At 43.0% G+C, this 44333-nt stretch carries 86 protein-coding genes; 80 read left to right on the plus strand and 6 right to left on the minus strand.

Annotated elements, in window-relative coordinates; genetic code table 11:
* Window positions 1-25: 25 nt before the first annotated feature.
* Together BLT18_RS14435 and BLT18_RS14440 are read right to left on the minus strand one after the other, a co-directional pair.
* Window positions 26-1432 (minus strand): recombinase family protein, encoded by a 1407-nt coding sequence (locus BLT18_RS14435; RefSeq protein ID WP_091275514.1) that lies wholly within the window; start codon window positions 1430-1432, stop codon window positions 26-28.
* Window positions 1433-1639: 207 nt separating this feature from the next.
* Entirely contained in the window at window positions 1640-1987 is a 348-nt protein-coding gene (locus BLT18_RS14440) for a helix-turn-helix domain-containing protein (RefSeq protein WP_175487528.1), read from the minus strand.
* A 175-nt stretch (window positions 1988-2162) separates the two neighbouring features.
* Here BLT18_RS14440 and BLT18_RS14445 point away from each other — a divergent pair, with 175 nt between their 5' ends.
* The 21 genes from BLT18_RS14445 to BLT18_RS14510 all read left to right on the plus strand — a co-directional run bounded on the left by BLT18_RS14445 (window position 2163) and on the right by BLT18_RS14510 (window position 8840).
* Complete coding sequence (locus BLT18_RS14445; RefSeq protein WP_091275518.1) at window positions 2163-2345, plus strand: helix-turn-helix domain-containing protein; 183 nt, start codon at window positions 2163-2165, stop codon at window positions 2343-2345.
* 49 nt (window positions 2346-2394) lie between these two features.
* On the plus strand, window positions 2395-2622 hold the full coding sequence (locus BLT18_RS14450) for a helix-turn-helix domain-containing protein (RefSeq protein ID WP_175487529.1): 228 nt from the start codon (window positions 2395-2397) through the stop codon (window positions 2620-2622).
* 253 nt (window positions 2623-2875) lie between these two features.
* On the plus strand, window positions 2876-3049 hold the full coding sequence (locus BLT18_RS18305; RefSeq protein ID WP_175487530.1) for a hypothetical protein: 174 nt from the start codon (window positions 2876-2878) through the stop codon (window positions 3047-3049).
* Window positions 3049-3531: a siphovirus Gp157 family protein gene (locus BLT18_RS14455; RefSeq protein WP_091275524.1), complete on the plus strand. Its 483-nt coding sequence runs from the start codon at window positions 3049-3051 to the stop codon at window positions 3529-3531. Before BLT18_RS18305 ends, BLT18_RS14455 begins: the two co-directional genes overlap by 1 nt.
* Window positions 3528-3692, plus strand: a complete 165-nt coding sequence (locus tag BLT18_RS18310; protein ID WP_175487531.1) for a hypothetical protein — start codon at window positions 3528-3530, stop codon at window positions 3690-3692. Before BLT18_RS14455 ends, BLT18_RS18310 begins: the two co-directional genes overlap by 4 nt.
* Window positions 3689-3886 (plus strand): hypothetical protein, encoded by a 198-nt coding sequence (locus BLT18_RS14460; protein WP_091275527.1) that lies wholly within the window; start codon window positions 3689-3691, stop codon window positions 3884-3886. Before BLT18_RS18310 ends, BLT18_RS14460 begins: the two co-directional genes overlap by 4 nt.
* Entirely contained in the window at window positions 3883-4536 is a 654-nt protein-coding gene (locus BLT18_RS14465; protein ID WP_091275529.1) for an ERF family protein, read from the plus strand. The genes BLT18_RS14460 and BLT18_RS14465 overlap by 4 nt, the downstream gene beginning before the upstream one ends.
* 57 nt (window positions 4537-4593) lie before the next feature.
* Window positions 4594-4833, plus strand: coding sequence for a hypothetical protein (locus tag BLT18_RS14470; protein WP_091275531.1), 240 nt, complete (start codon window positions 4594-4596; stop codon window positions 4831-4833).
* Between the two features lie 155 nt (window positions 4834-4988).
* On the plus strand, window positions 4989-5201 hold the full coding sequence (locus tag BLT18_RS14475) for a hypothetical protein (RefSeq protein WP_091275534.1): 213 nt from the start codon (window positions 4989-4991) through the stop codon (window positions 5199-5201).
* Window positions 5202-5222: 21 nt separating this feature from the next.
* Entirely contained in the window at window positions 5223-5375 is a 153-nt protein-coding gene (locus BLT18_RS18315) for a hypothetical protein (protein WP_175487532.1), read from the plus strand.
* Window positions 5376-5388: 13 nt separating this feature from the next.
* Window positions 5389-5595, plus strand: a complete 207-nt coding sequence (locus tag BLT18_RS14480) for a hypothetical protein (RefSeq protein WP_091275537.1) — start codon at window positions 5389-5391, stop codon at window positions 5593-5595.
* 26 nt (window positions 5596-5621) lie between these two features.
* Window positions 5622-5942 (plus strand): SANT/Myb-like DNA-binding domain-containing protein, encoded by a 321-nt coding sequence (locus BLT18_RS14485; protein WP_091275540.1) that lies wholly within the window; start codon window positions 5622-5624, stop codon window positions 5940-5942.
* Window positions 5939-6103 carry a hypothetical protein gene (locus BLT18_RS18320; RefSeq protein WP_175487533.1) on the plus strand — a complete coding sequence of 55 codons (165 nt, stop codon included), beginning with the start codon at window positions 5939-5941 and terminating at the stop codon, window positions 6101-6103. The genes BLT18_RS14485 and BLT18_RS18320 overlap by 4 nt, the downstream gene beginning before the upstream one ends.
* A complete protein-coding gene (locus BLT18_RS14490; RefSeq protein ID WP_091275542.1) occupies window positions 6100-6504 on the plus strand; it encodes a YopX family protein in 405 nt (134 codons plus the stop codon). The genes BLT18_RS18320 and BLT18_RS14490 overlap by 4 nt, the downstream gene beginning before the upstream one ends.
* Window positions 6501-6782, plus strand: a complete 282-nt coding sequence (locus tag BLT18_RS14495; RefSeq protein ID WP_091275545.1) for a hypothetical protein — start codon at window positions 6501-6503, stop codon at window positions 6780-6782. Before BLT18_RS14490 ends, BLT18_RS14495 begins: the two co-directional genes overlap by 4 nt.
* Window positions 6783-6971: 189 nt before the next feature.
* Window positions 6972-7145 carry a hypothetical protein gene (locus tag BLT18_RS18325; protein ID WP_175487534.1) on the plus strand — a complete coding sequence of 58 codons (174 nt, stop codon included), beginning with the start codon at window positions 6972-6974 and terminating at the stop codon, window positions 7143-7145.
* Between the two features lie 39 nt (window positions 7146-7184).
* Window positions 7185-7322: a hypothetical protein gene (locus BLT18_RS18330; RefSeq protein WP_175487535.1), complete on the plus strand. Its 138-nt coding sequence runs from the start codon at window positions 7185-7187 to the stop codon at window positions 7320-7322.
* 64 nt (window positions 7323-7386) lie between these two features.
* Window positions 7387-7539, plus strand: coding sequence for a hypothetical protein (locus tag BLT18_RS18335; protein WP_175487536.1), 153 nt, complete (start codon window positions 7387-7389; stop codon window positions 7537-7539).
* Between the two features lie 230 nt (window positions 7540-7769).
* A complete protein-coding gene (locus BLT18_RS14500) occupies window positions 7770-8147 on the plus strand; it encodes a hypothetical protein (protein WP_091275547.1) in 378 nt (125 codons plus the stop codon).
* A 270-nt stretch (window positions 8148-8417) separates the two neighbouring features.
* The gene (locus BLT18_RS18340) at window positions 8418-8585 is read left to right on the plus strand and encodes a hypothetical protein (RefSeq protein ID WP_175487537.1); all 168 of its coding nucleotides are present in this window, start codon (window positions 8418-8420) and stop codon (window positions 8583-8585) included.
* A 75-nt stretch (window positions 8586-8660) separates the two neighbouring features.
* Window positions 8661-8840 (plus strand): hypothetical protein, encoded by a 180-nt coding sequence (locus tag BLT18_RS14510; protein WP_091275552.1) that lies wholly within the window; start codon window positions 8661-8663, stop codon window positions 8838-8840.
* Between the two features lie 147 nt (window positions 8841-8987).
* Here BLT18_RS14510 and BLT18_RS14515 read toward each other — a convergent pair whose 3' ends face one another.
* Window positions 8988-9212, minus strand: a complete 225-nt coding sequence (locus BLT18_RS14515; RefSeq protein ID WP_091275555.1) for a helix-turn-helix domain-containing protein — start codon at window positions 9210-9212, stop codon at window positions 8988-8990.
* A 162-nt stretch (window positions 9213-9374) separates the two neighbouring features.
* Here BLT18_RS14515 and BLT18_RS14520 point away from each other — a divergent pair, with 162 nt between their 5' ends.
* The 55 genes from BLT18_RS14520 (at window position 9375) to BLT18_RS14775 (ending at window position 40914) form a co-directional block, all read left to right on the plus strand.
* A complete protein-coding gene (locus BLT18_RS14520; protein WP_175487538.1) occupies window positions 9375-9590 on the plus strand; it encodes a helix-turn-helix domain-containing protein in 216 nt (71 codons plus the stop codon).
* Between the two features lie 273 nt (window positions 9591-9863).
* Window positions 9864-10667, plus strand: coding sequence for a hypothetical protein (locus BLT18_RS14525; RefSeq protein WP_091275559.1), 804 nt, complete (start codon window positions 9864-9866; stop codon window positions 10665-10667).
* A 4-nt stretch (window positions 10668-10671) separates the two neighbouring features.
* Window positions 10672-12009, plus strand: coding sequence for a DnaB-like helicase C-terminal domain-containing protein (locus BLT18_RS14530; RefSeq protein WP_091275562.1), 1338 nt, complete (start codon window positions 10672-10674; stop codon window positions 12007-12009).
* Complete coding sequence (locus BLT18_RS14535; protein ID WP_091275563.1) at window positions 12009-12995, plus strand: primase C-terminal domain-containing protein; 987 nt, start codon at window positions 12009-12011, stop codon at window positions 12993-12995. Before BLT18_RS14530 ends, BLT18_RS14535 begins: the two co-directional genes overlap by 1 nt.
* Window positions 12996-13348: 353 nt before the next feature.
* Window positions 13349-14059 (plus strand): sigma-70 family RNA polymerase sigma factor, encoded by a 711-nt coding sequence (locus BLT18_RS14540; RefSeq protein WP_091275566.1) that lies wholly within the window; start codon window positions 13349-13351, stop codon window positions 14057-14059.
* On the plus strand, window positions 14026-14709 hold the full coding sequence (locus BLT18_RS14545) for a hypothetical protein (protein ID WP_091275569.1): 684 nt from the start codon (window positions 14026-14028) through the stop codon (window positions 14707-14709). Before BLT18_RS14540 ends, BLT18_RS14545 begins: the two co-directional genes overlap by 34 nt.
* Window positions 14710-14862, plus strand: coding sequence for a hypothetical protein (locus BLT18_RS18345; RefSeq protein ID WP_175487539.1), 153 nt, complete (start codon window positions 14710-14712; stop codon window positions 14860-14862).
* Window positions 14863-14866: 4 nt separating this feature from the next.
* Window positions 14867-15268, plus strand: a complete 402-nt coding sequence (locus tag BLT18_RS14550) for an HNH endonuclease (protein ID WP_091275570.1) — start codon at window positions 14867-14869, stop codon at window positions 15266-15268.
* Between the two features lies 1 nt (window position 15269).
* On the plus strand, window positions 15270-15689 hold the full coding sequence (locus tag BLT18_RS14555; protein WP_091275573.1) for a hypothetical protein: 420 nt from the start codon (window positions 15270-15272) through the stop codon (window positions 15687-15689).
* Between the two features lie 159 nt (window positions 15690-15848).
* Window positions 15849-16034, plus strand: a complete 186-nt coding sequence (locus BLT18_RS14560; RefSeq protein ID WP_091275574.1) for a hypothetical protein — start codon at window positions 15849-15851, stop codon at window positions 16032-16034.
* Window positions 16031-16294: a hypothetical protein gene (locus BLT18_RS14565; RefSeq protein WP_091275576.1), complete on the plus strand. Its 264-nt coding sequence runs from the start codon at window positions 16031-16033 to the stop codon at window positions 16292-16294. Before BLT18_RS14560 ends, BLT18_RS14565 begins: the two co-directional genes overlap by 4 nt.
* Window positions 16291-16740, plus strand: a complete 450-nt coding sequence (gene ssb / locus BLT18_RS14570; protein ID WP_091275577.1) for a single-stranded DNA-binding protein — start codon at window positions 16291-16293, stop codon at window positions 16738-16740. The genes BLT18_RS14565 and ssb overlap by 4 nt, the downstream gene beginning before the upstream one ends.
* A 19-nt stretch (window positions 16741-16759) precedes the next feature.
* Entirely contained in the window at window positions 16760-16939 is a 180-nt protein-coding gene (locus BLT18_RS14575; RefSeq protein ID WP_091275579.1) for a hypothetical protein, read from the plus strand.
* Window positions 16940-16949: 10 nt separating this feature from the next.
* The gene (locus tag BLT18_RS14580) at window positions 16950-17153 is read left to right on the plus strand and encodes a hypothetical protein (protein WP_091275581.1); all 204 of its coding nucleotides are present in this window, start codon (window positions 16950-16952) and stop codon (window positions 17151-17153) included.
* The gene (locus BLT18_RS18350) at window positions 17150-17317 is read left to right on the plus strand and encodes a hypothetical protein (RefSeq protein ID WP_175487540.1); all 168 of its coding nucleotides are present in this window, start codon (window positions 17150-17152) and stop codon (window positions 17315-17317) included. Before BLT18_RS14580 ends, BLT18_RS18350 begins: the two co-directional genes overlap by 4 nt.
* Window positions 17314-17745, plus strand: coding sequence for a deoxycytidylate deaminase (locus tag BLT18_RS14585; RefSeq protein ID WP_091275583.1), 432 nt, complete (start codon window positions 17314-17316; stop codon window positions 17743-17745). Before BLT18_RS18350 ends, BLT18_RS14585 begins: the two co-directional genes overlap by 4 nt.
* Window positions 17742-18389, plus strand: a complete 648-nt coding sequence (locus BLT18_RS14590) for a dUTP diphosphatase (protein ID WP_091275585.1) — start codon at window positions 17742-17744, stop codon at window positions 18387-18389. Before BLT18_RS14585 ends, BLT18_RS14590 begins: the two co-directional genes overlap by 4 nt.
* 12 nt (window positions 18390-18401) lie before the next feature.
* On the plus strand, window positions 18402-18605 hold the full coding sequence (locus tag BLT18_RS14595) for a hypothetical protein (RefSeq protein WP_091275589.1): 204 nt from the start codon (window positions 18402-18404) through the stop codon (window positions 18603-18605).
* 163 nt (window positions 18606-18768) lie between these two features.
* Window positions 18769-19065, plus strand: a complete 297-nt coding sequence (locus tag BLT18_RS14600; protein WP_091275592.1) for a hypothetical protein — start codon at window positions 18769-18771, stop codon at window positions 19063-19065.
* A 63-nt stretch (window positions 19066-19128) separates the two neighbouring features.
* Window positions 19129-19455, plus strand: coding sequence for a hypothetical protein (locus BLT18_RS14605; RefSeq protein WP_091275595.1), 327 nt, complete (start codon window positions 19129-19131; stop codon window positions 19453-19455).
* A gap of 11 nt (window positions 19456-19466) precedes the next feature.
* Window positions 19467-19808: a hypothetical protein gene (locus tag BLT18_RS14610; protein WP_091275599.1), complete on the plus strand. Its 342-nt coding sequence runs from the start codon at window positions 19467-19469 to the stop codon at window positions 19806-19808.
* A gap of 72 nt (window positions 19809-19880) precedes the next feature.
* Window positions 19881-20348: a helix-turn-helix domain-containing protein gene (locus BLT18_RS14615; protein WP_091275602.1), complete on the plus strand. Its 468-nt coding sequence runs from the start codon at window positions 19881-19883 to the stop codon at window positions 20346-20348.
* 87 nt (window positions 20349-20435) lie between these two features.
* Window positions 20436-20795: a BC1881 family protein gene (locus tag BLT18_RS18575; RefSeq protein WP_091275603.1), complete on the plus strand. Its 360-nt coding sequence runs from the start codon at window positions 20436-20438 to the stop codon at window positions 20793-20795.
* Between the two features lie 362 nt (window positions 20796-21157).
* Complete coding sequence (locus BLT18_RS18355; RefSeq protein ID WP_175487541.1) at window positions 21158-21334, plus strand: hypothetical protein; 177 nt, start codon at window positions 21158-21160, stop codon at window positions 21332-21334.
* Window positions 21331-21564, plus strand: a complete 234-nt coding sequence (locus BLT18_RS14625) for a hypothetical protein (protein WP_091275606.1) — start codon at window positions 21331-21333, stop codon at window positions 21562-21564. Before BLT18_RS18355 ends, BLT18_RS14625 begins: the two co-directional genes overlap by 4 nt.
* Before the next feature lie 14 nt (window positions 21565-21578).
* On the plus strand, window positions 21579-22013 hold the full coding sequence (locus BLT18_RS14630) for a helix-turn-helix domain-containing protein (protein ID WP_091275609.1): 435 nt from the start codon (window positions 21579-21581) through the stop codon (window positions 22011-22013).
* Window positions 22000-23262 carry a PBSX family phage terminase large subunit gene (locus BLT18_RS14635; RefSeq protein ID WP_091275612.1) on the plus strand — a complete coding sequence of 421 codons (1263 nt, stop codon included), beginning with the start codon at window positions 22000-22002 and terminating at the stop codon, window positions 23260-23262. Before BLT18_RS14630 ends, BLT18_RS14635 begins: the two co-directional genes overlap by 14 nt.
* A gap of 12 nt (window positions 23263-23274) precedes the next feature.
* Window positions 23275-24642, plus strand: a complete 1368-nt coding sequence (locus BLT18_RS14640) for a phage portal protein (protein ID WP_091275615.1) — start codon at window positions 23275-23277, stop codon at window positions 24640-24642.
* Window positions 24632-25528: a phage minor head protein gene (locus tag BLT18_RS14645; RefSeq protein WP_091275618.1), complete on the plus strand. Its 897-nt coding sequence runs from the start codon at window positions 24632-24634 to the stop codon at window positions 25526-25528. The genes BLT18_RS14640 and BLT18_RS14645 overlap by 11 nt, the downstream gene beginning before the upstream one ends.
* Before the next feature lie 131 nt (window positions 25529-25659).
* Window positions 25660-26250, plus strand: a complete 591-nt coding sequence (locus BLT18_RS14650) for a capsid assembly scaffolding protein Gp46 family protein (RefSeq protein ID WP_091275621.1) — start codon at window positions 25660-25662, stop codon at window positions 26248-26250.
* Window positions 26251-26263: 13 nt separating this feature from the next.
* On the plus strand, window positions 26264-27181 hold the full coding sequence (locus tag BLT18_RS14655; protein WP_091275624.1) for a phage major capsid protein: 918 nt from the start codon (window positions 26264-26266) through the stop codon (window positions 27179-27181).
* Between the two features lie 13 nt (window positions 27182-27194).
* Window positions 27195-27449, plus strand: a complete 255-nt coding sequence (locus BLT18_RS14660) for a Rho termination factor N-terminal domain-containing protein (protein WP_091275627.1) — start codon at window positions 27195-27197, stop codon at window positions 27447-27449.
* Complete coding sequence (locus tag BLT18_RS14665; RefSeq protein ID WP_091275629.1) at window positions 27439-27735, plus strand: head-tail connector protein; 297 nt, start codon at window positions 27439-27441, stop codon at window positions 27733-27735. Before BLT18_RS14660 ends, BLT18_RS14665 begins: the two co-directional genes overlap by 11 nt.
* Window positions 27735-28235, plus strand: coding sequence for a hypothetical protein (locus tag BLT18_RS14670; protein WP_091275631.1), 501 nt, complete (start codon window positions 27735-27737; stop codon window positions 28233-28235). The genes BLT18_RS14665 and BLT18_RS14670 overlap by 1 nt, the downstream gene beginning before the upstream one ends.
* Window position 28236: 1 nt before the next feature.
* Complete coding sequence (locus BLT18_RS14675) at window positions 28237-28590, plus strand: hypothetical protein (RefSeq protein WP_091275633.1); 354 nt, start codon at window positions 28237-28239, stop codon at window positions 28588-28590.
* Entirely contained in the window at window positions 28587-29087 is a 501-nt protein-coding gene (locus BLT18_RS14680) for a phage neck terminator protein (RefSeq protein ID WP_091275636.1), read from the plus strand. The genes BLT18_RS14675 and BLT18_RS14680 overlap by 4 nt, the downstream gene beginning before the upstream one ends.
* A 4-nt stretch (window positions 29088-29091) precedes the next feature.
* Window positions 29092-30081, plus strand: coding sequence for a DUF3383 family protein (locus BLT18_RS14685; RefSeq protein WP_091275639.1), 990 nt, complete (start codon window positions 29092-29094; stop codon window positions 30079-30081).
* A 12-nt stretch (window positions 30082-30093) separates the two neighbouring features.
* The gene (locus BLT18_RS14690; RefSeq protein WP_091275641.1) at window positions 30094-30483 is read left to right on the plus strand and encodes a phage structural protein; all 390 of its coding nucleotides are present in this window, start codon (window positions 30094-30096) and stop codon (window positions 30481-30483) included.
* 3 nt (window positions 30484-30486) lie between these two features.
* On the plus strand, window positions 30487-30747 hold the full coding sequence (locus BLT18_RS14695; RefSeq protein WP_091275644.1) for a hypothetical protein: 261 nt from the start codon (window positions 30487-30489) through the stop codon (window positions 30745-30747).
* Window positions 30740-30943, plus strand: coding sequence for a hypothetical protein (locus BLT18_RS14700; protein WP_091275646.1), 204 nt, complete (start codon window positions 30740-30742; stop codon window positions 30941-30943). Before BLT18_RS14695 ends, BLT18_RS14700 begins: the two co-directional genes overlap by 8 nt.
* A gap of 62 nt (window positions 30944-31005) precedes the next feature.
* Complete coding sequence (locus BLT18_RS14705) at window positions 31006-31212, plus strand: YqaE/Pmp3 family membrane protein (RefSeq protein ID WP_091275648.1); 207 nt, start codon at window positions 31006-31008, stop codon at window positions 31210-31212.
* Between the two features lie 55 nt (window positions 31213-31267).
* Window positions 31268-33460 (plus strand): phage tail protein, encoded by a 2193-nt coding sequence (locus BLT18_RS14710; protein WP_091275651.1) that lies wholly within the window; start codon window positions 31268-31270, stop codon window positions 33458-33460.
* Window positions 33461-33463: 3 nt separating this feature from the next.
* Window positions 33464-33886, plus strand: a complete 423-nt coding sequence (locus BLT18_RS14715) for a phage baseplate protein (RefSeq protein WP_091275652.1) — start codon at window positions 33464-33466, stop codon at window positions 33884-33886.
* Window positions 33883-34209 carry a phage baseplate plug family protein gene (locus BLT18_RS14720; RefSeq protein WP_091275655.1) on the plus strand — a complete coding sequence of 109 codons (327 nt, stop codon included), beginning with the start codon at window positions 33883-33885 and terminating at the stop codon, window positions 34207-34209. The genes BLT18_RS14715 and BLT18_RS14720 overlap by 4 nt, the downstream gene beginning before the upstream one ends.
* Window positions 34202-35008: a phage protein gene (locus BLT18_RS14725; protein ID WP_091275657.1), complete on the plus strand. Its 807-nt coding sequence runs from the start codon at window positions 34202-34204 to the stop codon at window positions 35006-35008. The genes BLT18_RS14720 and BLT18_RS14725 overlap by 8 nt, the downstream gene beginning before the upstream one ends.
* Window positions 35005-35439, plus strand: coding sequence for a hypothetical protein (locus BLT18_RS14730; RefSeq protein ID WP_091275659.1), 435 nt, complete (start codon window positions 35005-35007; stop codon window positions 35437-35439). The genes BLT18_RS14725 and BLT18_RS14730 overlap by 4 nt, the downstream gene beginning before the upstream one ends.
* The gene (locus tag BLT18_RS14735; protein ID WP_091275661.1) at window positions 35436-35789 is read left to right on the plus strand and encodes a GPW/gp25 family protein; all 354 of its coding nucleotides are present in this window, start codon (window positions 35436-35438) and stop codon (window positions 35787-35789) included. The genes BLT18_RS14730 and BLT18_RS14735 overlap by 4 nt, the downstream gene beginning before the upstream one ends.
* Complete coding sequence (locus BLT18_RS14740) at window positions 35789-36964, plus strand: baseplate J/gp47 family protein (RefSeq protein WP_175487542.1); 1176 nt, start codon at window positions 35789-35791, stop codon at window positions 36962-36964. The genes BLT18_RS14735 and BLT18_RS14740 overlap by 1 nt, the downstream gene beginning before the upstream one ends.
* Window positions 36961-37587, plus strand: a complete 627-nt coding sequence (locus BLT18_RS14745; RefSeq protein ID WP_091275664.1) for a hypothetical protein — start codon at window positions 36961-36963, stop codon at window positions 37585-37587. Before BLT18_RS14740 ends, BLT18_RS14745 begins: the two co-directional genes overlap by 4 nt.
* A gap of 13 nt (window positions 37588-37600) precedes the next feature.
* Window positions 37601-38518 carry a phage tail protein gene (locus tag BLT18_RS14750; protein ID WP_091275666.1) on the plus strand — a complete coding sequence of 306 codons (918 nt, stop codon included), beginning with the start codon at window positions 37601-37603 and terminating at the stop codon, window positions 38516-38518.
* 15 nt (window positions 38519-38533) lie between these two features.
* A complete protein-coding gene (locus BLT18_RS14755; RefSeq protein ID WP_091275668.1) occupies window positions 38534-39073 on the plus strand; it encodes a DUF4376 domain-containing protein in 540 nt (179 codons plus the stop codon).
* Window positions 39067-39453, plus strand: a complete 387-nt coding sequence (locus tag BLT18_RS14760) for a C40 family peptidase (protein WP_091275670.1) — start codon at window positions 39067-39069, stop codon at window positions 39451-39453. The genes BLT18_RS14755 and BLT18_RS14760 overlap by 7 nt, the downstream gene beginning before the upstream one ends.
* Window positions 39454-39651: 198 nt before the next feature.
* On the plus strand, window positions 39652-39981 hold the full coding sequence (locus tag BLT18_RS14765) for a hypothetical protein (RefSeq protein WP_091275672.1): 330 nt from the start codon (window positions 39652-39654) through the stop codon (window positions 39979-39981).
* Between the two features lie 10 nt (window positions 39982-39991).
* Window positions 39992-40222: a phage holin gene (locus BLT18_RS14770; RefSeq protein WP_091275674.1), complete on the plus strand. Its 231-nt coding sequence runs from the start codon at window positions 39992-39994 to the stop codon at window positions 40220-40222.
* Window positions 40222-40914: a peptidoglycan recognition protein family protein gene (locus BLT18_RS14775; protein WP_175487543.1), complete on the plus strand. Its 693-nt coding sequence runs from the start codon at window positions 40222-40224 to the stop codon at window positions 40912-40914. The genes BLT18_RS14770 and BLT18_RS14775 overlap by 1 nt, the downstream gene beginning before the upstream one ends.
* Before the next feature lie 7 nt (window positions 40915-40921).
* Here BLT18_RS14775 and BLT18_RS18805 read toward each other — a convergent pair whose 3' ends face one another.
* Entirely contained in the window at window positions 40922-41146 is a 225-nt protein-coding gene (locus BLT18_RS18805; RefSeq protein ID WP_091275678.1) for a helix-turn-helix domain-containing protein, read from the minus strand.
* Between the two features lie 229 nt (window positions 41147-41375).
* On the opposite strand from BLT18_RS18805, the gene BLT18_RS14785 reads away from it, so the two are divergent.
* The 3 genes from BLT18_RS14785 (at window position 41376) to BLT18_RS14795 (ending at window position 43710) form a co-directional block, all read left to right on the plus strand.
* Complete coding sequence (locus tag BLT18_RS14785; RefSeq protein ID WP_091275680.1) at window positions 41376-42635, plus strand: FtsK/SpoIIIE domain-containing protein; 1260 nt, start codon at window positions 41376-41378, stop codon at window positions 42633-42635.
* Entirely contained in the window at window positions 42604-43137 is a 534-nt protein-coding gene (locus BLT18_RS14790) for a replication-relaxation family protein (protein ID WP_175487545.1), read from the plus strand. The genes BLT18_RS14785 and BLT18_RS14790 overlap by 32 nt, the downstream gene beginning before the upstream one ends.
* A 186-nt stretch (window positions 43138-43323) precedes the next feature.
* The gene (locus BLT18_RS14795; protein ID WP_091275685.1) at window positions 43324-43710 is read left to right on the plus strand and encodes a hypothetical protein; all 387 of its coding nucleotides are present in this window, start codon (window positions 43324-43326) and stop codon (window positions 43708-43710) included.
* Between the two features lie 15 nt (window positions 43711-43725).
* On the opposite strand, the gene BLT18_RS18695 is transcribed toward BLT18_RS14795, so the two are convergent.
* A complete protein-coding gene (locus BLT18_RS18695) occupies window positions 43726-43860 on the minus strand; it encodes a hypothetical protein (RefSeq protein WP_281242364.1) in 135 nt (44 codons plus the stop codon).
* Between the two features lie 25 nt (window positions 43861-43885).
* Entirely contained in the window at window positions 43886-44035 is a 150-nt protein-coding gene (locus BLT18_RS18360) for a hypothetical protein (RefSeq protein WP_175487546.1), read from the minus strand.
* Between the two features lie 118 nt (window positions 44036-44153).
* Between BLT18_RS18360 and BLT18_RS18365 the strand changes: the two genes are divergently transcribed.
* On the plus strand, window positions 44154-44297 hold the full coding sequence (locus tag BLT18_RS18365; RefSeq protein WP_175487547.1) for a hypothetical protein: 144 nt from the start codon (window positions 44154-44156) through the stop codon (window positions 44295-44297).
* Window positions 44298-44333 lie beyond the last annotated feature (36 nt).

The raw sequence follows: 44333 nt of genomic DNA on the forward strand, positions 1-44333 counted from the left end.
GGTGCAAACAACATGATACCGCCCATCACAAAAAGAATATATCGTCAATCCACATCTTTCGTTTGCGCCCTCTTCCCATCACGCCATTTTCTGCATTGACAATGATTTTCTCTGCTAATACTTCGACGGTTACTTTCTTATCTTCTTTAGACAGCACACTCCAATTTTCGGTCACGGTTAAAATGTCCACATTCGAAACATCTTCTTCTTTTTCTTGTATCTCATGTAACTGCTGTTCTAGCTCTTGTAGCTGTTCGTTGTCGTCTGCTGTCCGTTCTTTTAACTCATCCAGTGTAATAACATCATTCGCAAACGCCTCTTGCCATTTTTTTCGCCGTTTCTTGATGCTGTTTATCTGCCTTTCGATATCGTCACGGATCTTTTCTTCTTCCACTTGTTCTTCCATCGCAACTTGCGACTGCGCTTCATATTCGCTGGCGATTTCTTCTAGCTGCATAATAAACTGTTCTTCCACGTACTTTTCATTCAGCGAAGGTAAATCACAAATGCCATTATTTTTCCCGGCGCAAACATACGTATAATACTCATTTGTCCTGGATGTGTTATACTTGCCATTAAGTCTACTTCCACAGCGAGCACAGCGAAGCATCCCAGAAAATATATATTTCCCACCCGACCGTCTGGGGTGCTTGTCTGCTCGTGCTTTTCTTATTTTTTGCGCTGTCTCGAATTGGTGTTCTGATATGATAGACAGCCCATATACATCATGTAATTCTCCTTGATAACGAAACTTTCCCATGTAAGCCGGATTTTTCAAGACTTGATGAACTAAAGATACATCCCATATCTTGGCTTTTCTAGGTTTATACCCTTGTTCGTTCAAATCCCTGCATATCTTGCCGGCGCCTATTCCATTCGTGTACTTATCAAATATCATCTTGACCACGCTAGCTTCTTCGTCATGAACCACCAACTGCTTGCCATCATACATATAACCATACGGCGTTCGTCCACCATGCCACCGTCCTTCCTTGACCATGCGGCTCATCCCCATTTTGACGCGTTCAGCAAGGTTTTCTCGTTCCCAGCTTGCCATTGCACCGACAATAGTAATGAAGAAACGCCCCATCGCTGTGGTTGTGTCAAATACTTCAGTGACTGACTTAAAGCTGCACCCATGCTCATCGAACATATTTAATAGTTGATGCAAGTCGAATACATTACGCACCATGCGGTCAAGACGATATACGACAACCACATCAAATTCTTTGTTCTTTACCCCTTCGATTAACTCTTGCATGCCAGGACGATCTAAATTTTTCGCTGATTGGCCATCGTCGGTGATAATGCGTTCCACATCCCACCCTTGACTTTGCACAAACGACAGGCAACGCTCATGTTGCCCTCTTATGGAAAAACCGTGCTGTGCTTGTTCGAGCGTCGATACTCTGACATAAATCGCGGCTTTCATCCTCTGTTCCTCCTACAATAATCATATCTTCTGTCTCAATCATGATGTATTCAGGCAAATCAGGAATAACAATAACTTCTTTCATACAGAAGAACCCCCTCTTTATAATCAGAACAAGTGTTCTTGTTCACCTACAGTCATCATACCATAACTATATAGGGTATTGAAGGTTCTTTGTATTGTCTTTTTTCTACACCATACGACATTTTACTCACTTCGAAAGTCTCTGATTTGCTTGGCAAGCTCCACCAATCGCTTGACATCTTCGGCCGTCATGCCTTCTTTTTGCCATTCTTGATAGTAATGCACTAGAGCCTTCTCATCTTCTGATATCTGAATTTCGTCTGTTTTCTCAAATAAAAATCGCGGATTAATCCGCAATGCTTGAGCAATTTCATATATGGTTTTGGTTGTAATGTTTTTCTTTCCTGCCTCCATTTGGGAAACGTAACTCTTTGACAAATCGGCCTTTTCCGCCAGTTCTTCTTGGGTCATTCTCTTTTGTTTTCTATAATAATTGATGCGTTTTCCTATCGCTTTATTGATGTCGTCCATTTTCTTTTCCTCCTTCTGCATAAAGTTTGCAATCAGTAAACACATTATAACAATAAAGACACTGTATATAAATTTTCATTTTGGATACATTTTTTTCTAATAAAACTGTTGACTGTCAGTGATATTTTGTGTATTATAAAAGTACACCAGCAGACAACACAACAAGGTGAGTGACATGAATCGCTTAAAACACATCCGAGAACAACGCGACATGACGCAAAGCGAATTGGCAAAAAGACTTGGTATATCCGTTACCCACTTGAACAAAGTCGAAAACCACAAACGTCCATTAACTATCCGTTTAGCTGTTTGCATCAGCGAAGAATTGGACTGCAAGGTGAAAGACTTGTTTTTTTAAGGCCTACAAGTTAACTGACAGTGTATTTTTAAAGGGAGGTGGTTCACTGGTGGGAAGTGAAGTAAATGAACGCATCGGTCAAAATATCAAATGTTACCGTTTGCGGAAAAAGTTAACGCAAGAAGAATTGGCACAAAAGACCGGCATTTCCAAAAGCCATGTTTCTTATTTGGAAGCAGGCAAAAAGAATATCAGCGTTTATCTGGTTTGCCGCATTGCTGCATCGTTAGGCGTTGACGTTCATGTATTACTCGATCAAAAGGAGGTTTGTAAATGAACCGACCAAGCGAAGAAGCCATGTTGTTTTTGTTCCGTATGTTTCGAAGAAAATCATTGCCAATTCGAGCAAAAATGAAAAGGGAGGAAGAAAATGCGACCCGAGCTAAGCGGTAGAGCCGCCGGACACATTCAAGCAGCGAAATTCATTTGCAGCATGTACAAAGGCAAAGACAGGAAGCTCTTGCAAGAAGATGTGGAAGCCATCATGGAAAACCTAGACAAAGCCATTCAATATATCGAGGAGGGTGCTTATGAGGATAGACAACGGGATGTTAGAACCTCTTCCTTGGGAGTATGAACCACGCGAATGTCTAGAGTGCGGTGAAATGTATGAGCAAGAATTGATTGACCGTGACGGTGTCTGTGTCAACTGTGGAGATAGAGGCGTTGACCCGATATTAAATTTTATTTGGAGGGATAGATAATGAAATTATATGAATTAACTAGCAGTTATGCTCAAGTATTAGACATGATCGAGGAAGGTGCAGACCGCGAAGCTATGCAAGACACATTGGATTCGATTGAGGACGCCATAGAGGAAAAAGTAGACCGTATGGGCATGGTGCTCAAGACGCTTGAAGCGAATCAAAAAGCCTTAAAAGAAGAAGAAAAACGATTAGCAGACCGCCGGAAGCATTACGAAAGCGAGTCCAGACATCTAAAACAGTATTTGCAACACCAACTGGAAAGTATCGGCAAAAAGAAAGTGAAAGGAACCATTTTCACCGCAGGTATCCAAAAGAATCCACCGTCTGTTGATGTTATCAACGAAGATATTTTACCGAAAGAGTTCTTCATTGAACAGGAGCCGAAGCTGGATAAAAAGAAATTGCTTGCTTATCTGAAGGAAGGTAATGAAATCAAAGGTGCAGAGATCATGCAATCTGAGGGGGTTCGTATTCGATGATAGATGTATTAAAGAATTACCACATCACAAAGGATTTTGCTGTTATCGAAATGGAGAAGCGTTTCATCTTGATTATTAAAAATAGTGTTTTTGGCCCATACCCCAAAACGATAGATAACATTCACAAAGTTCAAAAAGCATTAAGGGAGGAAGATGAATGAGAGAAAAGAGAAATGATTTGCGCCCTGTCATTATTACACGCGGAACAGAAGAAAAAGGATACTTTCACGGTTTTTTTCAATACTCTGACGGAGAATATTCAGAAGCTCTTGCAATTATTGAAACGGAAGATGGGGCTTTACTAGAAATACCAACAAACAGATTCAAATTTGATGATGTGGAGGCAGACGAATGATTTTTTCAGAGACCAACACCAAAATAGCACCGGCACTGGTCAAAGCATGGGGAGAAATCGAGAATCCGAAACACAACGCACGAGTAAAAGTAAAATCCAAGAAAACAGGAACGGAATACACCTTCAATTACACCGACTTAAAAGGCATCTTTGACGAAGCAAAACGAGTATTCAAAGATAACGGCATCACCATTGTCCAAAATGCTTACACCGACACCGTAGAAGGGAGGAAATTTGTATCAGTTGAAACAATGCTGCTTCATTCATCCGGCGAATGGGTGAAAAGCCAACCGTTACAATTCGAAGCGCCGAGCGGCATGCAAGACATGGGCGGTTACATCACGTACATGAAACGCTATTCTGTATCAGCCATGTTAGGCATTGCCACAGAGGAAGATGATGATGCGAATGGTGCAAGCGGCAACGACTACCAGTATCAAAGCAAAACAGCATCACCAAAACAAGTCGGCGCATTAAAAGCAAGCGTGAAACGATTAGCTGACATGAAAGGCAAAACCGATGAGGAAGTATACCAAAAGCTCAAGGAACATCTCGGCGACTTCCAGAACATTGAAAAATTATCATCGGTCTATGCATCGAAAGCCATCGACACGGTCAACGCATGGATTAAGAAGTACGAGAACAACTAAAAAGGGGTATGCCGACACATACCCCGATATCCCCCACATACGAAAGGAGAATATAGCATGAGTATACCACAACCATACCATGTCAGCATAGACATTTATGACAAATCCGACCACAGCCACGAGCATCACCAATTTTTCTACATGAGCCTAAAAGACACCTTTGAGGAGGTAGAAAAAGAAGTACGTTCGAGCATGGTACGCCTGCCGTGGCAAGAAATAACGATCAACGTACAGGACGTATTCTTAGACGTGGAATACTCCCCGGAATTGGAGGGATGTCATGAAGCACCTTTCTAAATTAAGCGGCATGGAATGGGTGATAATCAGACTGTTCCTAGCCCTTTTCATCCTTGCTGTGAGTGTTACATCATGGAATCTATAAAACGGCTGTATGAGCTTTGTTTTAGCTTTATTGATATGGCTTTACATTATACAAAATAGGAGGAAAAACAATGCAAAAAAATTACAGAGATTACACAATAGGTGAGCTTTTGGATATGGGAGTAAATGTGTCTGTTCGCAATCACAATGTCCATGAGGATGAAGCAAACCAATTCGTCAACCAATTTGAAGGGATAAAAAGGAGTAGTGACAACTTAAAGACCGGTCAACATCTCATCAAAGGATGGAAGAAGAAATTTGAGATAGTTTGTTTTTGTAAGTGATGTACCAAAGGAGGCAGACAAATGAGATGTTGCAGTTGTGGAAAAGAGTATAGTTCGATGCAAGCAGAAATAGAAGGCCGTTTGGACTGTGATTGCGGAGGTGGTTTAGTAGAAGATTTTGGAGATGAAGATTTTTTTAACTTTATGAACGAATACGATAGCGACGGTTTTTAAGGAGGAGTTATGAATGAATGTAGGTTGTTATTTGGTGACAGAAGGGAAATTTGAACAAGCTGCAATCCCGAAGGACATTCTTTTGGAATTGATTAAAAATTTGAGAGAAAAAGGGAAAGAAACAGTCCATTTTTCTGAACGTTCGATAGAGGTGGAAGGCGTTTATGTGCCTGCAAAGGGGAGTAAAACAAAATTAATGTGCCTAGGGAGCGATGAATGAACCTGTTTTGTAAAGGAGGTAGACCATTGCCGAAAAAGAAAAATTATGTCCTGCTCTATTGCAGCGATTGTCGAGCTGAAACGCTGACCACATACGTAAAAGGGCATGCTTATTATTTCTGTTCCTTATGCGGTGAAAACATGGACGTGAGGGTAGTCGATAAGCTATGGATTGATAAGCTGTTCTATCGCAAAAAGCATTGGACAGATGACGAGGATACCGCCCTCATATACGGCTACAACAAAGGGCTGTCCTGGAAAGACATTGCCGACGGGCTGATGTATCGAAGCCCGCAAGCTGTACGGCGTAGGGCACAGCAATTGCAAGAAAAAGGGGTGCTGTCATGAATCCCGATTACTGGAAAGGATACCACGACGGACGACAACATGCCATTAATCAATTTTGTGAGCGATTTGAAGCAGTGCAGAAACAGAAAGGCATAGGCGAGAAAACCATACGAAAATTGGCAGAGGCTATGAAATTACAAATCAAGGAGGTAGAGAAATGAGGGAAATAAAGTTTCGAGGATATGCAGAAGAATCTTTAATAGGAAACCAATGGGTATTCGGTAACGGCGTATGGAAAATCAAGTATACGGACGGAACAGCGGACGTAGGAGTACACAGAGATAGCGGCTGGGAAATTGTTCACGAAGAATCTGTGGGTCAATATACAGGATGGGAAGATGAGGACGGATATGACATTTACGAAGGTGACATTTTAATGAATTTGTCATCCGGCGAAGTTTATTTGGTCATTTGGGATGATGAAGGCGGAATGTTTTGCCTCCAATCAGAGAAAGAGTTATTGGATTTTTGGGATGTTGATGAAGATATAGGCTGGCGTTGGATGTACAAAGTAGGAACAGAATTCGAACATCCTCATTTATTAGAAAGGGTGAAAGAATGAGAGAAACAGTAGAACGAACCATAAAACAAAAACCTTTTAACGTGATGTTGGATAGTTGTATAGCTGATGAAATAGTTTTATTGAATGAACAAGGAGTTCGCACTGTCAATAGTTGTTGCGGTCACGGAGAAAACAATCCAGTTGCCATAATTGAGAATAATCATAACTCGCTGAACAATGCTGTCGGTTTGGGATACAAACATAAAATTCTAGATATACTGTTCTCTGAAATAAAACTAAAAAGTGAATGTCATTGCTTAGAAAGGGTGAAAAAATGAGCATCAACAAAGTCCGCAGCGTCTTATATTTCGTTGCTCGTATCCTTGGCGACATTAACGCTGTCCAAAAAAATCGAGTCGGGCGCAGGATTGGCAGGAGGATAGCCGGACGATATACCGGGAAGTTGCTTGGGAAAATATTTAAATAGGCGTAGTAGACCAATAATGTGCAACAAGGAAGGTGAGTAAATGGAAGAAATAAAGGTTGTTTGTTACGGGTGCAAAGGAATGGGTGAAAGAAACTTTGGTTTTGTTGCAGAGGGCATGTATCCGAATATTGAAACCTATTACAAAGGTTTTGATATTTGTGATCTCTGCGAAGGAGTGGGCGAGATTATAGAACCTCATCCAAAATATTTTTAATGAGCATTCCGATGAAAATGTGAAGGAGGATGAATGAAGATGAGTAGAGATACTTACGATCAAATGGTTTTCTTGCGTTCTGACCCGACATTTCAATTATATGAATGTGCAAATTGTAAAGAAGAAGTATACGGGGACGAATTAGACGAAAATGAGTTTTGCGAGGAATGTAGATGATTAATGAACATTCCGACAATACCACAAACAACGGCGGCACTGTCCGCCCAAAGGAGGCAAACAAATGAAACGATGGGATCCAGATGAATATGACGTTTATATTGATGGCGAAAAAATCGCAAGCGTCACCAAAGCCGAGAAATCAAAAGAGACATTCAAGCGACTGGGATTGACGAGCATGGTGCAATTTATCGAGAAAATGGAGGGGAAGAAATGAACGGAATCGCCGTGTCTCAAACGGACAGATACATGGAATGTACAAATTGTTATTCAACAAGAGATGTGCTGTTTATCACGTTGGGAGAGCTTCACACGCAATCATTTAAATTATGTTCTCATTGCGCTGGGGAATTATCGGTCCAATTGGATTTGATGAAAAAGTGAATCGACCAAAAGGGCGGCACTGTCCGCCTTGTATTGCATAGTAAGGAAGGATGATTGTTAACAATGACTTTTTTAGAGATGAAATCAAAAGAAAGAGTTAAACAAGCAGACAAATGGAGACGGGTAAATTCTTCAGAAGAGGCTATAAAGATCATGGAACGAGAAAATGGAGAATTAAAAATCCTTGTACAAAATACAAAGGTTTTGGCAGGAGCTAAATATGGCAGTTTTGCGATTCATGAGTTTCGTGCAGAAGCCGTCATAAACGGAAAATTAAAAAAGATACAGGAAACAGTACCCGTTGGATGGTTAAAAGACTGGGGGATTATCAAACGCTGGGATAGTTTCAGAAAGTCAGAGGCGTTCTTGAACACTGATACAGGAAAAATATGGTTGGGGTACTTTTTACAAGAGGTTAAACCTGAATTGATAAATCAATAACACCGCCCAGGGCGGCACAGTCCGCCTTCTATTATACAGAGAAGCTATGATGAAAAGGAGTGAAATTCTTGAATTTAAAATGCAAGCAATGCAATAGAGTTTTCAAAAAATCAGACGACATTGTTACTGTGGACAATACTGAAAATCATTTCCATGACGGCTGTCATATAGAGTATCTTCTCAATTGTCACTTGAATACGACTTGGTCATTGGATGAATTGGAGGATGCATTAGACGAAGATTATTTCGCATCTGAAAGGAAGGATTTTTATGCCTAAATTATTTGTTTTATGGGTTACAACGAAACATGAAGATGGTGGACATTCTGCTCGTCAGTATAGATGGGGACGCGATTCGAAGTTCACTTATATGGATGCTTTGAGAGAGAAAGAAAAAATACAAGATGATTTTTACAATGTAGAAATAATGGAATTTTAACACACATCATACCACAAACCAGGGCGGCAGTGTCCGCCTTCTATTATACAGAAAAGCAAAGTAAGGAGAGGTAATATGAAGGATTTATTTATTATCACAGGTACAATTCATGACTTAAAAGTAGCGTCTAGTCGATTAGATAATGAGTTAATGAGAACGGTTGATGATAAAGACGTGGATTACGAGAAATTAAGAGATTTAGCCGAACAAGCAGAGGAATCTTTGAGTACCTTAATTGATGAATTAGAAGATTAATACCACAAACCAGGGCGGCACAGCTGCCCTTTTCCTTACACCCACACACGAACATACGTGTGCTTTATAACGAACAAAACTACATAAAAAGGAGGCCCCTGCTATGCGTAACAGATCACCTCCATGCTTTGCTGCTTATTCATTTTATCATTCCTTCTTTTCTTTTGGTTCTTCTAAAATTAGAAGTTCTTCAACACCGCAGTCAAAAAGGCTGCACAGCTTAACAATGGTATCCATACCGATTTTTGTTGATTCTTCATTGTATAGCTTGGATATCGTCGTACGGCTCAAACCTGTTTTCTCATGAACATCTTTGATTTTCATTTTGTGTTGAGCCATAAGAACTCGCAAGTTTACTTTTAACTCCTTCATTGTCCGTCGTTCCTTTCATTATTGTGTTTGTCGTAATCATCTATATGTAAATATACATTATTATGTTCATTATGTCAAATTTATTCTTTAAATAACCACAAATGTGTTTACAAGGAACACATTTCCATGTACAATAATAATTGTAAAGAAAGGGGGTGCAGCATGATAGTCGCCAAGTTGAACCTTCTTAACCTTCTAGCAGAGAAGGATGTTACCCCTCAAGAGCTACAAAACAAAACAGGCCTTGATGCTAGAACTATCAGAAAAATGCTTGACGGCAATGTGAAAACGCTTAGTTTCGATGTTGTTGCTCGAATTTGCACGGCATTGGATTGCGGCGTAGAAGAACTCATTGTCATAAAGAAACAGACGGCATAATGGTAGTTCTGGAACGACGGGCAGAAGGAGGAAAGGAGTGATAAAGAGTGGACAAACCTATTATCGAGTTGGAAGAAGTGCCAAACGGCGCGGTGATTGAAACACATGACATGATTATCATTTCAAAGCAATAAAAAATCCCGCTGCAGCAACAGCGAGATGAAAATTCCGTACTAATTAATTTGTTATCTCCATCATATCACGTTGGGGTGTGATGGAGCAATACAAAACCTACGTTGCACGAAAATTTTTTAACCAAAAGAGTGGTGGAACATGTCAGAAGGCTACATCAAGTTATATAGATCACTGTTGGATGACCACCTTTTCATTGAGTCTACACCAGAACAAAAAGTCATCATGATTGCCCTTCTGCTCATGGTCAATCACAAGGAAAACGACTGGGAGTGGAAAGGTGAAAGATACACGGTTCAACCTGGACAAGTTATAACAAGCCTTCCAAAAATTGCTGAAAAAGCAGGCAAAGGTATATCTGTTCAAAACGTAAGAACAGCCTTAAACAGATTAAAAAAACACGGATTTCTAACAGACAAATCAACAAACAAAAATAGGCTTATAACCATTGTCAATTGGGGGAAATATCAAGGTTCTGCCAACGAATCAACAGACGAACTAACAGGCAATCAACAGGCAACTAACAGGCAACTAACACCTAACAAGAATGAAAAGAATGAAAAGAAGAATACTCGCAAATATATTTTCGAGGATACGCATTTAGCTATCGCTGAATATTTCTACAAAAGGATATTGGAGAACAACCCTAGTCACAAAAAGCCAAACTTAGAAAAGTGGGCTGATGACATTAGAAAGATGATGGAGATTGATAAAAGGACTGAAGAACAAATAAGGTATCTCATCGACTGGGTGCAGAAGGATGATTTTGAGATGGTGAATGTTCTTTCTCCATCAAAAATGAGGAAACGATTTGACCAGTTAGTAATCAAAGTGAAGAAAAGCAAAAAGAGACAACACCCGCAAGAAAAGAAAGAACCTGTTGAGTATAAATCAGACTCTGTTGATTCTGCAGACTACTTGAAGCTCATACACGGAAACGGGTGATGATATGGATTTCAAAGAGCCAATTAATGAACGAGCAGAAATTGCGGTACTAGGAGCAATGATGAATAACGAACGCTGCAGATACGATATTATTTCTACTCTCAATACAGACTATTTCACAACGGACGAGCGTAGAACCATTTTTGAAAGAATTGGGTACATGACAGACGGCAGAAAGCTCACACCTAAGATGGTGAAGGATAAAACCAAAGATACCAAAGAGCGGAGATTGATTGATACAGCAGATGGTGCTTATGTCGATTACGACCATTTCAAACGAGATTTGGAAGAGTTGATGGAGAACTACAAATCCCGTACCACCTACCACATTATGATGAAAAGCTTGCGGCAAATAGAAGCAGGGGCCAAAGCAGATGAAATCACCGACAGAGTGAGTGAAGGATTAAGTGAACTATTCGTAACAAATACAGGTGATTATCTCATTGACCCGGAAGAAAGGGCGCCGGAAGCGAAAGCGGAGTTTCAAGAACGAATGAAAAATCCAGAGGTGAGTTACGGGCTTCGATTTTCTCATGAACGGTCTGGGGGAGTCATCGGATTCCCTTCCATCGACCAATCTATATTAGGGGCAAAGCCTGGGGATTTAATATTGATTGGCGCTGAAACAGGTGTAGGGAAAACGGCGCTAGGCATAAATGTTGCTCGTTTATTCAGTATATTCCAGGACCACATAGGATACTACGCCAACACAGAGATGGACAAAGAAGAATTGGAGGCGCGGTTATTGGCGCCGGTGGCCGGAGCAACTGTTAGAGAAATCATGTCAGGGCAAATCGAAGGCACAGGAGAGGAACGGTTAAGAAAAGAGCAGATGATTTACAGCGCGTATGACCGTTACAGAGAAGGCGGGCTGACCTTATCAAGAATCCCACATTTGACTGTGCCGAAAATAAAAGGGCTTCTCCGCCAAGTGCAGATGAAAAAGAAACAATTAGATTACGTCGTTGTGGATTATATACAGCGCATGGACAGCACAGAAAATCACGGCGATGCTGAACACCTAAAACTTAAAAAAATCGCTATGAGGCTAAAAGAAATGGCTGTGGAGCTAAATATACCTGTCATTGTCTTAGCGCAAAGAAATTTCGAAGGTTTTGTGGAAGGTGGAAAGGCAGTACGAAATGAATGTGATGCTGTTTTTTACCTTGAACCGATGGAAGAATCAGATAACGAATATATGGAAAAGACCATTTCCGATTACAACAAACAACGATCAGTCAATTACAAGATTGTGAAAAACAAAGTGAGAAGAGATGACAACCCTTATCCCATCTACGTGATTTTTGATAAGAAACGGCAGTTTTTGAACGAGGTGTTTTGATGCAGTACCCAGATTTTAAATACGTCGAAGTTGCTGTGAACGGTGCGCACAATCGTAATAATTTAGCAGACATTCGAGCGGTGAAGCATTATATCGGACACACAGAAGCGTATATGACATTTTTCCGATACAACGAAGAGATTGTGGACCACTTCCAAGAAAAGCAAACGGTCAAAGGTTATCAAGGAAACGCCTATGCTGATTGGTTGCCGATTGACATTGATAGTGACGATTTGTATGAAGCGCAAGATTATGTTCAGTTGTTTATTCAAAACTTAGAAGAATATGACATTGACCCGAATTGCTGCAGATTTTACTTTTCTGGTTCGAAAGGATTCCACATCATGATACCTTCTGGTGTTTTTGGCGCAACGCCGGACCCTTTGATACACAAGCGATTTCGAAAAATCGCGGAAGTGTTAACAAAAGGGATTAAAACAGACATGAGTATATACAACAAAACGCGCATATTCAGACTTCCTAACACCATCAACGGAAAAAGCGGATTGTACAAAATCGAGCTTTATCCCTTCCAGATAAGCAACAGTGACATTCAGACAATCCTGGAACAAGCAAAACAACCGGGCGAGCGACTAGAGATTGAAGAAGAATATGATGTTTCTGCAGAACTGGAAGAGATATTTCACGCGCCAATTGCAACGAAACCAACAACCGCAAAGACAGGCGACGTTGATAAATACATCTGCATGGCAACCGTCATGAAAGGTGTTGGAGAAGGCGAGAGAGACAATGCTGCTGTTCGTGTAGCTTCTCATTTGAAAAAACACGGACTTAACGGCGACATGATTTGGGTAGCGTTGGACGAATGGAATAAGAAAAATGACCCTCCATTGGAAACGCATGAATTAGAAAGAGTGTATCAACAAGGTTTTTCGGAATACGATTTTGGCTGTCATGATTCTTTGATGAAGAAATACTGTGACCCGAATTGCATTTTTTATAAACAACATTGGGGGCGGTTCTAATCAGCAAAGAAGCCGTATGTGCAGAAATATGGCAATGCAGAGGACGAATTGATTTCACGGCTTTGAAAATGGAATACAACGAGCAGGACATTATCAAGGGTGTTCTGCTTTACCACAAGGAACGTCAACAGGCCATAGAGGAATGGAAAGAGCGATTTGATTTGTCGGTACGCAAGGAGTGATAACATGCGATTCATTGACTACGCACAAGCCATAGAGAGCGGCTTAACGGATAAAGACATTTGTAAAAGGACGGGCATGACAAGGCGTGCCCTCCGTTCCCTCAAAGAAGATTGGGGCTTGATTAATCATGAAAAACCGAGAATCCGACCGAGAAAGCGGGGTGGCAAGCTGTGACAGCCGTAGCGGAAAAGCCTTCACTCGATGAGATGTATGAGAAGCACAAAGAATTGATTCATTATACTACGCATCGCTTTTCATTTCGCGTCAGTGTCCCATACGAAGATTTGTTTCAAGTAGGCTTTGAAGGGTTTGCCAAGGCTTGTGCTCGATTTGATGAAAGTTACGGCGTGAAATTTTCGACGTACGCCGTGCCGATGATTGAAGGAGAAATGCGGCGGTACGTAAGAGACAAAGCGGACACAATCCGTTTTAGCAGGACATCAAGAGAGGTAGCGCGGCATTTGATTAAAAATGGATTAGAAGAAGAGGCGCCAGCTATCATAGAAAAGAAAACAGGGATTTCACAGAAAAACATTGATGATGCAAGGCATTATATAGCTAACAAACAAGTGACATCTCTTAATGAGTTAGTAAGTGATAATGACCAAAAAAACCAAGAACGAATGGAATTAATCGGCAAGGAACAAGACATGACGGAGATATTCGTCAATGATTTCCTGGACACATTGACAGAAAGAGAAAGGGTCTTGACGGAAATGCTCATGAACGGAGCTACACAACAGGAAGTGGGCGATGTTATCGGCGTTAGTCAGATGCAGGTGTCCAGGATTAGAGGGAAGGTTTCTCGGAAATTACATCTATTCCAACAAAAAGAAGGTGTATCACAATGGAATACGAAGGCATCCGCAATCCAAAAGTAGAGCGGAAACAAAAGCTGAACAGTGAAGTGACCACGTATTACATGAGCGAAGAAGAACGAAAACAAAGATGGGGTGATCGCATGGAATTGACAAAAGAAGCGTATGAAAAAGACCGCGCCGACGGCATGAGTAACAAGGCCATAGCGGACAAGTACAAGATGAGCGAAGCCAACATTTACTACTACAAAAAGAAATGGGAGCAGGACGAGCGCAATAAAAAAGAATCAACGGTGCAGCAGCTAAAAGGAGAAATCAAACAGGGGCAAGAGAAGCTGAAAGAAGAACGGGATAGATGGAAAGACCGCGCATTAAAAGCAGAAGAATACAACAAGAAAATGGCAGACATGAACGAAGAAACGGTGAAGCGACTGAAAGAGATGAAGCAGGAACGGGATAAATGGAAAGAGAGAACAAAAGAACTTGACGCTGATTTAGCACAAACGATGAAAGAAAGTGATTACAAGCAAGAAGAAATCGAACGGTTGAAAGAAGCGGTTCAACTAGAAAGAACAAAAGTGCAAGCTCTAGAAGAAAAGCTAGAACAATATGAAAACGTAGAAGTCTCTGATTACAAAGAAATGCTAGAAGATGCAGAAAAGGAAAATGAAGCATGGAAAGAAGCATTTCGAGCCATAGGAAAGGTGATATAAATGGACATTCGCGACATCGGACGAGCAGCGAAAATGAACGCGATTATCTATTTGGCTAAGCGACTGGATAAGAAACAACCTGCTGTGATGGACATGAGCGAAGTGGAATTGAATCGGTATTTGGCAGCGTATGAGCAAGAATTAAAGGGGTGAGTACATGGATTGGGGCTTCAACCCTGTAGAAAAAACCAAAGCGAGAAAGAAGCGTAAGCGTGGAGATCGAAACGAATTTTCCGCAAAGGTACGGAAAGAAATCAAAGATTATTTCAATCATGAATGTCAAATGTGTTATGGACCAGGTGAGACTATCCATCATGTCCATCTAAGAGCACAAAGCGGACGCGGTGTATTTACGAATGGATTGCTATTGTGTCATAGATGCCACCAGTATTTACACGATAATCCGAAAGAGTTGAAGAAATGGCAGAATCGTTTCAGAGAATGGTACGGCAAGTCGTATTTCAAAGATAAGCAGGATTTAGAACGGGAAGCTGCTGATCTGATTAGCCGAAAAGAAAAGACCGAGTATTACAATTTATCGCCTATGAGGAGGACTTGAAATGAGTTTAGTGGGGTTTGCCAAGAGAGAGTTAGCAGTTTTAGAAGAAGACGGAGACGACATGCAAAAAGAGATGAACAATTGCATTTTGGAGATAATAGAGACGTTTTCAAAACAGGGGCATAGTGGATTTTCAGCTTCATATGCGATGCAAATCATCGAAAGAATACTGAGATTTAAGCCCGTTACTCCATTAACTGGAGAAGACGATGAATGGAATGTAGTTGATGAAGACTTGGAACAAAACAAACGTTGTCCGTCTGTTTTTAGATATAACAAAGACAATAAAACAGCTTATAACATTGACGGAAAGATTTTTTCAGAAGATGGCGGTGAAACGTGGTACACATGTGAAGATAGTCATGTATCAGTCACGTTCCCTTACACTCCTGAAGAGCCGGAAAGGGTTATAATCCTATGAAACGATATGCCCAAGAGAAAACAGAAGTTGTAGGAGATGAGAAGCTCAAGCGCATCATCGTATACGAGGATAAACAGAGTATCCCGAATCCGTCATATCTCATTTTTCGAAAATAGCACACAAGTCACCACAATAAATCATACCACAAGGAGCGATTGCATGATATACGTGAACAATACGGCAGGAAATCACGCCCATCTCATGGTGGGCGACTACAAAGCCGGGGATATCGAATATATCGGACACAATCAATGGCATTACAAGATGAACGATGGTCACGAGAACATCACACGAACGTTGAGCCAAGCAGTAGAAGAAATGAAAGGACGGGTGTTGGATAAATGAGATACCGAAAGAAGCCAGTGGAGGTTAAAGCAATACAATTCTGGGACGACCCCGGCATCATAAAAAGCATTTCAGACTTTCTGGGGAAAGACATTGTGGTGGATTACAAAAATCCAACCAAACCGGTGTTAGATATTGAAACATTAGAGGGTGTTATGACAGCGAAAGTGGGAGATTACATTATCCGGGGTGTGAACGGTGAGTTTTACCCATGCAAGCCGGATATCTTTGAAAAAACGTACGAGAAGGTGAGCGAATGATAAATAGATTTGTAGGTGCTGGACGACTGACAAAAGACCCGGAGCTTAGATATACGCAGAATGGGGTAGCCGTAGCAAATTTTGGCATTGCGATTAATCGGCCATTCACGAATCAACAAGGCGAACGAGAAGCCGATTTTCTGAATGTTACAGCGTGGCGGAAACAAGCGGAAAACGTAGCCAACTATCTGAAGAAAGGGGCGCTCGTCGGCATTGACGGGCGACTCCAAAGCAGAACATTTGAAACGCAGGACGGAAGCAAACGGTTTGTCGTGGGAATACAGGCGGAATCAGTGCAGTTTCTTGAGCCTAAGGGCAATAAGTCACAGAACGAACAAAAACAGCCACAGCAAGACGAGAGAAGCTCACAGGACGATAAGAGTGCAGACCCTTTTGCTAATGACGGACAACCTATAAATATCTCAGATGACGATTTACCATTTTGAAAATAAAAGGATGATATAAATGCAATTTTTAGAATTGGAAATAGCGATAGGGCTTAAAGAAGAATTGGACGATGAAGAACTGCAAGAACTCACTGAAGATATTGTGGATTACATTCTCAGGAAGAAAAATGTCAAAGGTGTTGGTCATGACAAATCGGTTAGGTATACAGAACCAGTAAAGCCGGATTTGTCATTTTAGGAGGTAAACCATGAAATACAGACGTTCTAATTTAGGTGGACATTTCGCCGGATTCGGTATGGAAGTTTGGGAGAGTGACCCGGAATATAATCCAATGCCGCACAGGTACACGGAAGTGAAGTTTGAGCATGATGATGTGGTGTACGGCGACGAGAAAAACGAATGGCACAAGCTCAACGGTGAAATTAAGACGTATAAGGTGGATGAGATATGAAAGCCATTATCAAATACAACACCGACCAGACGAGATGGGAAGGGTACGTGAACAATGTACTCAAGGCGCACACGGTAGAAGGAACGAGAGAAGACTGTGCGGCACTGATTGAGATGTTTGAGCAAAAAGGATACGAGATTCATATAGAGGGGAAACGCCAATGAGAAAAACGTGGGATGACTATTTTCTAGGTTTATGCGAGAAGGTTGCTGAAATGGGAACGTGCGGACGAAAGCAAGCCGGTGCGATTATCGTCAATCCGAACACAAGGGAAATTGTTGCGACTGGCTTCAACGGTTCCCCTAGAGGGCAAGAACATTGTACAGAAAAGATGCTGCACATATGCAGTGGTGGATGTTTGAACGATGAGAATAGATGTGTGCGCTCTATTCATGCAGAACACAATGCGATTTTGCAAGCGAAACAGGATATCAACGGATTTACGCTTTATTGTACGGACGAGCCATGCGAGAACTGCACCAAGTACATGGTGCAGACAGGGATAAAACGAGTTGTTTTTTCAAGACCTTACGGTAATAAATACAATCAATTTTTTAATTATTCGTTGGATTGGGAGTGTACGGGCGAATGAACCTTAAACCACTGTTTGATAAGCAAAGAGAACTGGACGAGAAGATTGTAAAGCAGAAAGAACTGAAAGGGCAAGAACTTCTTAATAAGAAAATACTAGCTCTGCAAGTAGAGTTAGGGGAGCTTGCGAATGAGTGGCGAGGATTTAAGTTTTGGAGTGATGACCAAGAACCTAAAAAATATCAGAAAAAACCAGCGGTTGAACGAAAATTTGACGGTGAGTATATAACGAGTATGGAAACAGAATATCACGGGAAATATGTATATTTTGTAAATGGATATAGAGTGACGAAAGAAACATGGGATTCGTTGTTTGATTATGAAACAAAAGTATTAGAAGAATACGTAGACTGCTTACATTTCATTTTGTCGATTGGTTGGGAAATTCATGTAGGTGATGACCCAGAAATGGACATTGTTGAATTAGAGGATTGTTTAAGAGGGGAACGTTCTGAATCAACTGACTTAATACTCCAATTCAAATATATTTACTGGCTTACAAGCAAGATCTATAGCGGATACAAACAACTATTCTTTGCATTTGTCGAATTAGGAGAATTGCTCGGTTTCACCTGGGATGAAATAGAACAAGCCTACATGAAGAAAAACGCAACAAATCATGAAAGACAAGCAAATGGATATTAAAGGGTGAGGACAATGCGAAACTTTGAACGTATCCGCATGAAAGACGATTCGAAATTAAGCCTGTACAAGCGTGTCGTCGAAAAAGAGAAGCAAGGCTATGAATGTATCCGACCGATACAGAAAGAAATCAATCACTATGATGCACGCTATCGTCATTCTGACCCGAATAGCAACACACAGACACGGTACGTCGTGTACATGAGGAAACATGCGTAAGAAATGGGCGGATGCTGTAAGAGAACAGCGAAAGCCAGTCGAGAAGAAGGAGAGAAAGCCGGGGCGTTGTGAGAAATGCGGCAATGCCCGGTTTGACCTCCAATTGAAGGACGGAAGGCTGATACGGAAATGCACATGCGGAGAAAAGAAGGTGTTTGATTAGATGGGGAAACCAAGCAGAGATAAAGGACAACGCAGAGAACGAGAATTCGCGGAATTGATGAACGGCGAGAAAGTGCCGCAAAGTGGAGCAGCAGGCGGCAACTTCTCCAATGATGTGCGGGCGCTAGGGCTAGAATGGGAAGTGAAAGCGAAGAAGGACGGATGGAAAACCATTTACAAATGGCTAGAAGATGAACGGGAAAAGCCGGATGCATTGGCACTTAAAGCAGACAGAAAAGATTGGCTCGTGGTGATGAAGGCGGAAGATTTCAAAAAGCTGATGGAGGGTGACGAATGAAACTGGATGATAAAACAGATTGGCAAACATGGCAGCGGGCTGTGATAAGGGAGGAATACGTGAATGGAACTGACAGAGATAACGAAAGAGATGTACGAGACAACAAAGCGTATCGACAAGGCAAGCAAAGAGGTATTTAAGTTAGCGAAAAACCGAGCCGAGACAGAAAGGATATATCGTGAAGCGTTGGCCAAAGAAATGATGAAGCTACGCAATGAAGGGATACCGGCGACACAAATAAATGACCTAGCACGTGGGAATGTGGCGTACTTGAAGTTTGAAAGGGATTTGGCGTTAGAGCTGCACCGTTCGGCGTTGTCATCATTGGGAGCGATTGAGACACAAGCGAGCGTGTTGCAAACAATCAGCCGTTACCAGGAGACCATCTAGGAGGAAGGCGAGTGCATCAATGGCTAGATTATTTTGAGGAGGAGAAAGCCATGCGATTCAAGCCGGGTGATCGTGTCAAGAGGGTACTGGACGATAGGAAGGGCGAAGTGACCAAAGCGGTAGAGACTCACTTTTTTAAGCATGGACGGCGGGAAAAGGAAACAAAATATTTAGTCAAGTTTGCACCAAATTATGATGAGTGGCTGCATGATTCTGGGGTGAAGGGCGTATACAATGCCCCGGCCCCTGTGAAATTAGAGGACGAAGAATTGTGCAACATGATATTGATTGACGCTTGTTTGAAGTATAAGAAATTCGATGCTTTGCATGATTTTGTGGAAGATGAGAAATGAACGATATGCAAGTGCTGATGATGATTGCAGTGCTTGTGATGATAGCATGGATTTCAGAGAAAGGGTGAGGACATGAACCGAAACGACATTGAACAAGCCCTTCGAGATTATTTTTGGATGCCAAAAGAAGTGGCGCGATTAAAGCAACTCATGGATGCGGATGAGATAGAAACGAATGTCACGGCACAATATGGAATGGAAGCAACCCTCCCGAAAGCAAAAGGACAAAACGCCGACAAGATAGGGAAAGAAGTCGCCCGGCAAGTGGACAGAAGGCAACGGCAGATAGACAAGTTGCAAAAGAAAATTGACTTTGTTGAGAACGGCGTGAATAAATTAAACAATGACCTGGAACGCACAATTATGTTCTGCATGATGGACGGACTCACTCAAGTTGGAATATCGCAACATTTAGGAATCAGCGAGGGGAAAGTGAGCAGCATGAAAGACAGCATCATTCATAAATTGTACCGCCTTCAATTTGAGGGAAATGAGCAGAATGAAGGAAATAAAGAAAAATGCGTCAACCATGCAGGATAGAGTAAAATGAAAATAGGTTGGTAAGACATAACAAGGCATCTGCTACGGCGGGTGTCTTTTTATATTATGACAAAGGAGTGTTGCGACATGGCAGAAAAGCGCGAGTCGAACATTGGTAAATTAAAATTAGATGTAGATGTATCGGATGCGTTGAAAGGATTAAAAGCTGTAAAAAGAGAAGCGAACGAAGCATTGGAAGCCATGAAAAAGTTAGACGAGTACCAAGGTGGTCATACTTATGTCTCCTTGGATGGAATGACTAAAATCGAGCCTTCACTTGCACATTTTGGTACGAAAGAGTTGCATGAGGAATTAGCAAGACGAGAAGGGGTAACAGAGGAATTCGTAGGAGTTTATGACAAAGTAACTATTACTTTCCATCGTGACTCTCATGGCGTAGCAGACGTTTTCTCAGGACCAGCTAGGATTCTGATTAATAGAGATTGAGGCATAACAATATAGGTGATACAACATGAGAACGAAAGTGAGCGAAGAAAAATGCAAAGGCTGTCCATTTGCGACATGGATACATGAGCGATTGGTATTTTGCTCATATGGAAAAGGGTGCGTGAAAAAATAGTGAGCGAAGAATATATACCAAAAGGAACAGTTGTCCATTGTCCGTGTGGTGAACCAGTAGTCAGAGCGATAATGGACGTTCAAAGAAGTTCGCACATGTGGCTTGTTTTTGAACCTATGCAGGATTGGGAGAAAAATGAACTTACTGTATGTCGTGGATGCAGGGATAAGGAACAGACTTGGCGATATGAAATAGAAAAGCATTTCTTGAAAAAGGGGAAATACCAAACGTGGATAGACTTTTTCAAAAATACAAAAGAAAAATAGAAGAAGGTACGGGCGGAATCATCAAAGGTGAGGAAGTGGACTTTTATAAGATGGCGGCATTTTATGAAGTGATCCAAAAGGAAGAAAAAATGAGAATCAGAGATGAAATGAACAGGTTCGAAAGGGTGCACGGAAGATGAGAAGGTATCGAAGCCCAAAGAGGACGAAGGAACAACAGGAGATGCTTGAGCTTGTCGAAGAATTGTTGGAAGAAGTAAAGAGCGGCAACGTGGAGTCTGTTGTATATTCTAAGACAGACCGTGACGGAAGAATCGAGACAGGCTGGTCAACAGAGATAAGCGGAAATGAAATACTAGGCATGATGGAGATAGGCAAGCAGCGTGTGATTGAAACAATGAGGGAGGAATGAGGAAGTGATGTGACATGGCTACAGGGAAATATAAAGAATGGATTACAGAAGAAGGCCTACTCCTTATTGAAGGATGGGCTAGAGATGGGCTGACAGATGAACAAATCGCTCACAACATGGGCGTTGGTTACTCTACGTTGCAGACATGGAAAAACAAATATCAAGACATTCGAGACTCCTTAAAAAAAGGAAAAGAAGTCGTTGACCGCCAAGTGGAAAATGCTCTGCTTAAATCGGCGCTAGGATATCACTACCAAGAAGAGGCTGTGACCAACAAAGGTGATGTGGTGACGATAACGAAATATGAGAAGCCGAACACGACCGCCGCTATTTTTTGGTTGAAGAACAGAAAACCTTCTGACTGGCGAGATAAGCAGGAAATAAAACATGATGGTGACATGGGATTGAATATAGAAATAGATTACGGTGAAAATGATGAGAGCGGTTAGAGTGCCTTTCAATCGACATTTCAAAGATGCTAATGCCACGAAGAAGAGATATCGCATCATGAAAGGTTCTGCTGGTAGTGGGAAGTCGGTTAATGTGGCGCAAGATTATATCTTGAAGTTGTCTGACCCTAGATATAAAGGGGCGAACTTGTTATGTGTCCGTAAAGTAGATGTATCAAACCGTCATTCTACTTTTTCGGAATTGAAAGGGGCTATCATCCGAACGTTCGGTGTGGATTATGAGAAGTATTGGAAGATAAATGAAAGCACCATGACCATACAAAGTCTCGCTACTGGAAATTCTGTCATTTTCCGAGGGGTACAACATGAAAAAGACAGAGAAAAACTGAAATCCATCACATTTGAACAAGGGAAACTCACTTGGATATGGATTGAGGAAGCCACAGAGTTATATGAAAGTGATGTCGATATATTAGATGACCGTTTGCGCGGGGTGTTGGATAATCCGAATTTGTATTATCAAATCACCATGACATTTAACCCTGTATCAGCCCAACACTGGATTAAAAAGAAGTATTTCGATTATCAAGATAACGATATCTTTACGCACCATTCCACGTATTTGAAGAATCGTTTTATAGACGAAGCGTATCACAGGCGTATGATGCGACGAAAAGAACAAGATCCTGACGGTTATAAAATATATGGCCTAGGTGAGTGGGGAGAAGTTGGCGGACTCATTCTTTCCAATTACAAAGTGAAGGAATTCGACACAAGTGAATCCATGTTTGATACTGTAATTAATACCCAAGACTTCGGTTTCAACCACGCCAACGCCATTCTTACTATAGGATATAAGGATGGTGTCTTTTATATTTGTGATGAAATTTACGTCCATGAGAAAGATACAGATGAAATTATAGATATAGCAAACAACAAAGGATTGAGTAAACGTCTGCAAATGCCGTGTGATTCCGCAGAGCCGGACAGGATTAAAATGTGGAAGAAGGCAGGATATAGAGCGTATGGCGTAAAGAAAGGGCAGGGTAGTGTGCAAGCTCAAATTGACTGGTTGAAACAAAGGGAAATAATCATCCATCCTAGGTGTGTGAACACCATTAAAGAAATCCAACAATGGAAATGGCAAAAGGATGAAAAACTCAACATTTACCTAGATGAACCAGTAAATATTTTTGATGATGCAATGGCTGCCCTTAGATACGGTGCGGCGCATTTCATGAGACAAAATAAGATGAAAACACGAAGCAAGACAGCATTTGGACTGTAAGGAGGTGGACAGATGCACATACGATTGAATGAACAAGAGGTTACACCGAAGCTGATAGAAGCCCTGGTGGACAAAGACCGAGTGAGTCAGCTACCAAAAGACGAGAAGAACAGAGATTACTACGAAGGCGACCATGACATAAAGAATCGTACCTTTGACGATAAGACGAAGCCGAACAACAAGATTGTGACCAACTTCTGCAAATACATCACCGACATTTACACCGGGTATTTTATCGGTGAGCCGATTAGCTACTCATCCGAGAATGAAGAATACATGGAACGGCTACAAGAAATCTTTGACGACAATGACGAACAGAATGTCAATGCGCGACTAGCGAAATATGCCAGTATCTACAACCGTGCGGCTGAAATTGTTTATGCCGAAAATGAAGAAGGCATGAACGAACGGGGAGAGCGCACCAATCAACTGAATATTAAATTTGACGTGCTGAACCCAGAGGAACAGCGCGTCATTTTTGTGTATGACACGTCGATTGATGCCAATTTGTTCATGGCTATCCGTTGGTTTGACCATGAGGATGTGCTGACGAGACAGCGAGAAACGCATGCGTACGTGTACACCGATACTCAGATATTTCATTTCATCAACAGGCAGAATGGATACGAATTGCAGGATGAACGTCCGCACTATTTCGGTGAAGTGCCAATCAATCCGTACTACAACAAAGGAGAGGACAGCAAAGGGGATTTTGAGGATATTATCACCTTGAACGATGCGTATAACTTGCTGCAGTCGGATGATATCAATGAAAGTAACTACTCGAATGACGCGTATCTTGTACTGATTGGCATGACAGCCGACGATGAGGACGTACGAGAGATGAAGGAACGCCGCGTCATTGAGCTGTCCGAAGGTGAAGGGGCAGACGTTCGTTGGTTGACCAAAGACATCAATGATGCATGGAAAGAGAATCTGAAAACAAGGTTACAGCGTGACATTCACAAGGTATCAGCCGCCCCTGATTTGTCTGATGAGAATTTCGGCGGCAATAGCACAGGCGTTGCGATAGAGTATAAGCTGAAAGCCTTTGAAGATAACCGCGCGGCAAAAGAGCGTAGCTTCAAGAAGTCGCTGTATCGGCGTATTCGATTAATCAGCAATGTATTGAACGTACAAGGGAACAACTTCGACCCTGCTGATATTCAAATTAAATTCAGCAAGAACTTGCCACAAGATGATGCGGCAATGGTCAATCAAGCAACGCAACTGTTAGGCACACGCCTAGTCAGTCGTAAGACATTGCGATCATTCATCCCTTGGGTAGAAGATCCGGCGAAAGAAGAAGAACGCCTGGAATCAGAGGAAGATGAATACACCATCCAAGACGCGATAGAGGAAGAAGAAAATGAGCAGTAGGTTTCAAGACATGAAAGAACGCTTAGAACAGCTCACAGACAGCAAAGAAAGGGAAGTGGCACGGCGATATGCGCGGTTGCTTCGTGACATCCAACAGCTCATATCCAAGCGATTTGAGAAGTACGAGAAGGACGGACAGCTCACATACGAAGAAATGGTGAAGTATGACCGGCTGAAAAAGCTGCAAGATGAGATTGTGAAAGTGGTCAATGCTCAAGAAACCGGCATGCGAAATGTAATATACGCTCATTTGAGCGATCAATACAAAGAAGCGTATTATCGCACTGGTCATATTTTCGAGACAGAAGCACTGGCCATGCTCGGATATTCGGCTGTGAAAGATGAAGTTGTCGATGAAATCATCAATACGGATTTCACAGGACTCACATTGAATGAGCGTTTGTCGCGTCGTCGTGGGGAATTAATCATGAACATGCGCGAGACCATCACACGAGGATTGCGAGAAGGGCAGACATACCGCAGCATGAGCCGATTGATACAAGATGAATTGGAAATTGACCGTTCTAAGGCACAGCGAATTGTGCGGACGGAGTCGCACCGTGTGAGAGAATCGGCGTCATTAGAAAGTGCCAAGCATGCACAGAAAAAGGGTATCGTCATGATGAAAACATGGAATACGGTCAGTGATTCTCGTGTCAGAGACAGTCATGACGATTTGGGTGGAAAGAAAGTCGAAAAAGTAGACGGAACGTTCAATGTAGGTGGAATGGAAGCAGAAATGCCGAGTGATGCAAGTTTACCTGCCAGCGAAAGTATCAATTGCAGGTGCTTCATTACTTACGAAATACAGCGAGTCGAAAAACCACAGCATGATGAATTAGCGGATTTATCTTATGACGAATGGAGAGCAGAGCGCTTAGGATAGCGTTCTTTTTTTATTGTCCTAAGCAAGACGGTAAAAGGCTTATGCTGAATATCCGGGGCAAGCGCAACGGATAGGCGGCGTTACTATTATTTGAACTCATGGCGAGAACATGAGGGCAAGGAGGACACACGATGTTAAAGCTGAACTTGCAATATTTCGCTGAAGAAGGCGAAGGAAATACAGATAACCAACAAGACGAAGGTAACCAAGAAGGCGGCGATGACAACAGCATTACGCTTTCTAAAGAGGAATTGGAGAAAGAGAAGCAACGCGAAGCAGACCGCCGCGTGCAGCAGGCGTTGGAGAAAGAGCGGCAAAAGTTGAAAGAGCAAATGCAGCAAGAAATCGAGCGCGAAAGACGCGAGGCCGAAGAATTGGCGAAGCTTAGCGAAAAAGAACGCCAGCAAAAAGAATTTGAACAGCAGCAACAAAAGTTTGAAGAAGAAAAGAAAAAATTCTATCGTGAGCGACTCAAATTGCAAGCGGAACAGGATTTACATGAGCGTCAACTCCCTACATCCATCGCACCGTATCTTTTGGCGGATGATGCTGAAAAGACATTGGAAGTCATCAAAGAAGTGGAAGTGAAATGGAAAGAAGCACTGGAGGATGAAGTAAAAAAACGACTTGCGACAGATAAACCAAACGTTGGAAGTACGAAAATGAAGGGTGCGACCAGCAGTTTGGCGGAATTGGCGAAAGAAGCGAATATTAGAAAATAAGGAGAGATAAAATATGCCAACATTTAATCCAGATAACGTATTGATGCAAGATGCTCGTACAGGTGAAATCCCGGCAGAACAAGGAACGCTCGTGATGAAGGAATTTATGACAAATTCTGTCACGGCGCAATTGGCGCAATATGAAGAAATGAACGCGCCGAAAAAAGAGTTCACCTATTTAGCAGATGGTCCCGGAGCTTACTGGGTAGGAGAAGGTGAGCGTATTGAAACAAGCAAAGCTACATGGATGAGTGCCGAAATGGAAGCAAAAAAACTAGGTGTCATTCTCCCTGTAACAAAAGAATTTTTGAATTACACTGTATCAGACTTCTTTAATCAAATGCGCCCTGCTATTGCAGAAGCGTTTTATACGAAGTTTGATCAAGCAGCTCTGTTTGGAAATGAAAGCCCGTATGCTGCTGGCACATCTGTATGGGAGAATATCAACACTAGCGGCAACACAGTAGAATTAGGAACAAACGCCAACCTTTATCTTGATTTAAATGACCTTGCCGGACTTATCGAAGACGGAGATAATGACCCGAACGGTTTTACAACGACCCGTCGTTTCAGAAAAAACCTTCGTGGCGCGGTAGATGCTCAAAATAACCCTATTTTCAACGAAACAACACAAGGCGAACCACCTAATTTGCTTGGACTGTCTGTTGGATATGTGGACGGAAAAGCATGGGATTACGACAAGGCGCACATTTTAACAGGGGATTGGCAGTATGCGCGTTATGGTATCTTGCAAGATATCGAGTATGCTATCAGTGAAGATGCAACAATCACCACCATTACAGACGAGAACGGCGACCCTGTGAATTTGTTCGAACGTGATATGTTTGCGCTTCGTGCGACTATGCATATCGGTTTCATGACGCTCAAAGAAGATGCATTTGGCGCTCTCATCCCTGTTCCAGAAGTGTAAGGAGGGATAGTGTATGAAAGCGACAAACGGTGAAAGAGTAATCAATGTTACAGAGAAGGCGTTCCATGTGTTGTATAAGGAACGTGGTTTCAGGAGGGTGGATGATGCCGAAACCGAGCAAAGGAACGAAGAAAGACAGGCGACTGAAACGAAACCGCAAGACATGACCGTTTCTGCATTGAAGGAGGAAGCCAAAGAGCGTGGCATTGAAGGCTATTCCTCCATGAAGAAAGACGAACTGCTCGAGGTGCTAGGATATGGCATTTAGAGATGATGTGTTAACGCTGGCCGGGGTGGAAGATTCCCCGGCTGTGCAATTGGAAATAGATGCAGCACTCGATTGGGCGAATGAGAAATGCAAAACCGAGTACACCGAGAGTGATGCACCTGCAGGATTTAAGAAGGCAATTGCCGTGTTGGTGCAATCATCCGAGCAAAGCCCGAATGTCACAAGCGAGAGCGTAGCAGGCGAGTTGTCGGTGTCATATAGCGAAGATTCCACAGCAACCGCCAAGCAGTACCTTCGCCCGTACATGAAAGCGAGGTTTCTGTGATGGCTGTACGCATCCGAGACAACAATAATATTCCCGAACTGATGAAGAACGTCAAGGATATGGGCAGCAGCACGATTGAAGCAGGCGTATTTGGTGGAGGCGAACAAGAAATGATTGCAGCAGTGCATGAATTTGGCGTGGACATTGAAGTCACTGACAAAATGCGCGCATACCTGCATCATATCGGCATCCACTTGAGAGAAGATACGACAGAAATCCATATTCCAGAGCGTTCGTTCATCAGAAGTGGATGGGATGAATCAGAAAAAGAAATCAATCGAAAAATACAAGACCTTCTCCCGGATGTGTTGGAATTAGGTACAGACGGCGAGACTTTCATGCAAATGCTAGGGCTTGAGATTGAAGGGAAGTTGAAAGAGCGACTTATTGAAGTGTCAGACCCTGCTTTGCATCCTGCTACCATTGAAAGGAAGAAATCAAGAAACCCACTCGTCGACACAGGCAGCCTAAACGATGCCATAACCAGTAGGGTGAGATAACATGTTCAACTTCAAGCGACAATTCAACCGATACGGACGCACTTTCACCGCCGTTGTCGAAGCAACCGAGGGATATTATGACAGCGAAACAGGGGAATACGTACCGCCTGGCGAAGAAACCGAGGAAGCAATGACCGGCATTATCGCACAAATGAACAATGATGAGCTGCGATATGACGAAGGTGGAACTTACACTTTCGACGACAGGAAAATACTCATTGACACAGACAAATATACGCTAAAACGAGGGCAACAAGTCATCATTGAGGGTGATACCTACCAAGTAGACCAAATCGCTCCATATGGACTTTATTCGCACTTCATGAAGGCGTATGTGAAAAGGGTGTCTACATGATAGATTACAACCAAATAAAAGAAACATTACGCTCACAAATCTGGACGGATTTGGGGCGTTTTTTTGTGGATTTAGAAAACGGCGACCCACGACCAGACAATCAAGACAATATTGACACATTTATCAGTCACAAATTCACCACACCGTATGTCGAGCAGGCAGGTTATGAGACAAGCGAAAGCACAACACTGACTCGTGTGAATGTAGCGACCATGACGCTGTCCTTGACCGTGTACAGCAGCGACAAAGGTACGGCATTGAATACGGCACATGAATTAAAGCGATGGTTTCGCTTTCATGGCTACGAGTATTTGAAAGAGCATGACTTGATTGTACAAAGCATTGAGCCGATGCAAGACCGCACGACATTCCTTGAGACAGATTACGACCAAAGATGTGGCTTTGACGTGATTCTTAGAACCACCGATGAAGCAACACGAAGCATTGAGATTATCGAACGTGCAGAAGTAAACGGCGACATTATAGGAGGAGAGTGAGAACATGGCTATTAAAGATTGGCAGATAACGATTTCGAGGCAAACGCGAGCCATTTCACAAGCTGGATTTGGCAAAGTGCTCATTTTAGCGACAGACAGCGCTCATCCATTCACGACATATACCGAGTTGGAGGATGTATCGGCTGACTTTGACGAAACAACCGAAGCCTATGCAATGGCAAATCGCATCCTAGGGCAGACGCCACGACCAACAGAAATTGCCATCATGGGTGTGGAATATGACAACGCAGTGGATGAGCCGACAACGTTAGTGAGCGCGCTAAATGACACCAAAGAGGAATATTATTTCCTTACTTGTCAAGAGCAAGGCTCGGCTGAAATCACGGCATTATCGGAATGGGTGGATGCGCAACAGAAGTTGTACGGTGTCAGCACCGATGATGAAACGGTGTTGGAAGGACTAGAAAGCGACCGCACCATTGTCATGGTACACAGTGACCCTACGAGCTACCCGTGCGAGGCATGGATTGGCAAATGTGCATCATTCGACCCCGGCTCTATCACATGGAATTATCAGCCATTAAATGGCCTTTCAGCAAGTGATGTAGACGAAGATGCTGTGAAAGAAGCAGGTGGAAACACCTACATTGAGCAGCATGGAAATCTGCACACGTATGACGGGCAGGTTACATCCGGGGAATGGATTGATGTGATGCGCTCACAAGATTTCTTGTACACGCGCATTGACGAAAGTGTATTCGGCACACTCTTGCGAGCGGACAAAGTACCATACACCAATGCAGGTATTGCCATGATTGAAGCGGCAATTGAAGCACCCATTATGGAAGCGGCACAAAATGACATGATTGCAACGGATGAGGATGGACAATTCATGTATTCGGTTAACGCGCCGACACGAAGCGAGACAACAGCAAACGACCGCGCAGACCGTTTACTACCAAACATTCAAGCCAACGTGACATTGGCCGGTGCTGTACATGGCGGCGACATTGAAATAACAATCGAAGTGTAAGGAGGATGACACATGAACTACGATCCGAAAGATATAAACATTATCATTAATGGTAATTATGCGGTTGGACTAGGCGAGACAATGGTGTCATTTGAGAAATCAGAAGATACCGCATCGGTATCATACGGCGCACAGGGAGATTACAGCGTGGCAGAAAGCCACAACACGCAAGGTGTTATCACTGTCACATTCCAGCACAATTCCCCGACATTGCAAAACCTTCGCGCGTTGCACAACAGCCGCACGCATTTCCCTTGTTTCATCACGGATAAGAACGACGGCAACCAAGTGAAAGCAGGCGGCAGTGATTGCCGTATTCTCACATCACCGGGCGGCGAATTTGGGAACGAAATATCAGAAGTAGAAGCAGAAATCACTGTATTGGATTACAAGGAGGAATAATATATGGCAAAACAAAAAGATTTCACAGCACCGACAGGAAAAGTGTACAAATTTCAACATCCTGGCGTATTAAACTACACAAGAGCGAAAATGCGTTGCAAAGATGAAGCAGGACGAACAGACGAAAAGAAGCTGCTTGATTATATTCATGAATATGTCATTGTGGAGCCGAAAGTGGATTGGGCGTTTTGGGATGACAACTTAGAAGATTTTGAGGAAACAACCAAGGCGGCTATCAACTTTCTTAGAGGGAAAAGTGAGTGACGATAAAATAGAACAAGCTCGTGAATATAGAAGGCGAGCGAAAAATAATTGGTGGTTTTGGCGCCCGATCATCCATGAAGGTGGTATGACGCTGGACATGGCATCGTTAAGCACGGATGAAGTGTTAGAGTACAACGAAGCGCTGAATATTCATCAGGAAGAGGTACAAAAGCGCATGCAGAAACAAAAGAAATGATTGAATAGTCGGAGGAAATTGGCGTAAAATGGAAGTACCACATATGAAGGGGTTGTATTGATATGTTGTACCTTTTAGCCATTTTCCTTCCGCCTGTTGCGGTTTTTGCTGTAGGAAAGCCGATACAGGGATTAATTAGTATTTTACTATGGTTATTCTTCTGGATACCCGGAAGTATTCATGCTTGTTTGGTTGTGCATGAGCATAAAGCGAATAAACGAATGAAAAAGCAAGCAAAATTGATTGCGGATAATCAAAAACACGGATAGATAAAAGGCATCCTTTATAGGGTGTCTTTTTTTATGCCCTGAAAGGGGTGAGAAAATGGCTTTAAGGGAATTAACAGTAGGTATAGATTTTGATGTGAATGACGGTGCGTTGTCAGATATAGATGATGCGATGAACAGTTTTCGCGACAGCACTGTTGATGCTGGCGGTACAGTTGAAGAAATGACAGGGAATGTCGCTGATGTATCAAGTGCAGCAGATGATGTGAATACCACAGAAGAAGCGATGGATGGAGTCGGAGAAGCCGCCGACCAAGCGGGGGAATCATCCGAAGGGATGGGTGATTCTATTGAAAATGCAAGCGAACGCGGTACGAAAAGTCTTGGTGACCTTGCCAAAGGGGTTGGTGTAGTCGGTGCAGCTATTGGAGGCGCAGCGACCGCAGTAGTCGGCGGCGGTGTGGCAATGGCTAACCAATTCGCTGACACAGCGGATGAAATTGATAAAGCGTCTATACGGACAGGTGTGCATACAGACGCTTTGCAAGAATTGCGTTTCGCTATGGGGCAAGTCGGCGTTGACCAATCACAAATGGATAGAGGGTTAGAACGTCTCACCCAACGCATAGGGCAGGCGCAACAAGGAAATGAGAAATACACCGAAGCATTAGGACGACTAGGTATGACACAGGCAGAATTAGCGAATATGAGTACAGATGAAGTATTCATGAAGTCCATCGACCAACTACATGAGATGGAAGATGCTACCGCGCAAGCTGAATTGGCTGGTGAGTTGTTCGGTACAAGGCTAGGCAGACAGCTTCTTCCGGCTATCCAACAGGGCGGCGATGCCATAGAAGATTTGAGGGAAGAAGCGCACGAGTTGGGCGCAGTTATTGATGAGGATGCTATTAACGCAGGTGTGTTGTGGGCTGACACGATGGACAAGGTTCAGAACGCATTAGGTGGCGTGTGGAACCGATTAGCTGCTGAATTGTTGCCAGGATTCCAGACATTCCTTGATTTTATTTTAGATAACATGCCAGCCATTGAAAGTGGCATTAGTACCGCATTTGGATTCATCCGTACAGCGATGGGCTATGTCGTGGACGCGATTCAATGGGTTATTGGGTATTTCGAACAGTTTGATGCATCATCAAGTGGTGCTTTCGATACAGTAGTGAACGCTATACAAACAGTAATTGAATGGTTTCAAGGTTTGGATATTTCTATATCTGATTATCTGGACGCCGTGATTAATAGAGTGTTGGATTTTAGAGATTCGTTTATGAATTTAATCACAGGTGTAGGGGATTTTCTCATCTTTGTATGGGAAAATTACGGCGAAACACTCGTGAGTACACTGCAATCAGCGTGGGATTTAATCATCAATGCTACTCAATTGGCCTGGGATTTAATCTTAGATATATTCAATGTCATTGGAGCATTATTGAGCGGAAATTGGAGCGAATTATGGAACAGCCTCGTTGACCTTGCTGTCAATTTGTTTGTGAATTTAGGGCCGTTACTTCTGTCGGCATGGGATTTGATTCTCAATTTGCTAGAGTTAGGTTTTAACTTGCTCATTGACATTGTTTCGCTGGTCATGACAGGAATTTGGAATCTGATTCAGACCATTTGGGGCTTTATCGTTGATTTTATATCGACTGCCGTTGGTCAAATAATTGATTTTGTGACGACAGGATTTAACGACATTGTCGATACCGTTCGAGAGAAAATGAATGATGCTTGGGATACCATCACCGAAATATGGGGCAATGTTATGAGCTTCTTTGAAGATTTGCCGGGCGAGATGATTGAATTAGGGCGCGACATTATCGGCGGTCTGATTGACGGCATCACCGAAAAAGCAGGCGACTTGTTAGATGCTGCTGGGAACATTGCCGGTGATTTATGGGGCTCATTCACGAGCTTTTTTGATACATCTTCCCCTTCCAAATTAATGATGGGGCTGGGTGATGATATCGGCGCAGGGTTGCAAATCGGCATGGATGATTCAGCCATGAAAGTGGCGAAAACAGCGGAAAATTTAGCCCATCGCGGAAATCCGGCGGAATATTACACGCCACATAACGCGCCGGTTGCTTCATCTGGCGTTGCATCGGCGAGTACGACACAGCCACAATTCAACATCGAAAACCATTTTGACCGAGACACCACGCCGGAACAAGCAGAACGAATTGGTGCAGCAAGCGTACGTGGTGCTTATCGTGAATGGAAGAAGCACATGAACAAATTTCAGCGAGAAGAAGCGATAAGGGAGGTGTAAGGTGTGGCACGTATTGGAGATGTGGAATTTTTCTTAATTGACGAGACACGAAATTATGAAAGTGAAGTCACCACTCACCCTGTGGAACGCGGGGCAGATGTTGCTGACCACATTCAGTTGAATCCGTTGCGGTATCAAATCACAGGCGAAGTGACAGGAAGCGACGCGGCAGAAAAACACCGTGCTTTGTTGAAATTACGCAATGCAAGAGATATCACTTCATATAGTGGGCGGGCAAACATGAGTAATTGCATTGTTGAAAATTACAGCACAAACGTAAATGTGAATTACAGGAACGGATTCAGTTTCACGTTAAACATCGTACAAGCACGCGTGGCACGTCCTTCCACCGTTGGCTTGCTTCCTGCTGAATTGAAAGCAGACACATCAGAAGTCGGAAACGCAGGGAGGGTGCAGGCACAATGATAATTCCTGTTGAGAAAGAGCGTATCCCGTATCAATTTGATATCGAATTGGAGGGAACCGTGTACACATTTGAGATACACTATAACGGCGACTATGATTTTTTTACCGTTGATTTGTTGCAAAATGATGAGGTTATCATATACGGCGAAAAAATCGTATACGGACAGCCGTTGTTTGGTGCATTGAGTGATACACGGCTACCATCTGCACCAATCACTCCCCTTGACCCATCCGGCGAAAATGACGAAGTCACCTATGACACATTCACCGAGTCGGTGTTCTTGTATATTGACGCTCAAACCGAGGGTGATGTGAATGAATAGCTTTAAGCGAGAATCCAATATTATCATGGGGCGCGCTTCGTTATCCTCCTACTACTTTGATTATGAATTTGATGTAGAGTACACGGATGAGCCGAAAAAGAATCATGCCGAAGTGACATTTTATAACTTATCCTCCGACCGCATCAACCGCATATCACGCGGCGACCCTCTCATCATTAATGCGGGATATGAAAACGATGTAGGGAGCTGCTTTGTCGGTGTCGTGTATGAAGCGGACACCACAAAAGAGGGCGTGGACAGAGAGACTACGGTGAAAGCCGTAGACGGCACAGACCAACGTGACAAACTACGCGTCAATAAGACATACAAAGAAGGTACACGAGCGTCACAAATCATCACAGACTTATGTAATATCGTTGGATTGTCTGTAGGGGCGTTGAATTTGCCGAACGATGTACAGTACCGACAAGGAAAGCACGAAGCCGGTACGATTCTTTATCGGTTGCGGTTGCTTGCTGAAGATTGCGGCGCAAAATTTAACATCAATAAAGGCTTAGCGTACTTTCGTCCTCCTGGAGAAGGAGATGAGGTGCGCTTTATTTTTTCACCAGAGCGCGGACTTGTTGGAAGCCCGGAACCATTCGTGGAAGAAGATGAGGACGGCAATGAAATAAAGGGATACAACGTGAAAGCCTTGCTCAACCATCGAGTGCAAGCCGACAGCATCATTGAAATCAAATCGAAGAATGTGAACGGCAGTTTCAGAGTAAGGAAAGCCAATCATTCTGGTCAAACAGATGGCGATGAATGGTACACAGAAATGGAAGTGGTAGAGTGATTCACACCAATATCATTTGCCGCGTGGAATCATACGACACAGAGACAGGCATAGGCGACCTTGCCCCGTTGTTTACAGATGAAGATGGTCAGCCGTTCAGTAAAATTATTAATGCAAGAGCGCAACGTCAACGGCTAAAACTTCCTAAAACATTCACATTAGAAGGTGGAAGTGTGAACCATTCTCCGATTCCACACAACGGCACATCTCACACCATAAACAGTGGAGATATGACCATCAGCTATGATGATGCCGAAACGCAAAATATAGAGATTTTCCCGCATTATGAAACAGGCGATATCGTGCTTGCTGCTATACCCGAATTTAATTTTTCTGATGCTATAAAAGGAAAAACAGGAAACGGCGGCGTGAAAGAACCGCATAACCTTACTTCTGCCATCATTACAGGATTGGTAGGTGATATGTCATGAAGGCATTACAAGTAGACCACACCGGCGACATTGTCATGCAAAACGGACAGTTGCAGGAAGTCAGAGGGATAGACGAGATACAGCAGCGGTTTCGTCAGTTGCTACGAACCAACAAGGATGAATGGTTTCTTGACCCGGAAGAAGGCTTTGATTACAGCGTCATTCAAGGGAAAAACGTCAACGAAAACGATGTGCAAGCGGCATTGGATGATGTCGCCGACCAAATGGACGAAATCGAAAGCATTGAAAATGTAAATTTAGACTTTGACCGATCAGCGCGAAAACTGACGGTCTTTTTTGTTGCCGTTTTAGCGGACGGTGACACCTTCGAGATACAGGAGGTGCTATGATGTTCGGACTGACGAAAGATGGATTTAAACGGAAACGATACGCCGACATACGAGAAGAAATATCCGCACAATGGCGGGAGCTGTTCGGCGAAAACTCCAATACCGATAGCGGCGTCAATGGGAAGGTTATTTCTCTGATTGCGTTTGGTTTATCCGGCGTATGGCAGTTGGCAGAAAAAGTGTACAACAGCGGCTTTGTTCATAAAGCAGAAGGGCGAGCGCTAGACGGATTGGTGGACAACCGGCTCATGCGCCGTCGTCCGGCAGAAGAAGCCACAGGGGAAATTGAGATAACAGGAACAGACGGCACGGTGATAGATGAGGGTTTCATTGTTGGAAACGGTGACGAGACATACCGAACGACCGCCAGTGTCACGATTGACAGCACCGGCACAGTATTAGCGCCTATCACAGCAGAAGAAGCAGGGGCAGACAGCAACACCGAGCCGAACACCGTGACAGAAATCGTTACCCCTATGGTGGGCGTGGATAGTGTCACAAATCCCGACCCCGTTAGCGGTGGGCGAGATGAAGAAACAGACGCCGAGCTTAAAGAACGATATGACTTGTCGCACAGCACAGGAAATTCTCCAACCACAAACGGCATAAGAGCGGCTGTGCTAGGCGTAGAGGGCGCACGAACAGCAACGGTGATAGAAAACCTTTCCCTTGATACAGATGCGGATGGCAGACCGGGCAGGAGCTTTGAAACCTTCGTTCTAGGCGGCAGTGATGAAGATGTGGCACAAGCCATCTTTGACCGGCGTGCAGCAGGCATTGAGACGTATGGAAATATCACCGTTGACATTGAGGATGATTCTGGACACATCATTCCTATCAGCTTTTCACGAGCAGAAGAAGTGACCATTCATTTCAATATCGAGCTTGAGACAAACAACGAATTTCCGAGCGATGGCATGGAACAAGCGACAACAGCGGTCATTCGATATGTTGGCGGCACGGACTATGACGGCAATGTCTATACCGGGCTAGGCGCAGGAAATGACATGTATTTCACAATGGTCATTGCTGCCTTGCATGACATTCCAGGTGTCGTCAATATCCCGACCTTAGAAGTCGGCACAGACCCCAACAATTTACAAGCCATGTCGGATGTAACGATTAATCAGCAACAAGTCGCTACGACAGATTATGAAAAGGTGACGGTATCATGAGTTTACTGAAACGCTTAACCGATGCATACAACAAAAATCCTAATTCAAACATTGCCAAAACAATCAGCCTTGTCACGTCGCAATTAGATGAACTCACCGCCACGTTTGAGCGTATCGAAGCGTGGCGAGCAATTGACAACGCCGAGGGCAAGACGCTCGATGACATCGGCATTGACTTGAACCAATACCGAGGGGCAGTTAGTGATGAAATATACCGCATTTTACTCAAGTCTAAGACCGCCCGCGACATGTCGGAAGGTGACACGAACACAGTGATTGAAGTGCTGTCAATGGCAATTGATGCCGACCCATCCGAAATAGGAATCAGTGAAACATGGATGGATGCTGACAATCCCGAACCGGCAGGAATCAGCCTAATTGAAATACCCATCGACAACTTAAACAGAGTAGGCATGACAGGTGACCAATTCGTTCAGTTTGTCGCCGGTACGGTTGCGGCTGGCGTGTATGTTCGCAGTATCGAGCTAGAAGGCACATTTGCATACGGTGCCATCGATGAAGCGTTAGATGCAAACGCCGGATTCGCAGACGTAGACCAAACAACCGGCGGATATTACGGCGCATTATATCAACCGGGCGAAGATAGACCACTACCAATGTAAAAGGAGTGATACAATGGCAGAGTTTAACAACCCACTTCCCGAATGGAACGCCACAGGCATAGAGCCGCCACAATCGAAGAAGGATGAAGGATGGCAAGAGCAAGAAAAACCACCGGCACAATGGCACAATTGGTGGATGTACACGAGTTATCACGCCATACAGGAAATGAGGACGGTCATTAATAATTTGACCGCCGCCGATGTAGGGGCAGAACCGGCGTTCACGAAAAACACCGCATTTAACAAAGATTTCGGCACAACGGCAGGTACAGTGGCGGAAGGTACGCACGTAAGCGACACGAATAATCCGCACAATGTCACAACAACGCAAATCGGCGCAGAAACACCGTCCGGCGCACAAAGCAAGGCGGACACCGCAGAAAGCAACGCGAATACCTATACAGACGGACAAACGGGCGATTTATCCACGCTGACAACGACTGAAAAAACGGATTTAGTCGGTGCGATAAACGAAGTAGATGGGAACGCCGACCAAGTAGCCAGTGACCTTACTTCGCATCAGGGCGAAGATGCGACATTAACACAAAAAGGACATGTGCGGTTAAATAGTGATAACGATAGTACAGATGAAACGACAGCAGCCACACCTAAAGCGGTGAAGGCTGCTTATGATAAAGCTATTTCTGCGACAAGTGTTGCGGGGACGTACACAGGCACGGGTGACGCAAGTCAGGTCATTTCTTTGGGATTTAGACCAACAGCGGTATTTGTAGCTAGAGCTGACTGGCCTTTTATGAGTATAGAGGGTGCCGTATATTCGGGATTTGCTACAAGTGATCGTCAACACGATAAAAATCTAAGCGACATAGTAAGGGTAAACAGTAGTGGGTTTACGGTTTATTATGATTCGGATGAAGATGTTCAAACAAATGCGTTAAACCGAGTGTATAACTATTTCGCTATTAGATAAAAGGAGTTGCATTTTATGATTGTAAGAAAAAATCCAATATCTTTTATAACCATGAATGGTAAACCAAATGAAAATTGGACTAATGAAACGGATGTTTTCATAGTAGATGACAACAGCGAACTAGCCCAAAAAATAAAGAGGAACTATCCTTTCTTTGAATTGGTTGTCGAAAATGGCGAAGTCATTGATGTGGAGTTGACAGAAAAATCGATTGAACCCGCCAAAGAAGAAAAAATAAAAGAACTATCTTCACAATGCCAACAAACCATCATTAATGGATTTATAGCTTCTAACGGGAATGGATACCGACTAACTACCGAAGATCAGTTGAATATGCAAGGCCAGAAAGATGAACTGAAAGATGACGAGACAATCACAGAAGTCGATTGGATGACAATAAATGATGAAAATGTCACTCATTCAAGGGAAGAATGGCTAACTGTTTACAAAGAAGCCTTCCGACACAAGAAAGAATGTATTTTTAAAAACAAACAGCTACGTGACCAAGTAAAAGCCGCCACAACAAAAGAAGAAGTGGAAGCTATAACATGGTGATAATCTTTTCCCGTTCTTCCTCCGTGTTGTCGAGGATTATTCGTTTCTTTGATAAGGGGAAGTGGTCACACGTAGCGATTAAAGTAGACGAGCATCATATATTAGACTCTCGTTTTCCGAAAGGAGTCAAAGTACGTCATTTTGACTTAACAGATTACGAGTTTGTAGAGGTTGACGGCGATATCGAAAAAGCGTTAAATCACGTAGGGAAGAAATATGACCTTCTTCGTTTCATATGGTATGGATTTGAGTGGGGCGATAAGCCCTGGAATAATCCGAATGAAATGATATGTAGCGAATTGATTGCGGAATCGGTGAATGATGAGAATTTAAAAGGCATGACACCAAATGAGCAGTATAAGTATTTGAGAAGTGAATGAATATCCCGTCCATGATGCGAATTAAATAAGACAAACAAAAAACGCCATTCAAGGCGTTATTTTTTATGGGACAACGGGGCGCCACACACGCCCCTCCCGTCTACACGCAAGGAAATAGACGGTGTATCTACAATATCAAAAAATCACAAGGGAGTAAATATGTCGATGCTCCTACACGACATGAGAGGGGGCAACGAAATGGAGGAAGAAGGCGTGACGGTGGGGTACAAAGAAATTTACGATGAATTAAGGAGTGTGTCACAGTCGCTTGTCCGTTTGGATGGACGCATGGAACGTATCGAAGAAAAATTTGAAACGGTCAAAGAAGCCAACGAACGAAGCCGGAAAGCCTACAATTTAGCCGATGGAGCCACAAAAGATATCGACGAATTAGAGCGGCGTTTCATTTCATATACAGAAAGGCAAGAAGAACGTGCCGACCGGGAGAAAAAGCACAAGCTCACAATGGCCGGCATATTAGTCACAGTCATTTTATTTGTGCTTCCAATGGTTATTCAGTATTACTAGGAGGGATATCATGGACAAAGGAACACTCACAAGGACTATCGTGCTAGTTGCGGCATTAATGAATCAGATTTTAGCCGCGTTCGGCAAATCGCCGTTGCCATTTTCTCAAGAAGAAATCGAGCAAGGGGTATCTGCTTGTATCACAGTTGTTGCCGCAATATGGACGTGGTTCAAAAACAACTACATCACCGAAAAAGGAAAACGCCAGAAAGAAGCGATTGAGAAAGCCGGTGCTCAATGATGCCGTATTCATTCGAATCCTTGTCACAGCTAAAAAATCTGCGCGGCAAACTTCCGCATGACGGATGGCAACCGAAAAACAGCAAGAACGACAAAACAGACATTGCCATTCATCATTCATTGACCAAAGAAGGCGATGCTCACTCTTTTTCACGGCATCATGTGTTCACAAATGGATGGCCAGAGATTGCGTATCATTTTGTCATATTAAAAGATGGGACCATCCAATATTGCCATGATTTAAGCGTCATTAGCTACCATGTCGGTAACTCAAATAATATTGCGGTGGGTATCTGTTTGGTTGGTGACTTTCGAGAAGAAGAACCGACGAAAGAACAAAAGCGCTCACTCAAGGAACTACACGACTGCTTGATGAAGGACATGCCAAGCTACAAACGGACGAGAGGACACAACGAGTTTCCGGGATACGAATGGAAAGAGTGTCCTTCTTTTGATTATCGTGCTGTTCTTCGTTCGGTAAAATCAGCCGTAAAGGAGGGCGACTGGATGAGCGAAAAACTCGACAAAGGCACAAAGGAAGTATGGCAACCAGTCATCGAGCGTTGGACGGATGAAGAAAAACAACGTAACCCCATCAGTAAAGCGTGGCTCGAACGAATCGAGAATGATGAATTGGAATACAAAGACATCATCCGATTGTTAGGCCATGAACGGTTACGCGGCTTAAAATAGAGCAGGTTTATTCCTGCTCTTTCCATATCTCATCCGGGCGCATGTCCAGCGTTCTACATATCTTGTACACGGAATCAAACGAAGGTAGTCTGTGACCATTCATAATGCTGCTCAATGTATTCGCATTCACCCCGCATGATTCGGAAAATGCCTTCACGTTCTTATATCCCTTCTGCAATATCATAATTTTCAATTCACATTTGTACATCTCATCACCTCTTATCCCCTTCATTCTCGGTATATTCTTTATTCCCTTCTAAAAAGTACATGCTATTCGAGAAATTTTTATCGTGGACAATGCATATTGAACAAGCAAGAAAGAATATGCTTTATCAAATACTGTCGCAGAACCAAGAATGGTAGTGTAAAAATCTTGAATTATCGCAGGTTCTAGCCAGAAAAAAACGTTCCATCTTATCACAACTATATATTTCATATATAAAAAGGATGGTGGTCTGCTTTTGATTGTAGAAATCACATCATCATTGGTTGCTTGTGGTGTATTGGCGTTTGCTCACACCAACAAACATCTATCCTGGAATGATGCACAAAAAATACAGCGGATTTTCAACAATGCCAATCTGTATGTCAAAGAAAACGGCAAACAGAGAAATATCCGGCTGTACACAAAACGAAAAATAAAGGGAGGGACAGAGTATATCTTTCAGCTTCCGTACGGCTTGTCTGTGAAGGATATCGAAGCTCGAAAGCATGTCATTGAAAATGGATTGAATACGAAAACTTTTTCACTGGATGACTTGAAGGACATCAACTGGAAAAAAGACATTATCCCACAGCTTCGCGCCCTGTTTCATCCGAGCAAGGCACAAAAGGAAGTAGAATTTTCGTTTGACGGCATGCTGAAAATCAAAGTATATGATAAGCCGTTACCCTCAAGCATTGAGTATAACGACGCTATGAGAGCAATAGACTGGCGTGTGCCGGTTGGTTTGAACCGTGAGAAGGTGATACGTCATGACTTCGAAAAACGCCCGCATATCGTCGTTGCAGGGGCTACCGGATTTGGAAAATCACAATACTTGAAGTTGTTGATTACATCCCTTATTCAGTCGAAGGCAAAACACGTCACTTTTTCTCTTGTGGATTTAAAAGGCGGCACGGCGTTCCAACGCTTCAAAGACTTAGACCAAACGAAATACTTTGCTAGAGATCCGTCAGAAGCTCGTGACACGTTGGAATTGGTACAGCAAGAAATGGATGCAAAGCTACGAGAAGTTGTCAACGGCGGATTTGAAGATGTGGCAGAAGCAGGCGAGAAAAACCGGCACTTTGTCATGATTGATGAAGCCGCCGACCTTGATAAAGAATCACTAGCCATTGTCACAGACATAGCAAGACGAGGGCGTGCAGCAGGGTACAGGCTGGTGTATGCCACCCAATACCCGACAAATGAGACATTGCCGTCACAGGTACGTCAGAATATCGGAGGGCGTGTGTCTTTCATATTGGAAACGGCTGCTGCATCGTTGGCCACATTAGACGAGAAAGGCGCAGAGGAATTGCCGGAAATACCGGGGAGGGCGATATATAAGCGCGTGAAGAAGGAAACCGTACAATGCCCGTATATATCCAACGAGCAGATAAAAGAGCGCATAACGCCGCATGTCAACATGAGAGGGAGGGGAAAGGATGAACAGGTTTCACGAACAGAGAAAGGAGAACATTCTTTTGTCATTGAAGAAACTGGATTATCTGACTAGAGAACAAATACAAATCATTCACGATTTAAAAAGCGCCCGAAACGCCAACCGTATCTTGAACAACATGGATGAGTATTTATGCTCGTTTCGGCATGGCTTGGAGAAGGTGTATTATCTCAATAAATTAGGGAGGGAACGCGTAGGCTGTAAAGTAGTGCGGAAAAGAACAACAAATGTGCAGCATTTTTTATTGCGAAATCAACTGTATATTATGGTAGGTTGCCCGTCATCTTGGAAGAATGAAATGCGATTAAAAACGAAAGAAGCGCAACTGGTGTGTGATGCAAAATTTGATTATAAGAACGTTCCGCGCTTTGTTGAAGTGGACTGTTCTCAATCCATGCAAAAAAATGAACGAAAAATCGAGAAGTACAGAACATTCGCGAAGTACACAAATTTTAGCTTGATATGGGTAACAGAATTAGAAAGCCGAAAACCACGACTGGAACGATTGTGTAACGGATTATCGTTCGATATTTACACGGCAAAACAGATAAAATAAAAAAGCGACCTCTAACAAAGGTCACTCATCTGGTCCATATGCGCAAGATAACAGAATCGTTTGGCAGGGCGGCGTATCCTGCATCTCTTTTAACCACAAGGGCGCGTGGGGAACCTTTCCCACCTCAAACGATCAATTTCATTATATCATGATTTCGCGCCCTGCACAATAATAGGAGGGCTTCAAATGAAAACAAAAACAGTCGGCACAATCAGTGAGTTCATGAACCCTCAACCGAAAGCGAAACGTAAAGTATCATCCGTGACTGTTCCTCTACTCTTGGCAGGTGGGGCAACACCGGCAATGGCACAAGAACCGCATGCAGTGACGGTATCGGTAAACGGTGCTATTAAAGAAAAGATTGTCGGCTCATTTGACCCATTAGTGGAATTAATCACCCATCTGTCCTATCCAGTCGCCACCGTCATGGTGACAGGCGGTGCTTTAATGGTTATGATTGGATTAAAAGAAAAGGGATACTCGACCATACAGACAGCATCCATCGGCTTCATCCTTGTACAGATGGCGCCGTTACTGCTCGAATTATTATTTGGTATTGGTGAAGCAGTATAAAAAAGGAGGGCGGTTTCACCCTCCTTCCTTTAAATAATCATGCACCCACATTCTGATTAATGTGGAAGCATCCGCACCTTGCTCTTTCGCTTTTTTGATAAATGCCTCTTTTTGCTTTTTGTCTATTCTAACCATTATATGAGCATCCATTATTCTTCAACGCCTCCTTTAACAATTACATTTCTTTCAATTGATTTTCAGATAAACCGCGAACAACATCGCCGTTCTCCTTTTTTATCTCATAATCCTTGTATCTGTGTGAATAATCCCAAACAATAACTTTTTCGCCTTCGAAAATGACAGTTTGGTCTAATTTGAATTTCATAAAAAGCACCCCTTGCCTATATTTGTTAACTTCATTTTATATATTTGTATTTACGATGTCAATACACTTTTTTATTAAAATCATAAATATTGCTATAATGCAGCTAAGGAGGTGAGGCATGTTCTTTGCTTTAATCGCACCGAGTGGACATATTACGTACTGTGAAGGAATTGAGCAGGCGACACGATTAATAAGAGTCGGATACAAGATTATCGGAAGTGGTGACGACCCACGAGAATTGGCGCGTATGTTTGCCGATTGATACCGTTTGATGGGTAGTATCATGTAATTAGCAGGT

The sequence above is a fragment of the Alteribacillus persepolensis genome (assembly GCF_900099605.1).
GTDB classification, from domain to species: domain Bacteria; phylum Bacillota; class Bacilli; order Bacillales; family Marinococcaceae; genus Alteribacillus; species Alteribacillus persepolensis.

Bases quoted from the DNA above. Each gene is read 5' to 3' on its own strand.
- BLT18_RS14545 (WP_091275569.1), top strand. From the start codon at position 14,026: ATGGAATACGAAGGCATCCGCAATCCAAAAGTAGAGCGGAAACAAAAG.
- BLT18_RS14510 (WP_091275552.1), top strand. From the start codon at position 8,661: ATGAAGGATTTATTTATTATCACAGGTACAATTCATGACTTAAAAGTA.
- BLT18_RS14550 (WP_091275570.1), top strand. From the start codon at position 14,867: ATGGATTGGGGCTTCAACCCTGTAGAAAAAACCAAAGCGAGAAAGAAG.
- BLT18_RS14555 (WP_091275573.1), top strand. From the start codon at position 15,270: ATGAGTTTAGTGGGGTTTGCCAAGAGAGAGTTAGCAGTTTTAGAAGAA.
- BLT18_RS14530 (WP_091275562.1), top strand. From the start codon at position 10,672: ATGGATTTCAAAGAGCCAATTAATGAACGAGCAGAAATTGCGGTACTA.
- BLT18_RS14475 (WP_091275534.1), top strand. From the start codon at position 4,989: ATGCAAAAAAATTACAGAGATTACACAATAGGTGAGCTTTTGGATATG.
- BLT18_RS14705 (WP_091275648.1), top strand. From the start codon at position 31,006: ATGTTGTACCTTTTAGCCATTTTCCTTCCGCCTGTTGCGGTTTTTGCT.
- BLT18_RS14735 (WP_091275661.1), top strand. From the start codon at position 35,436: ATGAAGGCATTACAAGTAGACCACACCGGCGACATTGTCATGCAAAAC.
- BLT18_RS14455 (WP_091275524.1), top strand. From the start codon at position 3,049: ATGAAATTATATGAATTAACTAGCAGTTATGCTCAAGTATTAGACATG.
- BLT18_RS14605 (WP_091275595.1), top strand. From the start codon at position 19,129: ATGGAACTGACAGAGATAACGAAAGAGATGTACGAGACAACAAAGCGT.
- BLT18_RS14535 (WP_091275563.1), top strand. From the start codon at position 12,009: ATGCAGTACCCAGATTTTAAATACGTCGAAGTTGCTGTGAACGGTGCG.
- BLT18_RS14675 (WP_091275633.1), top strand. From the start codon at position 28,237: ATGTTCAACTTCAAGCGACAATTCAACCGATACGGACGCACTTTCACC.
- BLT18_RS14765 (WP_091275672.1), top strand. From the start codon at position 39,652: ATGGAGGAAGAAGGCGTGACGGTGGGGTACAAAGAAATTTACGATGAA.
- BLT18_RS14720 (WP_091275655.1), top strand. From the start codon at position 33,883: ATGATAATTCCTGTTGAGAAAGAGCGTATCCCGTATCAATTTGATATC.
- BLT18_RS14615 (WP_091275602.1), top strand. From the start codon at position 19,881: ATGAACCGAAACGACATTGAACAAGCCCTTCGAGATTATTTTTGGATG.
- BLT18_RS14470 (WP_091275531.1), top strand. From the start codon at position 4,594: ATGAGTATACCACAACCATACCATGTCAGCATAGACATTTATGACAAA.
- BLT18_RS14745 (WP_091275664.1), top strand. From the start codon at position 36,961: ATGAGTTTACTGAAACGCTTAACCGATGCATACAACAAAAATCCTAAT.
- BLT18_RS14580 (WP_091275581.1), top strand. From the start codon at position 16,950: ATGAAATACAGACGTTCTAATTTAGGTGGACATTTCGCCGGATTCGGT.
- BLT18_RS14685 (WP_091275639.1), top strand. From the start codon at position 29,092: ATGGCTATTAAAGATTGGCAGATAACGATTTCGAGGCAAACGCGAGCC.
- BLT18_RS18805 (WP_091275678.1), bottom strand. From the start codon at position 41,146: ATGAAGGGGATAAGAGGTGATGAGATGTACAAATGTGAATTGAAAATT.
- BLT18_RS14640 (WP_091275615.1), top strand. From the start codon at position 23,275: ATGCACATACGATTGAATGAACAAGAGGTTACACCGAAGCTGATAGAA.
- BLT18_RS14440 (WP_175487528.1), bottom strand. From the start codon at position 1,987: ATGGACGACATCAATAAAGCGATAGGAAAACGCATCAATTATTATAGA.
- BLT18_RS14645 (WP_091275618.1), top strand. From the start codon at position 24,632: ATGAGCAGTAGGTTTCAAGACATGAAAGAACGCTTAGAACAGCTCACA.
- BLT18_RS14710 (WP_091275651.1), top strand. From the start codon at position 31,268: ATGGCTTTAAGGGAATTAACAGTAGGTATAGATTTTGATGTGAATGAC.
- BLT18_RS14595 (WP_091275589.1), top strand. From the start codon at position 18,402: ATGCGAAACTTTGAACGTATCCGCATGAAAGACGATTCGAAATTAAGC.
- BLT18_RS14630 (WP_091275609.1), top strand. From the start codon at position 21,579: ATGGCTACAGGGAAATATAAAGAATGGATTACAGAAGAAGGCCTACTC.
- BLT18_RS14590 (WP_091275585.1), top strand. From the start codon at position 17,742: ATGAACCTTAAACCACTGTTTGATAAGCAAAGAGAACTGGACGAGAAG.
- BLT18_RS14770 (WP_091275674.1), top strand. From the start codon at position 39,992: ATGGACAAAGGAACACTCACAAGGACTATCGTGCTAGTTGCGGCATTA.
- BLT18_RS18340 (WP_175487537.1), top strand. From the start codon at position 8,418: ATGCCTAAATTATTTGTTTTATGGGTTACAACGAAACATGAAGATGGT.
- BLT18_RS18310 (WP_175487531.1), top strand. From the start codon at position 3,528: ATGATAGATGTATTAAAGAATTACCACATCACAAAGGATTTTGCTGTT.
- BLT18_RS18365 (WP_175487547.1), top strand. From the start codon at position 44,154: ATGTTCTTTGCTTTAATCGCACCGAGTGGACATATTACGTACTGTGAA.
- BLT18_RS14725 (WP_091275657.1), top strand. From the start codon at position 34,202: ATGAATAGCTTTAAGCGAGAATCCAATATTATCATGGGGCGCGCTTCG.
- BLT18_RS14465 (WP_091275529.1), top strand. From the start codon at position 3,883: ATGATTTTTTCAGAGACCAACACCAAAATAGCACCGGCACTGGTCAAA.
- BLT18_RS14525 (WP_091275559.1), top strand. From the start codon at position 9,864: ATGTCAGAAGGCTACATCAAGTTATATAGATCACTGTTGGATGACCAC.
- BLT18_RS14740 (WP_175487542.1), top strand. From the start codon at position 35,789: ATGTTCGGACTGACGAAAGATGGATTTAAACGGAAACGATACGCCGAC.
- BLT18_RS14650 (WP_091275621.1), top strand. From the start codon at position 25,660: ATGTTAAAGCTGAACTTGCAATATTTCGCTGAAGAAGGCGAAGGAAAT.
- BLT18_RS14445 (WP_091275518.1), top strand. From the start codon at position 2,163: ATGAATCGCTTAAAACACATCCGAGAACAACGCGACATGACGCAAAGC.
- BLT18_RS14600 (WP_091275592.1), top strand. From the start codon at position 18,769: ATGGGGAAACCAAGCAGAGATAAAGGACAACGCAGAGAACGAGAATTC.
- BLT18_RS14585 (WP_091275583.1), top strand. From the start codon at position 17,314: ATGAGAAAAACGTGGGATGACTATTTTCTAGGTTTATGCGAGAAGGTT.
- BLT18_RS18345 (WP_175487539.1), top strand. From the start codon at position 14,710: ATGGACATTCGCGACATCGGACGAGCAGCGAAAATGAACGCGATTATC.
- BLT18_RS14500 (WP_091275547.1), top strand. From the start codon at position 7,770: ATGACTTTTTTAGAGATGAAATCAAAAGAAAGAGTTAAACAAGCAGAC.
- BLT18_RS18360 (WP_175487546.1), bottom strand. From the start codon at position 44,035: ATGAAATTCAAATTAGACCAAACTGTCATTTTCGAAGGCGAAAAAGTT.
- BLT18_RS18315 (WP_175487532.1), top strand. From the start codon at position 5,223: ATGAGATGTTGCAGTTGTGGAAAAGAGTATAGTTCGATGCAAGCAGAA.
- BLT18_RS14575 (WP_091275579.1), top strand. From the start codon at position 16,760: ATGCAATTTTTAGAATTGGAAATAGCGATAGGGCTTAAAGAAGAATTG.
- BLT18_RS18695 (WP_281242364.1), bottom strand. From the start codon at position 43,860: ATGGATGCTCATATAATGGTTAGAATAGACAAAAAGCAAAAAGAGGCA.
- BLT18_RS14680 (WP_091275636.1), top strand. From the start codon at position 28,587: ATGATAGATTACAACCAAATAAAAGAAACATTACGCTCACAAATCTGG.
- BLT18_RS18335 (WP_175487536.1), top strand. From the start codon at position 7,387: ATGAAACGATGGGATCCAGATGAATATGACGTTTATATTGATGGCGAA.
- BLT18_RS14560 (WP_091275574.1), top strand. From the start codon at position 15,849: ATGATATACGTGAACAATACGGCAGGAAATCACGCCCATCTCATGGTG.
- BLT18_RS14665 (WP_091275629.1), top strand. From the start codon at position 27,439: ATGGCATTTAGAGATGATGTGTTAACGCTGGCCGGGGTGGAAGATTCC.
- BLT18_RS18325 (WP_175487534.1), top strand. From the start codon at position 6,972: ATGGAAGAAATAAAGGTTGTTTGTTACGGGTGCAAAGGAATGGGTGAA.
- BLT18_RS14750 (WP_091275666.1), top strand. From the start codon at position 37,601: ATGGCAGAGTTTAACAACCCACTTCCCGAATGGAACGCCACAGGCATA.
- BLT18_RS14755 (WP_091275668.1), top strand. From the start codon at position 38,534: ATGATTGTAAGAAAAAATCCAATATCTTTTATAACCATGAATGGTAAA.
- BLT18_RS14625 (WP_091275606.1), top strand. From the start codon at position 21,331: ATGAGAAGGTATCGAAGCCCAAAGAGGACGAAGGAACAACAGGAGATG.
- BLT18_RS18305 (WP_175487530.1), top strand. From the start codon at position 2,876: ATGAGGATAGACAACGGGATGTTAGAACCTCTTCCTTGGGAGTATGAA.
- BLT18_RS14635 (WP_091275612.1), top strand. From the start codon at position 22,000: ATGAGAGCGGTTAGAGTGCCTTTCAATCGACATTTCAAAGATGCTAAT.
- BLT18_RS14435 (WP_091275514.1), bottom strand. From the start codon at position 1,432: ATGAAAGCCGCGATTTATGTCAGAGTATCGACGCTCGAACAAGCACAG.
- BLT18_RS14760 (WP_091275670.1), top strand. From the start codon at position 39,067: ATGGTGATAATCTTTTCCCGTTCTTCCTCCGTGTTGTCGAGGATTATT.
- BLT18_RS14695 (WP_091275644.1), top strand. From the start codon at position 30,487: ATGGCAAAACAAAAAGATTTCACAGCACCGACAGGAAAAGTGTACAAA.
- BLT18_RS14795 (WP_091275685.1), top strand. From the start codon at position 43,324: ATGAAAACAAAAACAGTCGGCACAATCAGTGAGTTCATGAACCCTCAA.
- BLT18_RS14670 (WP_091275631.1), top strand. From the start codon at position 27,735: ATGGCTGTACGCATCCGAGACAACAATAATATTCCCGAACTGATGAAG.
- BLT18_RS14490 (WP_091275542.1), top strand. From the start codon at position 6,100: ATGAGGGAAATAAAGTTTCGAGGATATGCAGAAGAATCTTTAATAGGA.
- BLT18_RS14520 (WP_175487538.1), top strand. From the start codon at position 9,375: ATGATAGTCGCCAAGTTGAACCTTCTTAACCTTCTAGCAGAGAAGGAT.
- BLT18_RS14655 (WP_091275624.1), top strand. From the start codon at position 26,264: ATGCCAACATTTAATCCAGATAACGTATTGATGCAAGATGCTCGTACA.
- BLT18_RS18575 (WP_091275603.1), top strand. From the start codon at position 20,436: ATGGCAGAAAAGCGCGAGTCGAACATTGGTAAATTAAAATTAGATGTA.
- BLT18_RS18320 (WP_175487533.1), top strand. From the start codon at position 5,939: ATGAATCCCGATTACTGGAAAGGATACCACGACGGACGACAACATGCC.
- BLT18_RS14480 (WP_091275537.1), top strand. From the start codon at position 5,389: ATGAATGTAGGTTGTTATTTGGTGACAGAAGGGAAATTTGAACAAGCT.
- BLT18_RS14515 (WP_091275555.1), bottom strand. From the start codon at position 9,212: ATGAAGGAGTTAAAAGTAAACTTGCGAGTTCTTATGGCTCAACACAAA.
- BLT18_RS14660 (WP_091275627.1), top strand. From the start codon at position 27,195: ATGAAAGCGACAAACGGTGAAAGAGTAATCAATGTTACAGAGAAGGCG.
- BLT18_RS14775 (WP_175487543.1), top strand. From the start codon at position 40,222: ATGCCGTATTCATTCGAATCCTTGTCACAGCTAAAAAATCTGCGCGGC.
- BLT18_RS18330 (WP_175487535.1), top strand. From the start codon at position 7,185: ATGAGTAGAGATACTTACGATCAAATGGTTTTCTTGCGTTCTGACCCG.
- ssb (WP_091275577.1), top strand. From the start codon at position 16,291: ATGATAAATAGATTTGTAGGTGCTGGACGACTGACAAAAGACCCGGAG.
- BLT18_RS14690 (WP_091275641.1), top strand. From the start codon at position 30,094: ATGAACTACGATCCGAAAGATATAAACATTATCATTAATGGTAATTAT.
- BLT18_RS14565 (WP_091275576.1), top strand. From the start codon at position 16,031: ATGAGATACCGAAAGAAGCCAGTGGAGGTTAAAGCAATACAATTCTGG.
- BLT18_RS14460 (WP_091275527.1), top strand. From the start codon at position 3,689: ATGAGAGAAAAGAGAAATGATTTGCGCCCTGTCATTATTACACGCGGA.
- BLT18_RS14495 (WP_091275545.1), top strand. From the start codon at position 6,501: ATGAGAGAAACAGTAGAACGAACCATAAAACAAAAACCTTTTAACGTG.
- BLT18_RS18350 (WP_175487540.1), top strand. From the start codon at position 17,150: ATGAAAGCCATTATCAAATACAACACCGACCAGACGAGATGGGAAGGG.